A 57,671-nucleotide genomic window follows, 5' to 3' on the forward strand; every position below is an offset into this window, starting at 1 on the left:
TATAAGTGACAGCAAATGCCGCCTTTTAAAGTGCGTTCATGCGAACGCACCGGTTATCCGGTATTAGCTCCTGTTTCCATGAGTTATCCCAGTCTTATAGGTAGGTTGCCCACGTGTTACTCACCCGTCCGCCGCTCATTCCACAAAGTATCACCCCGAAGGGATCTACTTAGTTTCCTGCGCTCGACTTGCATGTATTAGGCACGCCGCCAGCGTTCGTCCTGAGCCAAGATCAAACTCTCAATAAAATTGATGAGTAATACTTTACTCTGGTTTCAAGCACTAGCTTGTCTTACTTTATTTCTTAACTTACTGTGTGTGTTATTCAGTTTTCAATGGTCAAATGAATGGTGGGCCTAAGTGGACTCGAACCACCGACCTCACGCTTATCAGGCGTGCGCTCTAACCAGCTGAGCTATAGGCCCATAATGGAGCGGGTGAAGGGAATCGAACCCTCATCATCAGCTTGGAAGGCTGAGGTTTTACCACTAAACTACACCCGCATCAATCTATTATGGCGCGCCCGAGAGGAGTCGAACCCCTAACCTCTTGATCCGTAGTCAAACGCTCTATCCAATTGAGCTACGGGCGCTAAATTTGCGACGTTTTCTATTATATTATATCCTGCAACAAAAGTCAAGAACAATTTATGGTGCGGTCGAGAGGACTTGAACCTCCACGGGTTATTCACCCACTAGGCCCTCAACCTAGCGCGTCTGCCATTCCGCCACGACCGCTTAGTAAGGTCAAAATAAAAAAGTGAGCCATGAAGGATTCGAACCTTCGACCCTCTGATTAAAAGTCAGATGCTCTACCAACTGAGCTAATGGCTCATTGTTTTTTAAGAAATTTTAGCAAGAAATAGAAAACCTTCAAAACGATTAGTTTTAAAGGAATCGACATTCTACCCTTATTACTCAAAAAATAAAATGGCTGGGCTAGCTGGATTCGAACCAACGCATGACGGAACCAAAAACCGTTGCCTTACCGCTTGGCTATAGCCCAATAAAAATGGCGGTCCGGACGGGACTCGAACCCGCGACCTCCTGCGTGACAGGCAGGCATTCTAACCAACTGAACTACCGGACCAATATGAAATTAGATGGTGACCCGTACGGGATTCGAACCCGTGTTACCGCCGTGAAAGGGCGGTGTCTTAACCGCTTGACCAACGGGCCATTAATCATTTAAAATCCAATGGCGGAGAAGGAGGGATTTGAACCCTCGCGCCGCTTACACGACCTACACCCTTAGCAGGGGCGCCTCTTCAGCCACTTGAGTACTTCTCCGTAATGGCTCCACAGGTAAGATTCGAACTTACGACCGATCGGTTAACAGCCGATTGCTCTACCACTGAGCTACTGTGGAATAATGTTTGTTTGCCGCATCAGCGACGTTTAATAATATACTATATATGAAGTGAGTTGTCAACAACTTTGATCGAATTTTTTTCTGCATTTCAAGCTACTTGTTTACGAAGTCGTGTTGACGACCTAAATAAAATTACCATATATCTCACCCATTCGTCAATAGCTTTTTAATAAAAAGTTAAACTTTCCTTATACATACTTTCTTTTCGTCAACTTAGATCGCTTGGACAGCTTAAGCTCCCATGATATATCACGATATGCTAAAGCATTTGTTCACTTAATTTACCTTCACATTTACCACAACGATAACGCGCTGGATTCATCCGTCTTTTTCTTTCATAGTTTAACCCACACGATAAACACGTATACAAATAACGTTTGGCTGATTGACGTTTCTTACGATGAAGTTCTGAAGGGAGCAACTGACAATGTCTTGGCGCACCCGTTTCTTTCATTAATTGTTTGAAATCACGATCTTTATGCTGATAACCTTTATTTTCAAGGTGTAAATGATAGTGACACAGTTCATGCTTTATAATACCAATCAATTCTTCCTTACCACATTCGGTCAAATACTTTGGATTAATCTCAATGTAATGTGATCTTAATAAGTATCGTCCACCCGTTGTCCTTAACCTATTATTAAATACCGCCCGATGCCTAAAGGGGCGATAAAAGTATTTCAATGAAATGTCCGCAACTAATCTTTGCAAATCATTGTCTGTCATTCAATCTCACTCTTTCTATATATAATAGAACAGTACATCGATACTATTAGAAATAGTATCGACGACTACTCCGCTTCTAAAATTTCAGCATGACACTTTGTTCTTTTAAAAAAACTTGAAATTCAATTATCAAACTTGTTGATTCGGTTTGATCATCGTTAAGGCAATTCTTCCTTTTTGTGTATCCACGCTATCAACCCAGACTGTGACAACATCACCCACTGAACAAATATCCATCGGATGTTTAACAAAGCGATTAGCCATTTTCGAAATGTGGACCAACCCATCTTGTTTAACACCAATATCAACAAAGACACCAAAGTCAATCACATTTCTAACAGTACCTTCTAGTTCTAGACCAGGCGTTAAATCTTCCATTGATAAGACATTCTTTTTTAGCAACGGTTGTGGGAAAGCATCACGAGGATCGCGTTCTGGACTTTTTAGCGCCTTAATAATATCTTCGAGAGTTAACCTACCAATATCTAGCTTATTAGCAGTTTCGTTGATATCCAAAGAGTCTAACGCTTCAATGAGCGCATCTTCTCCTAAACGTTTTGTCGTGTAGCCCATCTGTTTAAGTAATGCCTTCGTCTCTTTATAACTCTCTGGGTGAATCGGCGTGCGATCTAGTGGTTCTTTCCCTTCAGGTATACGTAGAAAACCAATACTTTGTTCATATGTTTTTTGACCAAGACGCGGAATTTTCTTTAATTGCGTACGAGAAGTGAATTTTCCAACGTCGTTTCTATAAGTAACAATATTTTTAGCTACCGTTTTGCTGAGCCCTGAGACATATTGAAGCAGTGATTCTGAGGCTGTATTAACATTAACTCCTACTTTATTTACTGCTGTTTCAACAACAAATGTTAAAGCTTCATTTAATCGTTTTTGGCTTACATCATGCTGATATTGTCCAACACCAATTGACTTAGGATCAATTTTGACAAGCTCTGCTAAGGGATCGCTCACGCGTCTAGCAATGGATACCGCACTTCTTTCCTCTACTTGCAAATCAGGAAACTCTTCCCTTGCGAGTTTTGAGGCTGAATATACACTTGCCCCAGCTTCATTGACAATTAAGTACGGCACATCAAGGCCAGCATCACTGATGACACCCGCAATAAACTGCTCCGTTTCACGCGAAGCAGTACCGTTACCAATAGCAATTAAATCTACTTGGAAGCGATCAATGTATTCCCGTATGGCCTTTGTTGCACCTTTCACATCATTTTTAGGCGCTGTTGGATAAATGACACCTACTTTTAACATTTTACCCGTTTCATCAATGACCGCTAGTTTACATCCCGTTCTAAACGCAGGGTCCACGCCTAAGATTGTTCGACCTTTAAGTGGTGGTTGTAATAGAAGATTGTTTAAGTTCTTACCAAAAATATCAATGGCCTTTTCTTCTGCTTGTTCTGTTAACATCGTACGAATCTCACGTTCAATCGATGGAGCAATCAATCGTTTATAACTATCTTTAATCGCTTCATTCAAGAACTCTTTGACAGGTTCTGATGTTTGTCGTTTAATTAGCTGTCTTTTTATATCAGACTCGATTCGATCAACGGGTGCAATTACTCCAACTCGAATAACACCTTCTTTTTCTGCACGATTAAATGCCAGTACACGGTGACTAACGAGTGTTTTTAGTTTCTCTTCAAAATCATAGTACATCTCATAAACCTTTTTCTCATCAATAGACTCGTCTTTAAGTTTTGTTTCGATTTTACCGTCATTTAATGTCAACTTTCGAATGTGTTCTCGGTAAGTCGCCTCATCACTTATCCACTCTGCAATGATGTCATTGGCCCCAGCTAAACAGTCATCAATTGTTAATAAATCATCTTCTTTATTAATGAATTCTTCTGCACAAGCCGATAAATCTTTTACTTCTTGATTGAAAATAGCCAGAGCTAACGGTTCCAAGCCTTTTTCTTTAGCAACCGTTGCTTTTGTCCGGCGTTTTTGTTTGTATGGACGATACAAATCTTCTAAGCGTTGCAACTGTGTAGCTGCTTTAATATCAGATAACAGCTCATCTGTTAACTTATCTTGCTCATCGATCAATCGAATAACTTCATCTTTTCTTTCTTCTAATTGATTTATGTATTGATAGCGATCCTCAATTGCTTTAATTTGCACCTCATCAAGTCCGCCTGTTTGTTCCTTCCGATAGCGTGCAATAAAAGGTACTGTATTACCTTCTGTTAATAAACCGATAACTTCTTTAACTATCGCCGTCTTAATATCAACATCTTTGGCGACAACGCCTAGTAAATGTTCGTCTAATTGTGTTGTCATTTTTCATTCCTCCACTTCTATCTATCTATTTTACCAAACTTTTTTCAAAACACAAAAAGAGAGTAAAGGTCTCCCCCTACTCTCTTTACATATAAAGATATTTATCTGCCCCGATTTGGCAAATACTTTAATACGACAAGCGTCGTATCGTCGTCTCTTTTTTCAACCATCATCTGGTAAAACTGATCTGTGATATCATGAACATCATCTAATTGAAACAAGACATGCGATAATTCCCTCGCATGTACACCATCAGAAAAGATGGCGAACATCGTGCCTTCTTCCAATTCTTCTCGCATTTCTTTCATTTTGCGTGGATAAACACCTAAATAACCTGAAATTGGAATGTTACGTTTCTTTAACGTTTGGTGGTCAATCGTCATCAAACCAATGTTGCCAATCGATGTATAAGTGTATGTTTTAGCGTGATAATCTAATCTTAGAATCCCTAATACAACACCCCGCTTACCAATTAGCGCTTGATTAAGACGTTGCATTAAATCGTTACCTGAAGCTTCGGGGTATTCTTTAATCGTATCAACGACTGCTTGTGATGACTCTTTAGCCACTTCACCCGAACCCAATCCATCAGCAACAACCGCAAGAAAATAATCGTCCGTCTCAGTGTAATAATAGCTATCACCACAATAATAATTGCCTACTTTGGATTTTTGGTACACAGAGATGTGCACATGTTCAAACACTGGCATTAGTCATTAACTCCAATACCATCAGCTTGTAGCGCTTCACGTAACTTTAATAGCGCGCGCCGCTGAATTCTTGAGACATGCATCTGTGAAATATCAAGTAAGTCACCCGTTTCCTTTTGACTTTTATTTTCAAAGTAAGTATATTGCAAAATCTTTTGCTCGCGTTCGGTTAAAATTGGTAACACCTTTTCTAACAACATCCGCAAGTCTGTCCGGTCGAACGCTTCATCCTGCTGACCTATAAGATCTAAAATAGAAACTGTAGACCCATCTGAATCCGCTTCGATTTTCTTGTCGACAGATAACGCTTTATAACTTTGGCCCATTTCCATCGTTTCAAGTACTTCTTCTTCTGTTACCTCTAGATACTCAGCAATATCTTTTACTGATGGAGACCGTTGATTAATGGTCGTTAATTCTTCTGTCGCTCTCTTGATTTTCGGTCCTAACTCTTTAATACGGCGCGGAACATGAACACTCCATGTTTTATCACGAATAAATCGTTTGATTTCCCCGATAATGGTAGGGATCGCAAATGATTCAAAGGTTTTACCTAAAGTCGGATCATAGCGGCGAATCGCTGCCAGTAACCCTAGCATCCCTACTTGTACAAGATCTTCATGAATCGAATTATTCTTCGCATATTTACGTGCGATTGAACGAATAAGATCCTGATAAGTTAACACGATTTTTTCTTGAATTTCTTCATCTCTTGGATTCTTCTGTAGGTGTGCAATCCATTGGTAAACCTCATCGCCACGTTTATTGAGTGGTTGAGATTTGGTCGTCATCAAGGCCCACCTCATTTGTAGGAAGATTTTTCGTCATTAATACTATGACACCGTAGCCACTCTTAATTTCTACTTTGTCCATTAGCGCATCAATGAGAAATAGTCCAAATCCACCTTCACGTAAATTTTCAATCGACTCTGATTGTTGGTACGGTCCGGTCTGTTTCTTTACATCACTTAAATTAAAGCTGCCGCCATGATCGGCAACCATTACTTCTAATCGATCAGCATAAACACCAAAACCAATCGTAACTTCTCCACCCTCATTTTCTTCATAAGCATGTGTTGTTGCATTTGTCATCGCTTCAGAAATTGCTACTTTTAAGTCCTCTATATCTTCATAAGTAAAACCCATCCGGTTAGCAATACCCGAGACACTCAGACGAATCACACCAACATATTCAGGTTTGGCCGGTAATTTCATCTCAATAAAATCAAAATGTTCCATTCTATTCTCCACCCCGTACTGTTGTGTCAATTGCAATAATTGAGTCCAAGCTTGTTATTTTAAATAAACGATGTACTCGTTCTTGAAGATTAACTAGCGTTAATGTCGACCCATGTTCTTTGGTTGATTTCAAGGCACTGATAAAGACCCCTAAACCTGTTGAATCCATATAGGCTACATCTTGTAAATTCACGATTATTTTTTCTGATTCTTTTGCCGTGGCTGGTAATAATTTCTCTTTAAGTAACGGCGCCGTAAATGCATCAATCTCACCCGTTACTATTAGTTCTGTTTGATTGTCTTTCTCAATGACATCAATTGATAAATTAATATTCATATTTTACCTTCCTTCCGCCATGTCCATTGCTTAATGTATTACCCTCATGTGTCATCGAGTAAACATAATTAGTTTTCTTTTTTTAGAATAATCAATGTAAAATCATCTCGCAAATGAAAATCTTGCAGTCGTTCAAAATGTTTATATACTTTCTCTACTGCTTCTTGAGCCGGGAGATGTAAATAGTGCTTAATAACTTCTAACACTTCATCACGTTCGATGAAACGATCACCTAAGTGGCACTCAGTTACACCATCAGTTAAGAGTATAATGGCATCCCCTTCAGCTATTGTCATTATTTCTTCATTGTAACGCGCGTCTGAAGTCGCGCCTAATACAAGCCCTCTTGCAGTAATTTCACTAAATGATTCGGTCTCGTGAAAGTAGAAAAATCCCGGTTCATGACCTGCCGAACTAAAACCAAACGTTTGACTCACCGGGTTATATAAACCATAAAACATCGTAATAAACATACTTGTATCAACATTTCGTTCCACTACACGATTCAAACTCTCTAAAATTTGTGCTGGTTGCCGCAATTGTTCTGGAAAACTGTCCATTGAATATTTTATCATCGACATCGCAAGCGCGGCCGGTACACCCTTACCAATCACATCAGCTAAAGCTATACCTAACGTACCATCCGCCCCTTCGATAAAGTGATAATAATCACCATTCATCTGATTAGCCGGCACACTAACCGCACCAATATCTAATCCCTTAATTGTTGGTTTTTTTGTTTGAAGAAGTGTTTTTTGCATATTAGCCGCAACAGATATTTCTGACTCTAATGCCGACTGCTTTTCTCTAAGTGATTGATATTCTTGTAAGGCAAGACCATAGGATATCATTGCTTCCAAGAGAAAATTTAGTGAATCGCTCACTTCCTTTTGTAAATTGGGGTATAACTCTTTTAGAGCCTCAATATGCACATGGATTATTTCTTCAGGTGAAACATTGTGTTGAACAGACAACTTACTGAGTTGCTCCGCTTGATAGAGTGCTGTTTCATCATGCGTCAATAAGTACTGTTTCAACAATTTTCGATAATCCTCTAAATCTAGTTTCTCTTTTTTCACCTGACCACCCCCTCTGAACTTATCTTACCCATTTTACTGCAATGATTTCTGTCCCCTCACCCCACTCGGTGTTAATCTCAAATGTATCCATCAAGCGCTTGACACCAGGCAGTCCTGCACCTAAACCTCCCGAAGTTGAATAGCCATCTTGCATGACCTGACTCAAGTCACGAATACCCGGTCCTTCATCAACTGCGACAACCTTTAAACCCTTTTTATCTAAGCGATCAATTGTTTCAAAATACACTTTTCCAGTCCCGGCATACAAATAAATGTTACGCGCTAATTCAGAAATGGCTGTTGCAATTCGCGCTTGGTCAACCGTTCCAAAGCCAAGTTCTTTTGCTTTTTCACGCCCTAATTGTCTGGCACCAACGATGTCCCACTCTTGTCGTATATTTACACAGGGCTTTATTTCCATCATTACCCCTCCAGTTCCTGGCGAAGTTTTATCAACCCTTGTTCTAAATCTAAGGCGGTTTGAACATCTTGCATATGAATGCCGAGTTCAATTAACGTCATCGCTACCGCAGGTTGAATACCGGTTAGAACCACTCTCGCTCCCATCAAATCAGACATTGTGACAACATCACCAAGAACTTTAGCAATAAAAGAATCGATAATATCAACACTTGTTAAGTCAATGACCACGCCTGTCGCACCACTTTTATGAATTTTATTTAGTAAATCCTCTTGAAATTGGATCGCAGATTGATCATCTAGATCAATTTGAATTGAAATGAGTAAGTAATTGTGCAACTTTAAAATTGGAATTCGCATGTGTTCACCCCTCCGATAATTGGTTCATAATATCTTTAACAATCGTTTCTTTCTTATCTTCGCGATAGATGGTTCGTCCCGTAAGCTCTAACGCTGTTTCAAATCCTTTTCTTAATGATGATTTTGTTGGAAACTTACCTAAATCAATACCTAAATTAACGATCGTTTGAGCAATTTCTGGTCTAATCCCAACCAAAATACATGTTGCACCAATTAACCGAACCGCCTCAGCTGCTTGAATAATATGGTGTGCTACCATCGTATCTACAACAGGTACACCAGTAATATCAATTAACACAACCTCAGCATTATGCTTAATCACACCATCCAATAAGTTCTCCATAATGAGCTTCGCGCGCTCCGTATCAATTGTTCCAATGAGCGGCATAATAGTAATATTGCGCATCACTGGAATTAACGGTGCTGATAGCTCTTGTAATGCCACACGTTGAAGAGAGACTGTATGCTCCCAACTCCCGGAGTACTCATTAACTAATTTATTAATAATAGGGTCAACCCAACTATCCACTCGATCAAGTATAATAGAGAAGAGGTCAGTATCAATTTTATCATGCTGACTCAACACAAAATCAATCGCGACACGTCGAAAAGTTTGTAACCCATCTGTTAAATAACTGAGCGGCCAACCTAAATTCACCAATCGTTCTGAGAATGATTCCAATTCCGTTGTTATACCACCATTCCCCAAACTATCAAAAATAACATTGACAAATTCCCGGTTGGTACTTTGAAACAATTCATCTGAAATAGATGACGTATAATCATTTTGTTTTTTATCCGATACAATCTTAAGCCAATTTTTAATGATCACATCACTATTATCTATTACGATTTTATCTACACGTTTTGGCAAATGGATAACCACCTTTTTTTATAATTATGTACAATATGAAATATTCTAACAGATACTTCTACTTTACCATTAATACACTTAAAATCCAAAGGATACAAAGTGTATGCCTATTTATCATTTTACTAAACTTTCTGTCATTTAGATAGTCATTACCTATATTATTATCTTAACAAGTACGCTTCCTTAAACATCTTAATGGCGCACCAAGCCAACATCGGTAATACTATTATAAACAAAGATTGACACTATACATAAATATCAAAAAAAGCACCTGTCAATTCAGTTAAGAGACAAGTACTTTTTTATTTAAATATTGGCTAAACCTACACTAATCTCTAATGCCCGATTGATTTTATCCATCATCGGCTGATCGAGATGTGTAATTTTATCTGTCAAACGCTGTTTGTCTATGGTGCGAATTTGTTCTAAGAGAATAACAGAGTCCCTTTCAAAGCCATACTTTTCAGCGTTGATTTCCACATGGGTCGGCAGCTTTGCTTTTTGAATTTGAGCGGTAATTGCTGCAACGATAACCGTTGGACTAAATCGATTACCTATATTATTTTGTATAATTAACACCGGTCTGGTTCCACCTTGTTCTGAGCCAACAACCGGTGAAAGGTCTGCAAAATAAACATCACCGCGCTTTACTATCAGAGTCAATCGCTTACACCCCACTCACTAGGCGCTCTGCCTCCTGTTCAACTAAAAAAGCTTCAGAAGCAATGGACAAATTAATCTTTGCCATTTCTAAGTAGCCTTGTCGCATATCCTCGCGGATTTGCCGTTCTCTTCGTTCTTCGAGGTAGCACTTTGTTGCTTTAAAAATCAAATCTTCAAAGTTACACTGTTCTTCTGTCATTACACCTTTGACTTCTTCCATTAAATAGTCGGGTAATTTGACAACAACTTCCTGCATGTCCATTGACAAAACCAACACCTCCAACACGATTCCTGTTCAATTATGATCCCTTTCATCATATCATCTAATGATTTAAAATTAAAGGTGTAATTGACAGATTTTAAAAGCTAATTACACTAAGAGTGTTTTGAAAACCTTATTTCATGAAGTTTTTAGTGTATAACTTGTCACTCGTCTTCATTTAAATAGTGTCTCGGTAATCGCGGAGTTAATAAACAACTCACTTCATAGTTAATTGTATTTAAATGTTCCGCTACCTCTTCCAGAGTAATCACCTCTCGATGATCCTTACCAACAAAAGTAACTTTTTCACCAACAGGATATGCTTTGTCTAATTTCACCATGCATTGATCCATGCAAACTCGGCCAACAATCGGCTGACGCTTTCCACCAATGAGGACCTCAAAATCTTGCATCCGGCGTTGAATACCGTCACCATAACCTATTGGAATCGTCCCAATCCACTCCGTTTCCTTCGTCTCATACGTCAGACCGTAACTGAGTTTTTCACCTTTATTTAATCGTTTCACATGAACCAGTTGCGTTGTAATCGAAAGGGCCGGTACTAATGTAAAAGGTGGATGCTCCTTTAAGTGCGGAGAAGGGTAAAGGCCATAAAGGCCGATACCAAACCTCACCGCATCATACATATCTGTTGGAAACTGCATGCTCGCAGCACTATTTCCTGTATGATACATAATCGTGTCTTTATATATATGTTTAATCGGCTCAATCAGTTCTCTAAACCGACGGTCTTGTTTTACGTAATATGCCGTATCTGCCGTATCTGCTTTTGCGAAGTGTGTAAAAGCACCCGTCACCTTAAAACATGAAAGGTTTAGCGCTTCTAAAAATAACCGAACATCGTCTACATCACGCAAGCCTAATCGCCCCATACCTGTATCTAGTTTAATATGAAGACTAACTGAATGCTCAAGATGACGTTTAGCTTCTTCTAACCACTCACATTGAAAAGCTGTCAGTTGAATATCTAAGCGTTCAGCAATCCCTACATACGAAGGATCCGTGTAACCCATCACAAGAATGGGCGCCTTAATTCCAGCTTCTCTTAACGAGACAGCCTCTTCTAATATAGCAACACATAAGCCAGCTGCACCAGAAGCGAGCGCTTTTTTAGCAACTGCTACAGCGCCATGACCATAGCCATCCGCCTTCACAACTGCAAGTATCTTTGTTTGTTTAGGGAGTTGTTTTTTTAGAGTGAGGATGTTTTGTTTAACTGCGTCTAAATCTATAATTGCTTGTGCGTTCCGGTACTGCATTTTCCAACTTCCTTTCTATCTCAATACACCTGTTTATATATCGTTTTAGTGCACCAACGTTTATTATTTATCTGCTATCCACTCAACAGACGTTGCAATCGTTTCTTTTTCTTCAATCGTCAAATGGTCTGAGGCAACATAAAAGTCTGTCGATGGATTTGACCATACCCAACCACTCGCATCCAAGGTAAAAGTATCATCATTTTTAATCACCGTTAGCACTCCCTCATTGGATGTCGTTTGCCCTCTTTTGGTTTGAATAAATGTAAAAGGTTTGTCACCACTGTAAGTCATCATCACAACATTTTTCCCATTTACTTCTTTTTCTTCGGTTTGAGTCAAGCGCTGATTAAATGTTTCAGTAGGATAATACCATCCAACGGTGCCTTCATGTGGTGATTCTTGCTCATCTTCAAGGTCCACTTCATCGCGTGTATCATCTAATTCTACATCAAAAATCTCTTCTTTAAAATCCGGTGTCACGTTAATGGATTGAAACTCAATCATAATTTGCTTCGTTTCATCTACGTTCGTCACCAAGATTGTACGTGGCAAATAGGTTTTTTTATCAAAAATTATTTCTTGCTGGCTTAAATCAGGATCTTCTCGCAATGGCGCATTAACACTAAACTGATACCCTCCATCGATTTCTTCAAAAGCCGCCTCTGGATGTGTTCTTAACGTATCAACAATAGCTGTCAATAAATATAACTGTGGTCGGTCGTTCGGCCAATCCATACGGAACAGTTCAGGCGCTTCGTTGTCCGTCAATAGATACACACCTTCTTTATTCCTCACAAGTGTTTGATCGAGCCCACGCAAACCATCAATTAACTGCACTTGGTAAAGGTCATCTTTTCGCCGAATCGTTAAAGCTATTTCTTCCTCACCATCACCAGTCAATATACGCATCAAAGCCTGAGCTTCATAAGTCGTAGCCTCATCACCTACACGAATAACCTCATGGTACACATCTTCTTCATCTAGCGATTGACAACCTAACAAGAGAAATAACAGCACACATATGCTAATTAAATAAATATGTCGTCGTTCTATGATGTCCACATCCTTTATCACTGAATAATTCAGGCAGGATCATTCGATAAAGGTTCGAAAAGCTTCTCCTAACATCCCGGCAACATCTGTTGGTGTCACATCATAAGGTGTATAGGCTTGTTTAATCGCAAAATCACATGCGGCACCGTGCAAGAAGACACCATTAGCAAGGCTTGATAATAAGGGCTTATCTTGCATCATTCTAACACTGCATATCCCGCTAAGTAGATCACCGCTACCACCTTTACTTAACCCAGAATTACCTGTTGTATTAACAATTTGCTCACCCCTGGGTGAGGTGATAATCGTGTTAGCCCCCTTTAAAATAAGGAATACACCATGTTTTTTTGCAAATGATTTTGTCACACTAAAGGGATTCACTTTAATTGCTGCTACACTGTGACCAGATAACATGGCAAATTCCTTAGGGTGAGGCGTTAAAACCGTTGGACTATTTCTGCCTTCTAAACGCCTTAAATCACGACCAAGGAGAGTTAAACCATCTGCATCAATAAGTAATGGCACGTCTTGTTCTAGTAACTGATGCAACATACGCTCTTTTTGATCGTCAATCCCCAAACCCATACCAAAGGCGATCACTTGATATTTAGATAAGAAGTCCTTATTCATTATATAATCCACTGATGTTCGCATAACTTCATATGGTAATTGTAAATAAGGCCACGTCGCCTCATCCGTCATCACACTCACAAGACCTGCGCCAGATTTAACTGCACCGAGTGCACTTAACTGAACTGCTCCAGGCATCGCGACATTGCCACCGACAAGCAAGACATGGCCATATGTTCCTTTATGGCCAAATTGTTGTCGCGGCATTAACGACGTTTGCACTTGAGGTGCTAGCCAAACCGTTCGTGAAATCGAATGAAATGCTGCATAAGGTAAACCAATTGATACAATCGTCTTCTCTCCATAATAAGGCGCTGTTGTTTCAATATAAGCAGTCACCTTTGGTGCTTCAATGATTAGTGTCTTCGTCGCCTTAACTGCCACCGTCATTGAGTCAACGTCCTCACTCACACCACTAGGCACATCAATGCTATAGATTGGCGCTAAGATCTGATTCATCAGATCGACATAGCTTTGGATCGGTTCGTGCATTGGCCCAACGTAGCCTGTACCAAAAAGCGCGTCGATTACGAGGGTGGCACTTTTTAGCTCGTGCTCTGCCTCAGACATTGAAGTTACAATAGGCACACCGAATTTTTTAAGAATAGTGAAATGTTTGTTGGCATCACCTGTGATTTTTTCATTCGGGACAGTTTGAATCAGCTTAACACGATAGCCCCGGTTGTAGAGTTCTCGTGCTACAACGAAACCATCGCCACCATTATTACCCGGCCCTGCCACAACCACAATCTGATCGCGCTTTACTATATCAGGTTCAATTTGCGCAACAATGGATCGACCAGCATTTTCCATCAACATATCGCCTGGCATATTGTAATCTTTCATTGCTGTGAGGTCAATTTGCGTCATTTCCTTACTCGTCAAACACTTCATACGCTTCCTCCTGCCTTTACTGTAATCTATGTCCAATCATCACTCAATATGAGTCAAGAACCACGTTTGCCACAGCAGACGTGTCACTATGAGAAATCGAGACATGTGCGTGATAAAGGTGATCGCCTGGAAAATACAACACTGGCTTTCCAGAGTCATCATTTAAAACAGCAATATCAGTAAAACACAATTTGCCAAGACCGGTACCCAGTGCCTTTCCAAGCGCTTCCTTTGCTGCAAAGCGTCCAGCAACATATTCTACCTTACGTTTTTCTGATACTAATGTGTGATAATATACGCGTTCTTTACTTGCTAATACTTTCGTTATAAAGCGCGGATTACGCTTGATAAGTTTTTTTATCCGATGTAGATCTATTATGTCAATCCCGATTCCCTGTATCATATAGTTCTCCTTTATTTGCGTCATTAACGGCGCATTCTCCTCGCGATCTGAGCTTTTATTCTTAATATTAGTATATCAGATTTGCAAGTCAAGCGGTTATTTAGGTATACTTCAGATAGAAAGCGTAACAAAACTTATTTAAGATAAAAAGGAGCCTCATTATGTTTTTTAGAACTGAATCATTTCGTGATTTTATTCGGTACTACCCAGTTGTCTCAAGTATCGTCTTCATTCAAGTAGTCATCTGGTTATTAGTGTATTTTCAAACCTCGATTGGGTTTACCTTGCTAAATGAAGGTATTGGCATGAACGCGCTTATTAATCAAGGGGAGTATTGGCGTCTGGTAACCCCTATCTTTTTGCATGATTGGCAGGGGATTACACACATATTATTTAATTCATTCGCCCTCGTGTTGTTTGGTCCTGCATTAGAACAGATGCTAGGAAAGCTGAAATTTATTACCCTTTACTTAGGTGCAGGCATTTTTGCCAATGTTTTTGGCTATCTTATTGCCATGGACTCAACAACGCTGTCACTTGGAGCAAGTGGCGCGATTTACGGATTACTCGGTTTGATTGTTTACATGATTTTCTTCACACCAGGACTTATCGACCCAGCTAGTAGACAACTCGTGTTGAGTTACGTCATGATCGGTTTAATTATGACGTTTATTCAAGTCAACGTGAGTATACCAGGTCATGTGTTCGGTTTAATCGGCGGATTTAGCTTCGGACCGCTCCTTGTAAATAATGTGAACCCCTACAAAAGACCAAGACCTAGGCCGCGTCGACAACATCATAGCGGTGTGAATTTCGATCCGAACCGATGGCAAAAAAGACGGCGGTTTAAACTAAACGGTAATATTTCTGCTTTACTTTGGTGGGCACTCATTATACTTGCGGCGTTAGGCCTCATTGGCCCCATCATACTTCCGTTCTTTCGTTAGCTAACACGAAGGAGGGAGGCATAATGCTATATTTTTTTAGGTTACTTGTTATTATCGAGTCTTTTTTTCATTGTGACCTTTTTAATATTAGGTAGACTCGTTATACGACTAGTTAAAAAGAAAGAACGGCGATTTTAGTGGCTCTTCGTTATCATTTTTAGTCTCTTTATTACTTACATCTTTTATTATCACGTTTTCTTATTGTATCTGGATTTACATTAAGCGCTAAACAACACGACACAGACAGCCACCGGCACAGTCACACAAGTGTATCACGCTAGCGGATCGATTGATTTTAAGTTAGATAACACCGTTTACAAAAGAAATCCGTGGACTTTTAATCCAAAAGATAACACCTTTTATCAAGTCGAGTATTTACCTAACAGTCGCTTCGTTATTCAATTTGAACAACTCCACTAAAGAAGTGCCATGTTTTATATTATGTATGCAAAGGGGTTTTAGCCATTAATGGCTAAAACCCCTTATTTACCTTATTGTATTTGAAATAAAAAATCACATGCGCAAGTTCTTAAAGAACTGGCACATGTGATTTTCATTTTATGACTTACTGCTATTTGAGTTGTTTGAACCGCGTTTGTTATTAAACTTACGGTTACGCCCCTTACTATTGTTACGGTTAAAGTTACGGCCTTTGTCACTACTGCTTTTTCCACGATAGTTCCCTTTGCCCTTACCTTTTCCACCGCCTCCACCGCGCTTAACGCTTAACGGTTGGACTGATGATAATGTTACCGGTGTTTGACGACGTGATTTTGACATAATTTTAAGTGCTGCCGCAACAAGTGTAACTGAATCATATTCATCTAGTAATTCACTTGCTGTTTCACGATAATCATCTAAACCTTTTTTCTCAATTGAGCGAATTAATTTATTCACAGCCAGTTGTTGTTGACCGCGCTTAGCTTCATCGTAGCTTGGTAATTGCATACGATTCATTTTTGAATTTGTTACCTTTTCAATAATGTGTAAGTGTGGCATTTCTCTTGGCGTAATAAATGACACCGCCACGCCTGTTTTACCAGCACGACCCGTACGACCAATACGGTGAACATAACTCTCAGGATCTTGCGGGATATCAAAGTTATACACATGTGTCACGTTTGAAATATCAAGTCCACGTGCGGCAACATCAGTTGCAACAAGAATCTCGACACGGCCATTCTTAAATTGATTTAACACACTCATACGTTTACCTTGCGTTAAATCACCGTGAATACCTTCAGCTTTAAAACCACGCGCTTGAAGACCTTCGGTGACTTCATCTACACGTTTTTTCGTACGACCAAAAATAATCGCAAGAGACGGTGTTTGAATATCAAGTAAATTTGTTAAAGCATCAAATTTTTGTTTTTCATGTGCTTCAATAAAGATCTGCTCAATATTTTCCACTGTCATTTCTTTCGCTTGTACTTTTACTTCTTCAGGTTGACGCATCAATGTTTGCGCAATCTGACGAATCTCTTTCGGCATAGTTGCTGAGAAGAGGAGAGTTTGACGTTCTTCAGGGATTTGTTTTAAGATATCACGAATATCTTCAATAAAGCCCATGTTTAACATCTCATCTGCCTCATCTAATACAGCAGTATGAACGAAACGTGTATCAATCGTTTTACGACGGATATGGTCAAGTAAACGTCCTGGTGTTGCAACAACAACGTGCGGACCATCTTTTAAACCGCGAATTTGTCGGTCCATCGGTTGCCCACCAAAGATTGGCAATGTGCGGATACCTTTAAATTTTCCTAAACGGTGAATTTCTTCTGATACTTGAATTGCAAGTTCACGTGTTGGCGCAACGATAAGCCCTTGAATTTTACGTTGCTTAGGATCAATTTTGTCAAGCATCGGAATACCGAATGCCGCCGTTTTACCTGTACCTGTTTGTGCTTGTCCAATAACATCTTTCCCTTGAAGTCCGAGCGGGATTGTCTGTTCCTGGATTGGTGTTGCTTCCTCAAAGCCCATCTTGTCGAGAGCTTTCATAATTACATCTGAAATACCTAATGATTGAAATGTTGCCAAAGTCATTCTCCTTTTTGTTTATATCTCATCGGAATCGTTACGACACGTTAACACTATTTACACGTTCAAATGAAAACGGCGTAGCTGATGTTAAATAATATCTTCATATATTAGCTTACCCTAATAACTCACATTTACCACAAATCTATAGGTAAACTAACTGGTGTTGTTGAAGACCAGCGTTATATTAACGTGAAAAAAAGCCGACCCTTAAAAATCAGAAGCGGCTTGGTTACGAGCATTCAATGGATAAAACCATCTTATCATATCTTGAATAGAATATCTAGCATAAAACACCGAATAAAGCTTGACTTACCAGGATTTATTTGAAATGCACGTAAAGAATCATCACAATGTAATAGCTTACATAGCACTGTTTACGCAAATCCTTGCATTTTGTTTGTTTTTTTTATACTATTAAAGTCAGAATATTATTTTAGTTATAAAAATACGATGAAAGTTTGGTGAACATCATGACCATCCAATTAACAACAGACAGTGGCGCAGATTTACCCCTACACTTGCAAGATGAGTGGAACGTCAAAGTTGTCTCACTTTTTGTCCGCTTTGGTGAAGAACAATTTAAATCAACATCGCTTTCAACAAAAGAATTTTTAGATCGAGTAGAACAAGGGAACGTTTTCCCTCAGTCTGCTGCACCTTCACCGCAAGACTATTACGAGACATTTAAGGAAGTAGATGCGAGCCAACCAATTGTTCACATTAGTATTTCAAGTGGCGTCAGCGCGTCTTTTAACCACGCAGTAATGGCAAAAGAACAACTGCTTGAAGAAGAACCAGACCGAGAGATTTATTTAATTGATACTAAATCCGCTTCAAGCGGCATGATTCTCATGCTGGATGATGCCGTCAAGCTCATTGAAGAAAAACATGATGTTAAAGAGGTTGTTGCTCATTTAGAAAAGCGCGTCCCATACTTACGCACCGTCTTTTTACTCGAAACAATTGACAATTTGATTCGTGGCGGTCGCTTAAGCAAAACAAAAGGCGCAATTGCCAAAACATTAAAGGTCAATCTCATTCTACATGCGAGTGAGGAAGGTAAAATTGATGTACTAGAAAAAGTACGTGGCGCCAAAAAAGCACACCGTCGTTTTCATGAGTTAATCGGCGAGTACATTAAAGACCCTGCTGAAAAGACATTCACGATGACTCATGGTTATGCTAAAGAAAAATGTGATGAAGTATTAGACATTGTTAAAAAGCATTATCCATTCCAAAAATTCTATCAAGCTGAAACCGGTCCAGTTATTGCGGCACACGCTGGAAAAGGTGCCTTGGTTATGTCATTCTTTAGTGATATGACGCACACAAATAAAAAGTAAGTAGCTTAAACCGGTCTATCTGCCCTTACGTAAAAGACAGATAGACCGGTTTTAAAATATCATTCAATCTCTAAACCAGTTAATTCACAAGTCTCACTCTTTTGTCTTAACAAATAATCATACACACTTCCAACCACAACATCTTGATCATCGCCTAAACAAATCATATGTTTAGAATCTGCGTAATAAATCACATCGATATCTACTGGGATTTCCTTATCTAACGCATGAGTCGTTTGATAAGGAACCAAACCATCTTCTATCCCCTGTAACACAAGCGTAGGTGAAGTAATCTCTTTTAAATACGGTTCTGTGAATTTCATGCATTTCACAAACTCAAGATAAGCTTTCATTGGTATTTTTCCGCGCTTATGGTGGTACAACTTATACGTGAAATTCTCTTCAAGCTCGCCCAACAGTTGGTCTTTAAGAAGTAAGCTAACTTCCTTTGTTAATTTAATCAAATTCAAGTACTTTCTTGAAGGTGATAACATAACTAGTTTGTCTGCTCCGAATTTACCCGCGAGATAGCCGGCAATCATACCGCCCATAGAAAACCCAACCAAGTATAAGGTGTCCACTTTTTCTTTCAGTTGATGATAAGCTGATTCTGCCGTCATAATCCAATCCTCATAGCGATAAGGTGTTAAATCTAAATCTAAGCCGTGCCCTGGTAATGTCGGTACATCAATCAACCAATCGGTTTCTTTTCTTAGTGTAGCTACCAGCGGCTCCAGTTCATGAGGCCCACCTGTAAAGCCGTGTATTAATAATACACCTATCATTTCCATTCCTCTTCTCTTTAAAAAAACCGCCCATTAACATGTGGCCGGCTTTGTCTTTTATAGTCGCATGAGTAACTGCTTGATTCGTTGTTCTTGATAACCTAGAACTTTTTTCCCCTTTATCAATAAGGCTGGTGTCGCATAGATGTGTTCTTTTTGTAAATCGTGAAGGTGTTGCTTATTCTCAGATATATTTTTCAATTTATATTCAACATCTTCCTTATCAAGTAAGGCAACCATACGCTCACATTCCTCACAAGCATCACTAATGTAAACAACGACTTGATTTTCCATCCTTTTCCCCTCCGTACCGTGTTGTAAGTTCTTGATGGCGATAAACACATCCATCCTCTACTTAATTTAAAGGGCTAAGCCTTCAATAAATGTTAGTCAAGTTAATTAAGCTATTAGTTATATAGCCATATTGTCTAGTTTTTAAACATAAAAAGAACGAATCTTAGGAATTAAGATTCGTTTTCTTTTTGGTATTCATCGGCATATGAACCTAATTTTTTCAACAATGTAATTGCTTGTTGTTTTTCTTCTTCCGTTAGACCATCAGTGATGCGCTCAATTTGCTTCCAGTGATCTGGAAAAATCGCATTTAACAACGCTATTCCCTCTTCGGTAATGGAGGCATACGTCACACGACGATCTTTTTCTGATTGCGTCCGCTTCATTAATCCTTTTTTCTCTAACTTATCTACAACATACGTAATACTTCCACTCGCAAGAAGTATTTTGTCACCAATTTTTTGAAGCGGCTGATCACCTGAATGATACAACAACTCTAATACACCAAAGTCTGTCGTGTTAAGTCCTTTACTTCTAATGTCGTTGGCTACTTGATCGCTAACCGAGCGATACGCCTTTGATAACACGACAAATAACTTGAGTGAAGGGTCTTGTTTTTTCTTTTGATATTCTCGTTTATCTTGTTCCATCTACTTCGCTCCTACTTCTATTAGAAATCAGCTTACGAGCTGTTAGACCGACAATCACGAAAGAGGCACTGATCATTATCGTTTAATAGGTATGATACACTGTCGCATAACCAATAAACCACATCACAAATAACGAAAATACGAGCGTCTTTCTAGACGTTTGCCCATTTATTTTTATATCGTTCGATTTATCCAGTCACGATTTAATATAACCGTGATAATAAGAAATGTAAAGGATTCTAAAACTGTAAATTCACCTGGATAGAGTAAATAAGAAAATCCAATCATCATACCAACCAAAAATATAAGTATAAAGGGTGATACACCTCTATAATAGCGTGACCACTTTCCTTGTCTAGATAGATAAACTTTTTTAACAAAGGACAATCACACACGCCGACACCGATTACCTGCCAAATTAACAATAAATCAAACTGATTTAGTGCAAGTTGTTCTCCTTGCTTCACTGTTACATTTTCTTCTGCTAAAACTGCTACAACATACCTCCACTTCCTCATCTGGTGTTCATTTGATCGTGGACTATCCTATCCTTATATACGTCTTTCATAATAATAAAGTGGCACATCATCACAATCGTTTGGTCGCTCAGCGATAAAAGAAAAATCATGACGCAAAAAGAACCGTTGAGCAGCTAAATTATTTTTAAATGTATCACCATTTAATGCCTCTTTCTTTTTCTTATGAGCAAGCGCTGTTGCAAAAGTAATAAATTGCTCGCTAACCCCCTGGTGTCGATAGCACTTACAGATGGCCAGACGTTTGATGGTGAGCGCCTGGGAGGTTGTGAAGGGAATCAATCGATATTCTTCATGACCTTTCTCACTTAATGTACACATGCCAACAACCTGGTTATCTTCTTCATATACATATAACTCTTGTTTAGCAATATCTCGCTTGAAATCTTTACTCGTGGGATAGTCTTTCGACCACTGTTCACTTCCCCGCGCATGCATCTCCATAATAACCTCATCAACGATAGACATAATTTGAGCGACATCCGCTTCCTTTGCTAGCCTAATCATTGCTCAACACCCCTTTGTCTTAAAACTTTTGAAAATGAGGCATGATCTAAAGATCATACCTCACTCAATTATTCTTTAATAACTTCTTGATACTCCATCTGACCGAGCATATAGGCAAGACTCAATCCAAAACCAAAGGCAATGACACTAAGTGACCAATCACCAAGGGTAGTAGGTAACCCCGGGAATATGACATAAATAGAGCCAATGACAAGTCCAATTACAACGGCGTAAGTCGCGTAAGTGTAGTGCGTCAAAAAGAATTTAATCACTTTACTCATAGTTATTAAACCAAAGCCAATCCCTATAGCGACAACGAATAATATATCTAATTTCATCTCATTTACAGCATTAATAATCGTTCCGTAAGCACCCATAATAACTAAAATAAGCGACCCACTAATTCCAGGTAAAATCATTGCAGTACTAGCAATAAATCCCGCAAGCAATAAATAGCCGTAGACACTTGGTGTTATATTTTCAATAATAAAACTTTCATCCCCTTTTAAAAATCCCATCATAGCCGCAAGTCCAACACCTAAAACTAACAGAAGATAGTGCAAAGTTTTAAACTGATGCTTACTATCTGCCTTTTTGAACAGATAAGGTAACACACCTAAAATAAGCCCTAAAAAAGCAAACTGTGTCGGGCGTGGGTAATGTTCAAATAACCACTCAATCGCCTGAGCTAATAAAAGGATGGCTGTCACCATACCTAATCCTAATGGTATGAGGAACCCTAAATGCTTTTTCCACTCTTTACTGAACAAACCATTAATTGATAGTATCAATTGATCATAAATCCCTAAGACCAAGGCAATTGTCCCACCACTCACGCCAGGAACAACATCACTAGCTCCCATCATCATGCCGCGATAAATATTTTTCCACTCCATATGTACATAGCTCCTCAAGTTTTAATAGTTATCATTCTAAACCGTTCCTAATTATAACAAAAATAGCGCTTCAGTGATAGTCAAAACAGACACACGTTGCCTATACTAAATATAACAGCTTTTGCTCCACTATTTAAAATAGCAACTAAAGTATGCATCACGCTCAAATTCACTTAACGAGTAATCCTTTCAATCTTTATATTCTCCTGCTAGCGTTCCGAATTAAATGTGAACTCGCACCCATATCTTACGTAATTTCCACCTCATTGTAACCCTTCATATTTATATTCGTCTTTCATTCATAACCACAACGTAGCTCTTGTTAAACATTTTATTGAAAAGTGAATCTCCTCACTCTAGGTTTAATCAAACCAAAAAGCCACGCTTGACTAAGCATGACCTTTTACAGGACGTCACCTCACCACCTAGAGAAAATGAGTGCTCGTCTTATATATAATAATACAGTGTTAAAAAAATCAATTCAATCACTTCCAATAAACGTTATGTCAGGTAACCACTGCCGATAATGTTGTTTTAATTCTTCTTCAACTGTTTTATGATTCGTAAGCATCTCATGTGTGACGTCACTTAACGGATACACACGATAATCTCGTTTAGGCGTTAAATTAAAATCAACATAAGTAAGCAACATCTCCGGATCTTTCAATTGAATACGATTCCCTGTTTTTTCTACTGTTATATTAACAATACCACCTAATTGACGATACAATTGGTCTTGACCGGATAAAAAGTTGCCAAGAGAATAAATGACAAAGCCTCGACTTCCATCTTCACGCTCTATCCATTCCGCTGGCTGTAAGACATGTGGATGATGACCGAAAATAACATCGACCCCTTCATCAATCATTGCTTGCGCAAGTCTTTTCTGTTCATTATTTGGCATACGTTCGTACTCAAGGCCAAAATGCACATGCATAACAATAACATCAGCTACTTTCTTTGCTGCTTTTATATCCATGATCATTTGTTCTTCATCAATTATCGATACAAGATGGTCTTTTCCGTTAGGAATAGGTATACCGTTGGTTCCATACGTGTAACCTAAAAAAGCAAATCGGATATCATTTTTTTCAATTAAGCGTAACTCTTGTTGGTCTGTTTCATCTTTATAACTTCCTATATAAGGGATATCTAAGGCATCCCAATGCTTAAGAGCCGATTGAATAACTGCTTCCCCTCGGTCAAGTGTATGATTATTTGCTAAATTAACGATATCCACCCCCATATATTTAAGTAAGTCCCCGACTTCTTTTGGGCTATTAAATCTAGGATAAGTTGACAGACCATGCGCCACGCCACCAATCATCGTTTCTTGATTTGCTGTCAGTATATCGTATCGTGACATGTATGGCATTAATGGTTCCACCATAGGGGTAAAATCAAATCCACCATTTACTCGTGCATCATCATATACCCTTCCGTGAATCAGCACATCGCCAAAACCACCTAGCCGCACACGCCTCGTGATGAGAGCATCAGGAACCTTTTTCTCAACTGCCTTTATCTCTCGTTTGATATTCACATCATGTCCTTCTCCAGTAAAAACTTCACTACAGCCCACGACAAAAAGTAAGATGATATATAACCAACTGATCTTTTTAAAAAACTTCATCATATTTTTACCTCTTTCTGTGTATAATGATGCATTTCCTACTCTCTCTCTTCCCTTTTTCTTTTATCTTCATTCGTAAAAAGTTATAATAAAGGAGAGACTATAAAAATAGACCTTTAAAAAGGCACTAATTTGACTACTTAATATGAATACCAGTTAGACTCGCTTACACACTGACACAGGGGGAAACGACATGATTAGAAATAAATTAATGCGCGCCATTACGTATGCAGCAAACAAACACAAGGACCAAGTGAGGAAAGTAGATGAGACCCCGTTTATCGCGCACCCTTATCGGGTTGCGATGTTACTAAAAGAACATAACTGTGAGACAGATATTGTCATTGCTGCCCTGCTTCATGATACAGTAGAAGATACAGACTGTACTTTTGAAGAGCTAGAACACCTCTTCGGTAAAGATGTTAAAGAATATGTTGATTATGTTACAGAATTAGATAAAAAAACATCATGGAAAAAGCGGAAAGAGCACAGCATTCAAGCATTTAAAACTGTTCCATATGATGTTAAGTTGCTTATTGCGGCTGATAAAATCGATAACTTGCAATCCATGATCGACCAAGAGATGGTTCACGGTGATGCCATGTGGCACAGTTTTGTTGGAACACGTGAAGAACAAGTATGGTATTACCAAGAAATTTTTGCATCTATTATCGAAAACTTAGAAGATGAAGACTGGCATCCATTATTCTATTTATTCCAAGCATTATTAGAGAAATTTCAAGAGGCAGATCCTTCGCAATATTAATAGTGCTGTCACGGCATATTTTAGCATGACATGCGCTGTAAAATGATACTATAGACTGCTGTTTTAGAGAGGGTTCCACCGGGATCGTCTCTTTTTGCTTATTCATTATTAGCGCTTTATGCTGATTGTTATTAGAATACAGCACTTAAGAGAAACGAGCGCTTCGATCGATCTTAGTGTCTACTTTTTCCCATCCATTTAGATCCCACCTCAAATGAAAGCTTATGTCCCGTTCCTTATAGCAAGCTCCTTATTAGTTAAATACAGAAAGAGAATTTAAGCAGAACGTGATAAACGTTTATCTATTCCCCCTCCCTCTTTTTTACCATATAGGGGCGTATTCTTTAATATGTGCGTCTATATTTGACCATCGCTGAGTTATACACCTGAGACATCGACTCAGACGCCTTAATCGTAAATCATGCGATGTTATGCTCTTTGATAAAAGGTACCTTTATACGTTAACATAATTAACGTGAGTGTCCGAGACAAGATATTGATTATTTTTTTAAAAAACTAACTATATCTTGTAGACACGAAAATCATAGGGAGGTTACTAGCAAGATGAAAAAGATTATGACAGGTTTGGTTTTATTAAGTATAGTACTATTCATTTCCGCATGTGGAAACGGGGAGGAAAACGAAGGGTCATCACTCGATCAATTAAAAGAACAAGGGTATGTCACTGTTGGGTTTGCTAACGAAGACCCTTATGCATATGAAGAAGACGGTGAATTAAAGGGCGCCGCTTATGATATCGCTGCAGCTGTCTTTAATGAATTAGGTATTGAAGAAGTAAGAGGCTCGCTGCAAGACTGGGGTCAGTTAATTCCAGGTGTCCAAGCAGGGCAATTTGATGCTGTTACTGCAGGAATGGCCATCACACCAAGTCGCGCTGAAAATGTATTGTTTGGTGAACCAGAAATGACCTATGGGGAAGGGCTAGTAGTTGAAGCTGGCAATCCACATGGCATTGAAAGCTTTGAAGATATTGCCGCCAATGAAGATATCACGGTCATTGTGATGGAGGGGGCAACAGGAATTGCTTTCTTACGACAGTCTGGTGTAAGTGATGATCAAATCACCTACGCTGCAAGTATTCCAGATACATTTGCTGCTGTTCAGTCTGGTCGCGCTGATGCCACAACAGGTACTGAAATGACAATGCGCATGGCTTTTGAATCCGCCAATACAGAAGCATTAGACTTTGTAGAAACATTTGAACAACCCGATGTTGAAGGGGTACCAAGTTATGGCGCTGCTGCATTCAGCTTAGAAAATGACGATTTACGTGATGCTTATAATGAAGCACTTCAAGTATTAAAAGATAATGGAACCGTACAAGAGTTACTTCAAAAGAATGGTTTCCATCCTGAATCGAACTTTCCAGGTGCTGACATTACAACAGAAAGTATTGTGAGCGGTGAAAACTACTAAGGATCACGCTTAATTTTATGATCCAGTTCCTTAAAAGGAGCTGGATTTTCCTTTGAGACAAACTAGAAAAGGATGTGTGTAATATATGGAAGATATCCTCTCGATATCACAAGAACTTTCACGTGGCTTATTCGTCACAGTGAGTATCTTAATAGCTTCAAGTTTATTAGCTTATTTTATGGGTTTTATTTCAGGTCTCTTGCGTTTATCAAAGTATACGCTTGTTAGAAAATTAACCGGATTTTACATCGAAGTATTTCGTGGAACATCACTCATCGTTCAATTGTTTTGGCTGTATTATGCTATCCCAATGTTGTTTGGAATTCCATTAGGATCGAACTGGATAATTGGGGTTATTGCCATCGGACTGAACTACGGTGCTTACTTATCCGAAGTCGTACGTGGATCTGTTGAGGCTGTCGATAACGGTCAGACAGAAGCGGCAATCGCACTTAATATGTCAAGTTATCAAAAAATGCGCTATATTATCTTACCGCAAGCGATAAGGATGATGTTACCGGAGTTTGGTAACTATACGATTCAAATGTTAAAAGGGACCGCACTCGTGTCGTTAATTAGTTTAAATGATATTTTATACTACGGAAATATTTTGCGTAGTTCAAATCTGTCACAAGCACCCCTGATTTATTTAGTCATTTTAATTTTCTATTTCGTCCTGGCCTTACCGCTTATTTTCCTTACCCGTAAAGCAGAGGACATCTCAAAGAAAGGAGTGGCTAATTAATGAGTTATTGGAGTTTTGAACGTTTCTTTGAAGCTTGGCCCTATATATTAAAAGGTCTTCATATTACCGTTGGGGTTACCATAAGTGCTTTTTTATTCGCCCTCGTTTTCGGATTAGTTTGGACATTCTTACGCCGCATTCCAGAGCGTCATATAAATTGGATTGTCACCTGGGTGATGGAATTTATTCGTTCAACACCCCCACTAGTACAATTGTTTTTCATTTACTATGCTTGGCCTGAGATTCCCGTTGTTGGCGTGACACTCAGTCCATTTGTGAGTGCCGTTGTTGGTTTTGGTATTCACTTTAGTACGTATATCGGTGAGATTTACCGCTCGGGTATTGAAAGTGTAGAAAATGGACAGTGGGAAGCCTCAACTGCTTTAAACTTCTCACTACTGGATAAATGGCGGTTAATTATTTTACCACAAGCTTTCCCACCGACCATTCCGATGCTTGGGAACTACTTTATTATTATGTTTAAAGAAGTACCAATCGCATCAACCATTGGACTCACCGGGATCTTGCATATGGCCAATAGCTTCGGTTCCGAGCATTTTAACTTAATTGAAGCACTGACGATTGTCGGGATTATTTTCCTTGTGTTAAGTTACCCATCTGCGCGATTAATTAAAAAATTAGAAGTGAAACTCAATACCCGTTTTGATAAAAATCAAGTCATTGATCCAATCGAATAATGACAACTTAAAGGAGTGACGCACGTTATGACAAAACCTATTGTTGAATATAAAGATGTACACAAATCATTTGGCGATGTGGAAGTATTAAAAGGGATTGATTTAGATATCTTCCCAGCCGAAAAAATCGCCGTTATAGGCCCAAGTGGGTCAGGTAAAACAACGATTATCCGGATGTTGATGACACTAGAAGAACCAACCGATGGTGACATTATCGTCGATGGTAAAAACCTATGGAAGATGGAAAAGAACGGAAAGATGGTTGAAGCAGACGAAAAGCACTTACGCGAGATTCGGGGAGACATCGGCATGGTGTTCCAACACTTTAACCTGTTCCCTCACATGACCATTTTAGAAAACTGCATGACCGCCCCTATTCATGTAAAAGGCGAGAACAAAAAAGAAGTCAAACAACGTTCCATTGATATGTTGGAACGCGTTGGCCTGGGTGATAAAATTAATAACTACCCATCACAACTGTCGGGTGGACAAAAACAACGCGTGGCGATGGCACGTGCGCTCGTTATGCGCCCGAAAATTATGCTGTTTGATGAGGTCACCTCAGCCTTAGACCCTGAGCTTGTCGGTGAAGTACTTGAAGTTATTCGTGACATTGCCAAAAATGATGACATGGCCATGGTCCTTGTGACACACGAAATGGACTTTGCGCTTGATGTTGCTGATAAAGTCTTATTCTTAGATGACGGTGTCATTGCTGAACAAGGTTCGGCAAGTGATGTCATTGAACATTCAGAAAACCCACGGGTGCAAGAGTTCTTAAGTCGTTTCCGTGGCTAGTAATAGCTAGAAGAACGAAAAAGATACTATATGAATTGAACTATTCCCGCTTAAATTTCTAACGAATGTTTGACGAAGGGTCTTCCAAAATGATACCACGAAGATGACCCATGCTCGTTCAACTGAGCATGGGTTTTTCTATGCCCCAAACACTATAAACCTATTTTCTCAACATCTGTTACATCCTATTTGTGAGCTAGTGTTCACGATTCTCTCTGTACACATGTGTCCGACGTCAGCAAAGCAGATCTAGTAATGTTCTCTTTTACCGTTTATAAGTTTGACTGGTTCTTTAATTTACGAGAAATTATTGATTGGAGCACTCCTAGTACGTCAGCAATTTCCTTATGCGTGTATAAACCCAATCGATACATGGCTTTTTAATAGCTAATGGGTTGTGCATTTCATTTTACAACAGACTGAATTAATAGATTATGATAATAGAGCTATGGATGCCATGAAACATTAGGAAGCATAAATAACACACAAACAATTCAGATTATTTTAAATTTTTAAAAATAAATTGCAGGAATTACAAAAACTTACGTCGAACTATAGTTAGCATAACCTTTATACAAAAACGAATGGAGGTGCTAATGTTGTAAAGTTATTAATTTGGATATGAATACCTTTTTTACAGATTCTGAAATTAGCAGTGTAGCTTAAAAAAACATAATTAATTAGGAAGTGATTTTTTGGAGAGAAAATTTGTTGTTTTTGTATCAATGATTTGTTTGGTTTTTTAATCCCACACACAGTATCCGCATACGAAGGAAATATTATAAAAATTGAAGGAAATCTTTCTAATGTTGAATCACTTGGAGAAGAGATTGTTTCTCCTAGTTGGACATCAACTGTTCATACTTCCGTTATCTCAGGACCAGTAAAAACGAAGCGATTTGTTAGATATCTGACATCATCTTGGGCGAAAGCAAGCTCTTATACTTGGAGTAAAAATCAAACTACTACTTCAACAATTTCCGGTGATCTTAGTGCAAGTGCAAAAGTTATATCAGGTAAACTCGGGGTTTCTAATAGTGTAAGTACTTCCTTTGCAGTAGCAATTACTATTCCAGCAAATTCTTCAAAATTTAGTAAATTAGGGTTTTATAGTGATTTCAATAGAAGGTATGTGAAAGTTTGGCATACTATGGGGTGGTCAGATCCTTTCAACGTAACATACGGATACCACTATGCACCAACTAAAGATACCTATTTACAAGTTGTTTATCAATGAACATAAAAAGAAAAATACGGGAATTGAGTGATGATTATGAAAAAGAGAAATATAATTAGGTTCAGCACATTAATTCTTCTTGTTCTTTTATTATTAGTATTTTTTTTAAGCATAGATACGAAAGATGATGATTTTGATTTGTTGTTCGCTGATAATTATATAAGTTGCATTATTCCGGGAGATAGCATCTCTTTCAATATTTTCGGTGCTCGTGAAGTCCATGGTCGAGGTAATTTAATACCTGAATTAATCTCTGATATTGAATTCAACAATAAAAATATTAGGATAAAAGCGTTTAGTGTAGAAGAAGCACAGGTAACGAAGGACCATCATATATTCAATTTTATCGTCGAGACTGAAATAGTAGGAGATAATGTAGAAAAAGCCAACGAAATCTTAATTTTCTTTAATAATCAAAAAACAAAAAAATATAGCATTGGCGAAATTACATTAGTAAATAATAAAAACTACCATGAAAACGATATTGAAACTATTCATTCATTTACCATAGGATATCCTATACCCAGTTTAGATGTCGGCATCAAGAACAAAAGCAACGATACTATTAATGTCAACAAAGTTTATGATTTAAATAAAAACTTGAATTATAGCTTTGATGAAAGTACAGAATTAAAACAACAGGAAAATTATGATATTATAATATCTACGTTTGAAGAAGAAAAGGCATACGATTTTTATACTATAACTCCCATACTCCAGTATTCCAAAAACGGACAGGATTACTTTCATAATATGCACGACGTCATTTACGGTGTTTTAATTCCCGATGAGGAAAAAATCCAAAAAATAATTAATTAGATGAACAAATTTCATTAAGTACAAAATCAGGATTCAGTGTTTAAAAAGAAAGTATTAAGTTTGTACAATATGTAGTGTTAGTGAGTTGAAAAACATAACTCACTAACGCTATTTTTGTATTTAAACAAGGGTGATTTGATAAATGTATAACCGATGTTTTGTAGTTATATTTTATTCCTTTAAGCCTTAATTTACTGAACCTCAAGAAGTTCAGACTTTCTAATGATTAATATTATGCATCTTTTTTTCTATCAAGCTCGTCACAGACAGTGAACAGTAAATGGAGGGAATAAATATGATTGAAGTAAAACAACTGTCCCATCAGTTTGAACTTGGGAAAAAAGATAAGAAAACCGTCATTCCTGTCTTACAAGACGTGAGTTTTTCAGTAACTAAAGGTGAAATTGTAACGTTAGTTGGTCGGAGTGGTTCTGGTAAATCCACATTGCTACATTTAATTGGTGGTTTTTTACCGAGACAAAGCGGGGCCATCACGATTAACGGAACGGATGTGAGCAACTTTACAGAAGCACAGTTCGCCGAGTTTCGCCTTGGCACAATTGGCTTTATCTTTCAGAACTTTCAACTGATCCAATCCATGACCGCTTATCAAAATGTTGAATTACCGCTGATTTTACAAGGCGTGAGTGAAACCGCCCGTAAAATTCAAGCATTAGAAACATTAGAAAAAGTCGGTCTCAAGGGGTTTGAACATCATTATCCGAGTGAACTTTCCGGTGGTCAACAGCAACGGGTCAGCGTCGCACGTGCCCTTGTCTTAAATCCACTCATTATTCTAGCAGATGAACCGACAGGGAGCTTAGATTCTGAAACAGAAGAAGACCTGCTTCACCTCATTAAAGAGCTAAATGACTCTCTTGATATCACCTTCCTCATTATCACGCATGATGACGAAGTCGCCAAAATTGGTCACCGCTCACTGATGATGCATGACGGCGCCCTTATCGATCAGGAGGTGAAGTAATGTTATTTAAAGATCAGCTTTACTTCGTGAGAGAAAATATGAAAAAGAATAAAATGCGGATTTTTATGACCGTGCTCGCGACAGCTATGGGGACAGCCTTCTTAATTGTCTTGGCTTCTGTTGCTTTCGGTTTACATGACACCTTGATTAAAGATGTGCTCGAACAAGAAACAGTCAATCAAGTCCAAATTTACGGGAAAGATGATCCAAATAGTCAAGGAATTACGGATGAAGACATCGATTATTTCCAGTCGCTTGAGCACGTTCGTGCCGTTAGAAAACAAAGTTATCTTCGCCAGTCTCCACGTGTCTCACTTAACGGTTATGAAACGAGCCCTCATACCGTCGCAGTTGATATGGGCGCATTAGAAACAGGTGGTACACCACTTGAAGATGGACGATACGCCACATCAAGTGATGAAGTTGTTGTTGGGTATCACTTTTATGAACAACTATTAAAAGAAGATACCGATCCTGAAGATATGTATGATGAAAACGGTGAACGCATTGACGACACTCTTTACCAAGGCGCGGTCATTGGTGAAACAATTGACCTTACCGTATCACGATTAATCAACGAGACAGATACAGAAGAAAAAACATACCAAGTAACCATTGTTGGAGTGACAGCTGAACCAGCGAATGAATGGCAACAAGACCAAACACTTTATACGACCTTTGACTTTTATCAGTCGGTCAGTGAATATACTGGCACCCCTGGTGGGGAATTGTATTTCCAAGAAGAACCGATGGATTTGACGTTTTACTATGATGAAGTGACGATTCAATCGAATAATTTAGAAAATATTCAAACACTTACAAAGACTATCAACGATGAGGGTTATTATGGTTACTCAGTGGCCTCAGAACTAAAACAGATCAACATGCTGTTTACCATCGCTAAGGCTGGTTTAATTTTCATTGGCGCGATTGCCGTTATTATTGCTTCGATTGGCATCTTTAATACAATGACAATGGCAGTAACTGAACGCGCACCAGACATCGGGATTATGAAAGCGATTGGTGCTAGTCCAAAGACGATTAAACAAATCTTCTTGCTTGAAAGCAGTATCATTGGAATTATGGGCGCGACCATTGGTACCTTGGTGAGTTACCTCATCAGTTTCTTAGTGAATATCGGGTTACCCATGATTTTAGAAGCCGTCTTTGAAGAGCAACTCCCCGATGGCTTTCAGTTCTCAAGTATTCCTTGGACACTTGTCATAATTGCTTATACAATTTGTCTTTTAGTCACGTTAATATCTGGCTCACGACCAGCTAAAAAAGCAACAAAAATTGATGTCTTAAGCGCATTAAGACGCGAGTTATAAAAAAAGAGACGCTACACAAATCATTTGAAGAATGGAGGAAGAACATGATAAAAAAATTAGTTCTATTAGTATGTTGTCTGATTGCTTTAACTGCCTGTAGCGACTCAAGTGAAAAAGATACTTCTGTCTTCCAGTACAAAGATGCCTATATTGGTGATAATAGCGCCGTGATCAATATTGCCCAACGTGTTACAACGCTGAATGAAGTTGATCGCTTTAAACTTCAGACGGAAGAAGAACCTTATGGTATTGAGTTATACTATAAAGAAAACAGTGACGCATTGACACCTCAAGCAATCAATAAAGAGGTGCACCAACAGTCTGTTTACCTCTATTACTTAATTAAAAATGTGGATTATGTATCTTTTAACTTTAACAATCAAGTGATCCATACCAATCGTAATATGTATGATCAAGATTTAAAAGCACTCAATAAGATTGAAAACATCAACGAACAAAAAGTGAATAACTATTTATATGACACATACGCTCCTTAATGAAACACGCGCCTGACTCCTTCTATAGTCAGGCGCGTGTTTTAACTATGGGTATTTTGACTGTAAAATCTTTGACTTAGTTTTATTGAGCCAATATTAACAACGATGGCAAGCAATAAAAGAATCCAGATAAACCAAGAGGATACAAAGATTCCATCAGAAACAATCTGAAAAAAAGACATCGGGAAGGTTAAGAACAAAATTATCGCAAAGACGGCCCCGAAGACAAGCCGTCCTTTCTCCATCCCTAGCTTAAAAATAAATGGCATGAGCACAGCATATGCGATTAAAGCTGTTAAAACCATGACTATTACGTTCACTAGAAAAACCGGGTATGACACTAACGATAAATTCTGATAACCAAAGGCGTGATAAACAAACTGTGCAATTAAAATGATGACACTAATCAGACCAAAAAAACCATAGCCAAGGACGTATTTACTTAAGACAATCGTTTTTCCATGTATCGGCATCATCCGCAACAACTGGTCCCATTTGGCACGTTCATCATAACCAAATGAAGAAATCGGAATAATAAGCGCATAAATCATGGTAAAACCAATCATATTAGATGCTGGAGTAAGTGCAAACCCGACAATGACAATAAGGAGCACCCGCATCTGTTTTTCTAACGTAAAAATATCTTTTAGCAGTAACCCTTTCACGGTCGCTTCACTCCTTTCGTCATCAAAATCATCACATCTTCTAATGTCACTTTTTCTAAATCACCAAATATCGTGTCCGACGATGAAAGTGCATCTTTATCCACCAACAACTCAACCGCATAACGACTAGTGCGCTGGCCTTTAATCGCAGCTCGATTAATGGTTAAGGCATTGACTTCTTCTGGTGCCACCTTTAATATTCGATATCGTTCCAGTAACCCGTCTTTTTCTTCCATGAACTTAAGACGCCCTTTGTCTAAGAAAGCAATATAGTCACAACTTTTTTCTAAGTCACTGACGATATGTGACGATAAAAGGACCGTGTGACGCTCATCACGAGTAAACTCATTAATAATATCCAAAATTTCTTCACGCACCATCGGGTCTAATCCACTCGTTGCTTCATCTAAAATGAGTAATTCTGCTTGATGCGACAAGGCAACGGCCAGCTGTAATTTCATTTTCATTCCACGTGAAAAGTCTTTAAGCACTTGGTTATATGGTAACTTAAATTGTGTCATATAATGATCAAAGACGGCATCGTCCCATGCATGATAAATATCTTTCAACATGATCCGAATCCTTTTCGCTGTAAGCGTTTCAGGATAATAGGCTTCATCTAAAACAACACCAATCTTCTGTTTTACTTCTAAAAATTCATCCGCTTCATTATTAACGCCAAGGACATGAATCGTTCCACTATCTTTTTTTATTGCCTGCATAATCATATGTAATGTCGTACTTTTACCTGCTCCGTTCTCACCAACTAGTCCCACAATTGATCCCATCGGGATCGTTAAATGAAGGTTATTTATACTAAAGTTATTAAACTGCTTAAAAACATCCGTTAATTCAATCGCATACATCACATACGTCCTCCTTCCGTTTCACTCTTTAATACATCCAGTAACGCTTTTAGTTCATCTATTGATATACCGACAGTGCCGGCCAAATCCAGCGCGTCTTGTAGATGGTTTTCGATTTGTTTTAAGTACTCTTCTTTAATAAGCGACGGATTCATGCCTTTTACATAAGACCCCCGCTTGGCCATCGTGTAAATAAATCCATCACGTTCTAACTCTTCATAGGCACGTTTTGTTGTAATGACACTAACTTTTAAGTCTTTTGCGAGTTGTCTGATTGAGGGCAAAGCCTCATCCTTATTTAATTCACACGCAATAATTTGCGATTTAATCTGATCATATATTTGTTTGAAAATAGGCGCATCTGATTGATTATGAATCACTAAGCGCATCGTTTCACCAACTTTCTGTATATATACAAAATATACAAAATAAACAGACATGTCAACTGTTTTTTAAAAATGAAAAAGCGCCCCCTCGTAAAAGGAGACGCTTATCAATCATTGATTATATTCTATTAGTTTTTAGCATACAACTTGTCGTAGTAATCTTCGAGCATACGTTTTACCGCAAATCGGTCACGTGTAGACGCGATGCTGCGCGACATCATTTGAACCCACTTATCTCGGTTATCATAAAATGTTGGGAGCACGTCTTCTTGCAGTATACGATAAAGCGCATCTAAATCATTTTTATCTAATGCTTCAACATCCTCAGATTCAAAGCCATCACCGAATTGCCAGCCATTCTCACCGTGTTCACATGCTTCTGGCCACCAACCATCTAATGTACTTAAATTTAGGACACCGTTCATCGCTGCTTTCATTCCTGACGTTCCACTTGCCTCTTTTGGACGACGTGGGTTGTTTAGCCAAACATCAGAACCTCGTGTTAACATTGCCCCAATGGTCATATCATAGTTTTCTAAGAACACAACTGCATGTGGGTATTTTGTCGCCATCTTCACGAGCGAAGAAACAATGCCTTTTCCAGTATCATCAAGCGGGTGTGCTTTTCCAGAGAAAACAATTTGCACATCACCAGATTCTAGTAATGGACCAATGATTGACTCATCCGTGAAAATAAAGTCACTTCGCTTGTATGGTGCGGCACGACGTGAAAAACCGATAATTAACTTATCTTCTTTCAATCGCACGCCATTGCGCTCTTCGATAAAGTCAATGAGCGCACGTTTATTTTCTAAGTGACGTGACCACAAGTCCCCACCACTTTCTTGAAGGTCTAACATTTTTTCATCTACCCACGTTGGGCGGTGAATACAGTTTGTAATAGGAATAATCTCTGAACGGTTATCAACATGCGCCCACATTTTATTTGCGGTCTCACCATGTAATTCAGCTACAGCATTTGACATTCGTGATAGTCGTAAAGCACCTACTGTCATATTAAACGGTGCACCACCAATTTCAACAAGTTGTTCGACCGTTAAGCCATTGGCTGCGCCCATGTATAACAGTTTCTCAATTGGGTGCGACTCATTTCCTTCTACAATAGGTGTGTGCGTTGTAAAGACAGTTTCTTCACGGGTTTGACGCCACGCTTCATAAAAATCTAGGCCTTGGCCCATCTTTTCCCGCATTAATTCAAACCCTGCGAATAAAGCATGACCTTCGTTAAAGTGATACACATCAATATCATGGCCTAATTTGCGTAACGCACGTACACCCGCAATTCCTAAGACCATTTCTTGTGCGATACGTTCTTCACCAAACCAACCATAAAGTTGACCTGTAATCCAAGATTCAGGGTTACCAGGTACATCTGTATCTAATAAGTATAATGGCACGTTGCCAAATTGCTCAACTTTCCATACTTTACACGTAATGTTTTGCTTTCGAATAGTTACATCAACTGTCACACCCGTATCTTCTAAGAAATCATACTCATAATTGTGATAACTATCATATGGCTTACCATTTTCATCGATTCGCTGATCAGTATACCCTTGTTTCCACTTGATGCCGATGCCTACCATTGGGTAACCATGATCTTTAGCACCTTTTAAATAGTCACCTGCGAGAATTCCTAAGCCACCTGCATACGTTTTCATACTTGTGTCTAATCCATACTCCATACAGAAGTATGCTACACGTGAATCTTTATTCGTCATTACAATTCCTCCTTCATATGATTAGCTTGATACAATGCTTGTTGATACACTTTGAAAGCGCAATCAATCTACACCTTCTATCCTACACTAACTTTTTACTTTTGGCTAGTATTTTTGAGAAAGCGGTTGCATTATTTACATTTTAACCACGTTAGTGTTTTTTAAAAACACGACGTTTAACACATCAAACCTTTCTCTTTACTTACTTTTGTTGTTATTCCCCAAAAGTAATGTAACCAAACAAAAAAGCAAGACCGTTAAGTCCTGCTTTTTTGTTGGTTCATCTTATTTAATCGTGAACATTAGCCCTTTTTGGATGCTTTTTCACGCTCGTTTTTATTTAAAATCTTCTTACGTAAACGAATCGATTCTGGTGTTACTTCACAGTATTCATCATCATTCAAGTATTCAATCGCTTCTTCTAATGTTAATTGACGCGTTTTACGAATGGTTGACGTCTGATCTTTATTCGCTGAACGAACGTTAGTTAGGTGTTTCTCTTTAGTAATATTTACTGTAAGATCATTATCTCGGTTATGCTCTCCAACAATCATCCCAGCATAAACTTCTGTGCCTGGATCAACAAAGATAATCCCACGATCTTCTAAGTTCATAATACCGTAAGTCGATGCTTTACCATTTTCTAAAGAAACAAGCACGCCTTGACGTCGACCACCGACTTTACCTTTAACAACCGGTTGGTAACTATCAAATGTATGATTGATAATACCATAACCACGTGTTTGAGTTAAGAACTCCGTTGAGTAACCAATTAAACCACGTGACGGTATCTTAAATTCAAGTCTTACTTGACCATTTCCTTGGTTTACCATATCGACCATTTCACCTTTACGAGAACCAAGCGATTCCATGACAGCTCCTGTATGTTCTTCTGGAACATCCACTTGAACGTGCTCAACAGGCTCACACTTCACACCATCAACGTCTTTAATAATAACTTGCGGCTTAGATAATTGTAATTCAAAACCTTCACGGCGCATGTTCTCAACGAGAATAGATAAGTGTAACTCACCACGACCTGATACAACCCAAGCGTCTGGTGAATCTGTTGGATCAACACGCAAACTAACATCTGTTTCTAACTGAAGCATAAGACGCTCTTCAATTTTACGTGACGTAATGTATTTCCCTTCACGACCAGCAAATGGACTGTTGTTTGTTACGAAGGTCATTTGTAATGTCGGCTCATCAATGTGAAGAATAGGAAGCGCCTCTAAATGGTTCGTTGGACAAACCGTTTCTCCAACGTTGATATCTTCTAAACCAGCCAAAGCAATAATGTCTCCGCTGCGTGCTTCGTTAATTTCGATACGCTTTAGTCCTAAGAAACCAAAGATTTTAGAGACACGGAAGTTTTTCGTCGAACCATCTTTTTTAATCAATGTGACTTGCTCACCAACTTTTAATGACCCACGAATCACACGACCAATACCGATACGACCTAAGTAATCATTATAATCAAGTAACGTGACTTGAAATTGTAATGGTTCTTCTGAGTTATCTACTGGCGCCGGAATATTTGTCATAATCGTTTGAAAGACTGCTTCCATAGACTCTTCTTGTGTATCCGGTGCATCACCTGAAGTTCCATTTAATGCGGATGCATAAACAACAGGAAATTCTAATTGCTCATCATCTGCACCTAGTTCGATAAACAAATCTAACACTTCATCTACGACGTGTTCTGGACGCGCATTAGGACGATCAATTTTATTTAGTACAACAACAGGTCGTAATTTTTGTTCTAAAGCTTTTTTCAACACAAAACGTGTTTGTGGCATACAGCCTTCGTAAGCATCAACGACAAGTAATACACCGTCAACCATACGTAAAATACGTTCAACTTCTCCACCAAAGTCGGCGTGACCTGGTGTATCTAAAATATTAATACGCGTATCATTGTAATTGATCGCGGTATTTTTAGCTAAAATGGTAATTCCACGTTCACGTTCGATATCATTCGAATCCATCATCCGGTCATCGGTTTGTTCATTCTCACGAAACGTGCCTGAATAACGTAACAATTGATCGACTAACGTTGTTTTTCCGTGGTCAACGTGGGCAATAATTGCTATGTTACGAATATCTTCTCTTAATTGCATCCCTAAACATCTCCTCTTTGTGTAAAAAAACCTCAACTGACAGTTTAACTGAGTAAGTATAGCATAAAAGCAACATCATCGTATAGACTTTTCACCAAAAAAACGAAAAAAAACGATGATGTTACATATTTTTTTGCGTATTCACATTTAATATTTCCATATGAGATAAATATTAACTAATTCATACATACGCATCGCAAGTGACGTTTCAGCTAAAGGGCGTTTTGCTTATCACAACACAATCGTAAACCTCGCGCCACCTAATGGCGATGTGTCTACTTTAATATAACCATGAGACCGTTCTATAATCGCACGCGAAATCGCTAAGCCTAAACCTGTCTCACCACCCTTACCCTTAATAAAGCGATCGAACAATTGTGGCATCAACACTTCATCAATGCCTTCACCATCATCATCAATCGTAATATATAATCGCCCACTTTCATGACGCGCTTCAACAAAAACATGCGTCTTCGCATGACGAATAGCATTCGTTATGATGTTCATAAGTGCACGTAACACTTTTTCTTCATCTACAACAACCGTCAAATCATCTAAGACTTGATGGTTTAAGGCAATTTGTTGATCCGTTGCTAAAGGAATTGCCCGATCAATCGCTTGTTGAATTAAATGCGAGATATAAATCGTCTCTTCATGATAAATCGTCTCATCGCTATCTAACTTCGCCAATAGAATCATCTCATTAATAATTTTTTTCAACCGGCCAATTTCTTGCGTAATGACTTCTAACCCTCGCGTTTCTTCTTCTCCGGTAAAGACGCCATCTTTAATGCCTTCCGCATATCCTTGTATTGTCATGAGAGGTGTCTTTAATTCATGGCTTGCATTTTGGAAGAATTGTTGTTGGGATTTCATGTAGCGTTCAAGCGCCCTTGCCATATCAACCATGCTTTCTTCTACTTCTTTTATTTCCCCAGTTGCTTTAATTCTCTCTAATGAATCAAATTGACGCTTTTCTACTTTCTTTAGTTGATGTTTTAATTGAGATAATGGCGTCACTAAACGCATCGTTAAATAGTGAGACAGAATCGCTATAACAATGACACCAAACATAAAGACAATCACTAATCGATTAAAAAAAACACTCTGAACTGCTTCAATATCGCCTAACGGTGTAATCAACACCAATTCTTGATTTAGCAACTCTGGGTATATAGGTAAAATAGACACAACATATTCCGTTTCACCGTCACTCCATAAAGGTTGGTCTGTTTGAGTTAAGTCATAGCGGTTAACCCACGTTTCAATGGTACGAATATTAAGTGATGATGAATAGAGCATCACTTGTTCATTTGCACGGTTATAAATAAACAAATAGACCTCTTCATCATTGATCCAATCCGAAAAGTTTCTTGGCGCTACTTCACTATAAAGAAATTGCGCTAATAGCTCACCTTTCTCTGTTAATTGATCTTTCTCATTTTGGATGAGCACATCCAACAACAGGGAATGAATCGCCACCGTAACAAATAACATCGTGGCCACTAATAATGTGGTAAATGCTACAGTTAACTGTGTCTGTAGTCTCACGTTGCCTCCTCCTGTCGTAAACGATAACCATAACCCCACACGGTCTCGAGTGGGACACCGTCCATTTTCTTCCGCAGACGCTTCACCAAGTCATCCACCGCTCGATCACTTCCAAAATAATCATCACCCCAAACAAGCGTGAGTAACTCTTCGCGTGAAAAAGCGCGGTTTTCATTTCTTACAAGGTGATAAATTAAGTCATATTCTTTAGAGGTTACGTCTACTTCATTGCCATGCCAAAAAACACGTCGCTCATTATGATTAATCACTAAACTGCCCACTTCGATTGTTGCCGCTTGAATACTTTTCGTTTCAAGCGGTTGAAGCCGCCTAAACAAGCGCTTCACGCGAGCAACAAGTTCTCGCGGACTAAAGGGTTTGGTTAAATAGTCATCACTACCAAGTTCAAGTCCAAGTATCTTATCAACTTCTTCATCCTTGGCCGAGATGATGATAATTGGCACTTCGCTTGTTTGTCTAATACGTTTACATAGCTCATATCCGTCCATTCCCGGTAACATAATGTCTAAAATCCACATGTCTGGTTGCTGTTTTTCTGCATATGCCCATGCACTTTCAGCATCCCCAACTACAGAGACCTCATAGCCCTCTTTTACTAAATAAGCTTTGACGATTTCTCGGATATTCGGGTCATCTTCTACAATAAAGATATGTTGTCGCATAGCAATTCCTCCTATCAATCATTAATTCCCCTGAAATTCTTAATATTTAACTAAATATTTTTACACTTGCTTTTATTATATCATGTTAATCGATGTATCATTTTTCTCTAGAGATTCATCTACTTCCCCTACATTTTCTCACATTTTGTTCAGTCTGTCTTTCCATACTTTTTTCATAACTTTACCGCATTCATACCTCATCTATTACCTATACTAATAAGTGTAAAGCAATTATAGTTTTTCTAATAAACGAAAGGGGATAATCAACATGGATGAATTTAAACAGTTACCTGAACAACAGAGCAACGAAAATATCATGAAAGAGACAGATCAAGAAGTAAATCACGATGAAATAAATAAAGCAGTACCACCTGTAGGAGAAGAACTTCAAAATAAAAGAGCAGCTGAGGTGAAAAAGCAAAGTGTCCTCAGTCTCTGGCTCAGTGGACTGATGGGTGGATTAACGGTAGCAGTGATTGGGTTTTTATTATTATTTAATGGGGTTATTCCGTTCCAAAACGAAACCATCCCATCAAATGATGACGCATCACCAACTGCATCATTAATCCAGACTGGCTCATCTGATGATATTTCGACAGCCTTGTTGTCGAATGTGGGCGAAGCTGTTGTTGGGGTCGCAAATATTCAAAATCAAAGTTTATGGTCTGAATCAAATGACGCAGGAACTGGTTCTGGTGTCGTCTATAAAATAGAAGGAGACCGTGCGTATATTGTGACAAATCATCACGTCATTAATAACGCAAGCAGTGTCGAAGTGATCTTATCAGACGGCGAACGCGTACAAGCGCAACTTCATGGCTCTGATGAGTTAACAGACTTAGCTGTTTTATCAATCGACAAAGAGCATGTATCAACCGTTGCAACATTCGGTTCATCAGCAGATTTAGTTGTTGGTGAAACAGCAATAGCTATCGGTAATCCGCTCGGTGAAGAGTTTGCAGGAACTGTAACAAAGGGGATTATCAGTGGGTTAAATCGTTCACTAACTGTTGATAGCAATCAAGACGGACGTGCTGATTGGACCGTCGATGTTATTCAAACAGATGCCGCTATTAACCCTGGAAACAGTGGTGGTGCATTAATCAATAGCCGTGGTGAAGTCATTGGTATTAACTCGATGAAAATAGCGTTGGCATCCGTTGAAGGCATTGGTTTTGCTATACCTATAGATGAAGCACAACCTATCATTGAACAACTTGAATCCTCAGGCGAGGTCAATCGCCCATTCATGGGTGTTAGCGCCGTCGACTTCTCAACGGTTCCAACAGAGCACGTTACACAGACATTGAAGCTTGATCCAGAACAAGTATCCAGTGGGATTGTTGTCGCAGAGGTTCACCCTAATTCTTCAGCAGCAAATGCCGGTCTACAAATGTATGATGTTATTACAGACATTGATGGCACACCTATTACTAACATGATGGACCTACGTCAATATCTGTATCGAGATGCAAGCATTGGCGAAACCGTTACGGTCACGTATTATCGGGATGGGGTGCAATCAACCGTTGAACTCACCTTACAAGGTGAATAAATGACGCACAAGTGATACACCACTTGTTTGACATAGATTTAAAACGTCGACACGCATGCTACTTATAGCTCATTTCGATACTCTTCGTGTGACGTTTTAACATTACAACATATTAAGCCACGCCATATGGCGTGGCTTAATATGTTATTACATCGATGAGTTCACTTCCTATTCTCAAGGGGCTTATTAAACGCTTCTAAGACCATATCGACATGTAAAATACCATCTTCTAAATATTCTTCACTCACTGGAATAAAACCGAATGAACGATAAAAATCAAACAAATAAACTTGCGCATGTATTTTTATATCCGTTCGTTTAAATGTTATTTTTGCCGTTTCTATTGCTTTTGTGAGTAATTGTCTTCCAAGTTTTTGTTTTCTGAAATTAGGTTGAACCAAAATCCGACCGATAGACGGTTCATTATACATCACTCCAGGTGGAATCAATCGGCAGTAGCTCGTCAACTCACCTTCTTCTTCTGTAAAAAGATGAAAGCATTGATCATCAATACCATCAACTTCTTTATAAGGACAATTTTGCTCAACGACAAACACATCCACACGTGCTTTTAATATTTGATACAATTCATCTAACGTTAAATCATGAAATGCCTTAACTTTAAACATTACTTACCTCCTCACCATATCGACATGCCAAATCTCGCAATCCAAATAAGGTTCTGATACAACCATAAAGCCAAAACTTGCATAAAAATCTGTTAAATACTGTTCGGCCTGAATTTGAATTGGCTTTGTATTATGAACGGACGCTTCTTCAACAGCAGACTTAAGCAACACACGACCTAAACCTTTTTTTCTATGTGTCGCTTTTACAATGACTCGACCGATGGTTGTCTCAGGATAAACAAGTCCCTCAGGTATAATCCGGCAATAACTCACAATTTCCCCATCTTCTTTCAAATAAACATGTTGGCTTAGTTGATCCAAATTATCAAACTCATGGTAAGCACTTGTTTGTTCAACAATGAAAACATCCGAGCGCAGCCTTGCAATCTCATACCACTCACTTGTTGTGAATTCTTGAAATTTTTTTACATAGCACACCATCGTACATCCCCCTTTTGTCATGACAGGCATCGCTTTTCTTTTCAATTTCAGCTAAAATAATCATAACAAAAATTTTACTGGAGGGGTAGTCATGAGAACCATTGGATTCATCGGAATCGGTGTGATGGGCAAAAGTATGGCCAATCATCTAATCGATGCTGGTTATGACGTACATATTTACAACCGCACAAAAAAGAAAGCAGAAGAACTTTTAGAAAAAGGTGCACATTGGCATGAAAGTGTTGCCTCTGTTAGTCAAGTAAGTGACTGTATTATGACCATGGTTGGCTATCCATCAGACGTTGAAGCTATTTACTTTGGCAAAGATGGGATCATTGAAAATGCCAAAGCAAACAGTCTACTTATTGATTTCACTACATCAAAACCATCTTTAAGTAAAAAAATAGCTGTTGAAGCAAAGAAAGTCAGTTTAAACGCCCTTGATGCTCCTGTATCTGGTGGTGATATTGGCGCGAAAAATAAAACCCTCACAATTATGGTCGGAGGAGAAAAAGACGTATTTAAAAAAGCAGAACCATTATTAACGTTACTCGGTAAAAATATTGTTTTACAAGGCCCTAGTGGGGCTGGGCAACATACAAAAATGTGTAATCAAATTACCATCGCCTCAAATATGATTGGTGTCACTGAAGCTATCCTCTACGCACAAAAGTCAGGGCTTAATCCTACACGCGTACTTGAAAGTATTTCTAAAGGAGCAGCAGGTAGCTGGTCACTTGAGAATCTTGCACCTCGCATGATTTTGGAAGATACTGCTCCTGGTTTTTATATTAAACACTTCATCAAAGATATGCAGATTGCTAAAGAAACAGCCGATGAAATGGGGCTTAAAGTCCCAGGTTTAACTTTAGCATTATCCATGTACCAACAGTTATCAGACCAAGGCCTGGATGAGTTAGGTACCCAGGCCCTCTACTTACTTTACAACGCATAAAGAAATTTGCAGGTTTTACACGTGCTAAAAACTACCTCGCGCATTTTTTCTAAGTCAACATCCGCGGCAGGTAGTTTTTAGCATACTGCCTGACTTGAAAAATGGCGCTTTACAATACTAAGTTACTATTTTTGTTGTTTCTTTGACAAATCATCATAACGACTCACAACAAAAGCAAGGTCGTGATTATTGAACTGACTCATCACATCAATCAATAAGGCTGTATCAATGTCTAACCCAGCTTCCTTTTCTACTGTTTCTTGTTTAAGCTCTTCTAGTTGTTTTGGTACCAGTTGTTCAGGATAAGCTTCTTTATATAGAGTAACTGGATCTAATTCATGGTTAGTACACCACTGGCAAAACAACAGAATCATCGTCTGTTCTTGTTCTTCGTAGTACTTAATAACCGCTTCTTCTTGAGCTTTTTTATCGTAATTTTCGATGATACTCACCTTCTTTTCTTGATTTTAGTTAACGATCCCCAACGACTCACATCCACTATAATCAGCAAGCTTTAACCCTCCCATTAAAAGAGGTCATTTACTAGAGCGCCGTTGAATGGATCACGTGGGCATGTTAAACACGCATATATTATAACGCAAAAAAGAACATATGTTCAACCAACAGATTATACTTACATGTCACCATGCAGCTACTAATTAAGTTTTAAGACTAAAAAACATCTTTTCCTTCTAAACATAGACCGGCGCATCTTTCCGATAGTTTACCACTTTAATAACTTAAAGGTTGAAAAAGTATTTCTGATTCACTATAATGATACATGCAAGAGACTAAGTTGATTTACCCCTACATCCGTATCTTGCAAATACGAAAAATAGGTGGTTGTAAAAAATGGAAAATTATCAAGTATTACTGTATTATCATTATGTTGATATTAAAGACCCCGATCAATTCGCCAAAGAACATAAACGTGTGTGTGCGGACTTCAATTTACTCGGACGTATTTTAATCTCTCATGAAGGCATTAATGGCACATGTTCAGGGACCAAAGAGGATACCGAGCGTTACATTCAGTATATGAACGAACACCCCATGTTTAAGGCGATGCCATTTAAGATTGACCCTGCGGAGGGGCATACTTTTAAAAAATTAAAAGTTAAATCACGCCCTGAGCTTGTTACATTAAGGCTCGGTGCTGAGGATATTAATCCGAACGAAATAACGGGTAATTATTTAGAACCTCAAGCATTCTATGAAGCGATGCAAGATGACAACACTGTTGTGATTGATGCCCGTAATGATTATGAATATGACCTCGGTCACTTTCGTGGCGCGGTACGTCCTGATATCCGCACCTTCCGCGAATTACCTCAATGGATTGATGAACATAAAGAGAAATTTAAAGGTAAACGGATTTTGACTTATTGTACAGGCGGCATACGTTGCGAGAAATTCTCGGGTTGGTTACTTCAAAAAGGCTTTGAGAATGTTAACCAATTACACGGTGGGATTGCTACTTACGCAAAACATCCCGAAATAAAGGGGCAATTATGGGACGGTAAGATGTATGTTTTTGATGAAAGAATAAGCGTGCCCATTAATCAAGTCGAGCATGTTGTAGTTGGACGTGACTACTTTGACGGTGAACCGTGCGAACGCTATATAAACTGTGCAAATCCAGAATGTAATAAACAAATTATTTGTTCTGTAGATAATGAACATAAACATTTAGGTGGTTGTACACATGCATGTCGTGTCCATGAACGCAATCGATATGTAGTAGAGCATGGAATAACCGAAACCGAAGTTCGTGCGCGTTTAACAGCTCTTGAAAATGAAACAACCAACAAAGCTATCTAATTCGCTACACTTTTACACAAAACAAAAAGAGCGGTATCCCTTATCAGATAAGAGATTACCGCCCTTTTTTATCTTTCATTTGCAAAATAAACCTGTCAAATGTTCTCAATGTCGCCAGTCGGATTCAAACAAACTCATAAAATATGTGTCATAATATTTACCATTCACAAAACAATGGTCTTTAAATGTTCCTTCAATTTTAAAACCGAGCTTTTCATACAACCCTCTAGCTTTTTCATTAATTCCTCTCGTGGTAAGAAAAACTTTATTTAGACGCAAATGATCAAACGCATAAGACAGCATTTGAAGCATTGCCGCTTCTCCATGACCCTGCCCTTGATGATGACGATCTAACATAAGGCCAATTTCCGCACGACCATGACTTTGATTAATTGATGTTAAATGAATCCAACCGAGCTTTTCGTGTTGCCGTGATTCAATCACATATATGTTCGCTTTTGTTTGTTCCATTTGTTCAACCATTTCTTCAATATCGGTTAAACTTTTCGGTGTATGACCAATCATCATTAGCGTGCTTGGGTCGTTATACCATTGCTTTACATCTGGCAAATCCTCATATTCTAGTGGACGCAAGATTACTTGTACAGCCATTTTCTTCACCTCAGTTATTTTTTTATCGATCACTTAATCACATACTATCATTATAGTATTAGCCCTTTTCTATTGATCGTAAACCTCCACACGCCGTTTGTAAAAAGAGCTGATGAGCTTGCGTAGTTTTATTGATTAACATTGGAGAAATAAGGGTATATACGAGGTACAGGTCTTATCATTCAAAAAGCTCCCACTTCTAACACTTAATTTAAAGCGGGACGTGCGAAGAAGTCTAATATAACTATGGAGGGAAAAAGCATGAGTATTTATCAATTTAACGCACAAACGATTGATCATAAAGAAAAATCGCTGGAAGATTATAAAGGGAAGGTTGTTTTGATTGTCAATACCGCGACTAAATGCGGATTGAAAAATCAATTTAACAGTTTAGAAACGCTTTATCAGAATTATAAAGACGAAGGGTTCGTCGTGTTAGGTTTCCCGAGCAATCAATTTTTAAATCAAGAGCCTGGAACAGATGAAGAAGTGAGTCAAGCATGTCAGTTGAACTTTGGTGTCACTTTCCCACTCTTTAGTAAAGTAAATGTTAACGGGAAAAATGCCCATCCTTTATTTAGGTATTTAACAATAGAACAGTCAAGCCTTTTAGGTGGTACAATCAAATGGAACTTCACTAAATTTCTGATTGATCGTGAAGGTCATCTCGTGAGTCGGTTTGCGCCAAAAACGAAACCAGAGACTTTTGAAAAAGATATTGTGAAGTTATTATAATGAACTTCCCCCACCAAACATTCTAACAAATGTTCGGATAAGGTGTTTTCTGGATCTTAAATGATAAAACAACCGTAATAAGCCTTAAACGCGTCTCCAGCATACCTTTCTTGCTTGGAGACTTTCATTCATTTGGAACAGGTGCACGTTAAAAAGAGCAGGTGTTATTGTCGTTGCTCTGTTGTAGCCGAATAGATGCGTTGGCCTGTATTTTTAAATTGGGGTAGCCCTTCGCATATACCTAATGAAATTGGGACAATATGCACTTTTTTTACTTTTTTTCTTATTTCTGTTGACGGATAGATTCGATAAGACTATACTTTGATTATTGATTAAATAAACGAAAAGGAGGTCACAATCATGAAAACACTTATTACTCATCCCGTAAGCATGACACAAGTAAACTGTTTCGACGTGGCCTCCGTTGATAGGATGTTTATCTAAATTATTCGGCCGATCTATACCTATCGCTTTACAGCGTTTAAGTAGGATTATCCTATGTATTTATTTAGCACATCTTTATACCGAAAAGGTCACGAACATATTCGTGACCTTTTTTGCATCCACTCATCGCTTTTAGATGGTTGTTTAGCACAGACGTCTCGGATGTCTGTGCTTTTTTTCATTTAGTCAATGATTAACGTAAAGGAGGAAAAAAGATGTTAGTAATACGACCAGTTAAAAGTGACGACCAAGGAGAAGGCTTTGGTTAGTCATTTGATTTTCTGTTAGAAAAGGAGTGAGAAAAATGTTTCAAGTTTTTAAAAAGTTAGCTTGGTTTTTTAAAGACCAATGGTTACGTTACCTCGTAGCCATACTGGCGCTCATGTTCGCCAGTTTCCTTGACCTTATTCCACCAAGGCTCATCGGGAATGCCATTGATGCGATTCAGTTCAACGAACTGACAAGGACCGCATTATCTCAGACGCTACTTATCTATGGTGGTTTAATTGTCTTAACGTATGCGATTATGTTTTTGTGGGACTATACATTATTTAGTGGCGCTTTATTACTTGAACGGCAGATTCGTTCAAAACTCATGCGACACTTTCTCATGATGAGCCCGCGGTTCTATAGTAAAAACCGAACAGGTGACTTAATGGCTCGAGCCACCAACGATTTAAAAGCCATTATGATGACATCAGGCTTTGGTATTTTAACACTCGTCGATTCAACAGTATACATGTCCTTTATTATTTTAATGATGGGCTTTACCGTTAATTGGACATTAACGTTTATGGCACTTATTCCTATGCCGATTATGGCTCTCATCGTTTATAAGTATGGCGGAATAATTCATCTGCGCTTTACCGACGCGCAAGAAGCTTTTAGCGATTTAAATAACTATACGCTGGAATCTATCCGTGGGGTAAGTGTAACTAGAGCCTTTGTCCAAGAAGCATACGACTTACAACGCTTTAAAGAAAAAACCCATGATGTATTTAATAAAAACAAAGCGGTCGCACAGATGGAAGCCCTCTTTGAACCGACAATGAAAATCCTTGTCGGTATTTCCTACACGATTGGTTTAGGTTATGGTGCCATCATGGTGATAGATAATCGCATCTCAATCGGTGACCTTGTTTCATTTAATGTGTACTTGGGGATGATTATCTGGCCGATGTTTGCGATTGGTGAATTAATCAATGTGATGCAGCGCGGAAATGCCTCTCTCGACCGGGTGAATCATGTTTTAAAACAAGTGTCGGACGTACAAGAACCCTTAGCACCCGTGGAAGTGAAGATGCCTCTTACGATACAATTTAACGATGTGACATTTCGCTATCCCGGTCTAAAAGAGCCGCAACTCATAAATATTAACTTAACTATTCAACAAGGCGAAACCATTGGGATTGTGGGTAAAACAGGTGCTGGAAAAACAACGTTATTTAAACAGCTACTCAGACAATACCCTGCACCTGAAGGAAACTTGCTTATTAATGGTGTATCAATTGAGCAACTATCACTCGATAGGACGCGTCAATGGATTGGCTATGTGCCGCAACAACATATTCTTTTTTCTAAAACTGTACGTGAGAATCTCTTATTCGGTGCTGGAAAAACATCTGACGACGTCATTCATCAGATGTTGATATCTACGTCATTAAAGTCGGATATCGATGCGCTTTCTAACGGCCTTGATACTCTAGTTGGCGAGAGTGGTGTGACGTTATCTGGCGGTCAAAAACAACGACTATCCTTAGCACGCGCACTGTTAATGGATCCAGAGATTTTGATTTTAGATGACGCTTTATCAGCGGTTGACGGTAAAACCGAAGCGACCATCATTGAGCATTTAAAAGAACAACGCCAACAGAAAACCACCCTGATTGCTGCTCACCGTCTATCAGCCGTCATGCATGCTGACCAGATTATTGTTCTGACGGATGGAAGAATTACTGAACAAGGAACACACGAGACCTTGATGCAAGAAAATGGTTGGTACAAAGAACAATTTATGATTCAGCAAATGACCGAGGAGGTGGCAACTGAATGAAAGCCTCTGTAGAAAAGCGCTTATTACGCTATCTCTTTATTAATAAACAAACAATCACGTTTGCCTTCATTGCACTTATAATTGCGGTTGCCTTAGAATTAACCGGACCATTTATCGCCAAACAAGTGATTGACCGCCATATTGTTGGTGTTCAAACCGAATGGGTCGAAGTCACTGACAACAATGATCATCACACCATTGAGCTAAATGGTCGTTTCTTAAAACGATACGATCGGTTAGATGATAATGATACCGTAAAAGAAACAGTTACTTTCGTACAAGTTCAGCGCGACTATTATCTGGCAGAAGGAACTATTCCTAAGGGAGAAACACTGCGTATATCAGATGATGGTTCATTGATTGTCTTAAATGATGTCACCTTTCGGGCAGAAAAACTTTCAGCTGCAGCGGCGGCAAGCTTTTTCGCACCAGAAGTGCGACCTATCCTGTCCTGGTTGGCCCTTTATCTTGGACTCATCTTCATTGCGTCTATCTTTCAATATGCGAAAACGTATTTACTGCAAGTTCATGCCAATCATATTATTGAAACGATGCGCAATGATGTCTTTGCCACGGTTGAGCGTTTACCGATGCGTTATTTTGTGAACATGCCCGCAGGTAAGATTCTGGCACGCGTGACGAATGATACCGAGGCCATTAAAGAATTGTACGTCCGTGTACTTGAAACATTTGTGAACGGGTTTATTTATATGACTGGTATTATTATTGCCCTTTATTTATTAAATCCAACGTTAGCTACCATTAGTCTTTTATTACTACCACTGTTATTACTTTTCATGCGGTTTTATAAAACTTATGCCGGTAAATACAATACCGTCATTCGATCCGTGAATAGCGATATTAATGCTTCGATAAATGAATCTATCCAAACGATGCCGATTATTCAAGCATTTAGACGAACGAATGACCGAGCCGATGAGTTTGAACAGTTAAACGACAAGCATTACCGCTACCAAAAGAAAATGGTCGCCTTATCTGCCCTTACATCATACAACTTAGTTAACGTTTTACGCGGGGTAGCATTTCTTAGCTTTATCTGGTTCTTCGGTAACCAGTCTCTTAGTGGTACAACGGTCATTTCAACCGGTTTACTTTATGCTTTTGTTGATTATTTAACACGGTTATTTGAACCTATGACACAAATGGTAAATCAATTGCCTCAACTTGAGCAAGCGCGTGTGTCAGCTGCTCGTGTCTTTGATTTGTTAGATGAAGAGACCGAAGAAATTGAAGAGGACGATTTGCCAAGAATAAAAGGTGATGTACGTTTTGACCATGTGACCTTTAGTTATGAAAAAGGCGAGACGGTTTTAAACGATTTATCTTTCCATGTTTCGCCTGGCGAAACCGCAGCCTTCGTTGGCCATACTGGTTCTGGTAAGAGTTCCATCATGAATTTACTCTTTCGTTTCTACGACCCTGATAAAGGAAGCGTACTGTTAGATGCTATCGATACAAAGACGCTGACACGCCAGCAAACACGCGCGCATATGGCCATTGTTTTACAAGATCCGTTTATATTTACTGGGACGGTTATTTCTAACGTGACATTAAATGATCCACGTATTAGTAGAGACAAAGCCATTGAAGCACTTAAGGCTGTAGGCGCTGATCGTTTTATTGAAAAGCTACCAAGAAAATACGACGAGCCAGTAGGAGAAAACGGGAATGAATTTTCAACTGGACAGCGTCAACTCTTATCATTTGCTAGGGCATTAGCTTTTGATCCAGCCATCCTTATCCTTGATGAGGCAACGGCTAATATTGATTCTGAAACAGAAGGCATGATTCAAGAAGCGATGAATGTCCTAAGCACAGGACGTACGATGCTTGTCATCGCCCACAGGTTATCCACGATTCAACATGCCCATCAGATTATCGTATTAAACAAAGGTAATATTATTGAAAAAGGGACTCATGCCTCACTGTTAAGTAAAAAAGGCAGCTACTATCAGATGTATAAAATGCAACAATCTGGTATGCAAACATCATTTGATTAAAAAACCCTCGTCATCTAAGGTGGTGTTCTCACCTTAAGATGACGAGGGTTTTATGCCGTCATTAAATTAAAATTCTTTCACCAAGTTAGCCATTTCAATTGCAGATGCCGCGGCATCTGCACCCTTATTACCCGCTTTTGTCCCCGCACGTTCAATCGCTTGTTCAATTGTTTCTGTCGTTAACACACCAAAAATCGTTGGCACGTCAGTGGTCATTGTTACATGAGACACACCTTTTGCTACTTCATTACACACATAGTCAAAATGCGGTGTAGACCCACGAATAACTGTTCCAAGTGTAATTACTGCATCATATTTTTTAGATGCTGCCATTTTTTTGGCGATAAGTGGGATTTCAAATGCTCCTGGTACCCAAGCCACTGTGATATCTTCATCTTTTACCCCATGGCGCTTTAAGGTATCTTCTGCACCACTTAAAAGCTTACTTGTAATGAATTCATTAAATCGCCCAACAACTATACCTATTCTTAAATCCGTTCCTACCAATGTACTTTCTACTGTATTAACCATTATTTTTTCCTCCTGTAAGTTAACTTATTTATCCAATAATAGATGACCTAATTTTTCTGTTTTAGTTTCTAGATACTTTTGATTATTTTCATTTGGTTTAATCTGAATCGGTTCTCGATCAGCAATATCGATCCCATATCGCGATAACCCTTCAATTTTACGCGGGTTATTTGTCATTAATGTAATTTTATCCATCCCTATATCTTTTAAGATTTGAGCAGCAATCGAATAATCACGCAAATCAGCCCCAAACCCTAACTGATGGTTAGCCTCCACTGTATCAAAGCCTTTTTCTTGAAGTTCATATGCTTTTAATTTATTAATTAAACCAATACCTCGCCCTTCTTGACGCATGTATATCACAGCACCTACACCACGGGCTTCAATTTCTTCTATTGCACGCTCTAGTTGAGGACCGCAATCACAGCGCTTTGACCCAAATACATCACCCGTTAAACATTCTGAATGCACACGGACGAGTGGTGCATCTTCTGTTGATACATCTCCTTTAATTAACGCCACATGTTCTTTCCCAGTTACTTTTTCAACATAACCAACCATGCTGAAATCTCCAAGAGCTATTGGTAACTTAATAGTGGCTTCCCGACTTACTAAATGGTCATGATTTTTTCGGTATTCTACCAATTGTTCAATCGTTATCATGACAAGTGCTTCCGCCTCAGCAAAAGCTTTTAATTCTTCCGTTCGCATCATTTCGCCATCTTCTCGCATGATTTCGCAAATAACACCTACAGGTTTTGCACCAGCAAGCTTAGCTAAGTCAATCGCTGCTTCTGTATGACCAGGACGTTTAACAACACCTGCCGGGTCCGCAATCAGAGGAAACACATGGCCTGGGCGCTTATAATCACCAGGTGCGATTTCATCTTCTAATAAAGAAAGGATCGTTTTTGAACGCTCAAACGCACTAATGCCCGTATGCGTATCAATATGATCAATACTAATAGAAAAATTTGTGCCATGGTCATCAGTATTACGCGCAACCATCTCCGTTAAAAGCAAGCGTTCCGCTAGTGCCTTTTCAATGGGCGTACAAATTAAGCCCTTACCCTTTGTTGCCATATAATTTATAACTTCTGGCGTTGCTTTCTCACCCAAAGCAATAAAGTCACCCTCATTTTCTCTGTGTTCATCATCAATAACAATGATAACTTCACCGCGTTTTAATGCATCAATCGCTTGTTCAATCGTATGCATAATTATCCCCCCTTTAGTAAAACCCTAAATCTTTTAATTTATCTTCGGTTATTTCTGACGCATTTTTTTTAGTGGCTTGATGCGTTAACAAACGTTCCATATACTTCATAAGGACATCATATTCTATATTTACAGTGTCACCGGCTTCTTTGCCACCAAGAATCGTTGCTTCTTGTGTTTCTGGAATCAGTGACAACGTAAAACTATTATTCTCGACGTGAAAGACTGTAAGCGAGGTACCATCCACAGTAACTGAGCCCTTTTCAGCCAGGTATTTCGATTTATCACTAGGCACCGTAATTTTCACATATTTGGCGATGGTATCTCGCCAGGTTTTTTCAATTGTAGCAACGTGGTCTACATGACCGGAAACAAAATGGCCACCAAAACGGCCGTCCGCGTGCATCGCTCGTTCTAAATTCACTTTACTACCTGTTGATAAAGTCTTTAAATTTGTTGCTTCATATGTTTCCGGCATCACATCAACTGAAAATTGTTCTGATGTGAACTGCGTGACAGTTAAACATACCCCATTCACACTAATCGAATCACCAATATGAACATCAGTCAGTATTTTTTTTGCTGCGACTGTTAAAATAAGACTCCGCCCATTACGCGTGAGTGACTGTAAAGTGCCTTTTTCTTCTACAATACCGGTAAACATCATTAATCCCCCATCTTTTTTGTTGCTTTAATAAAAATATCTTCGCCTATTTTTTCGACATGATCAAAAGACAGCATCAAAGCATCTTTCATCCATTCAGGTGATGCCCCACCAATCACACCATAACTATCTTTTCCTGTTAATAGCTTTGGCGCAATATAAATATGACATTCATCGATGAAACCACTAGATACAAAGCTTTTATGCACGGCCTCACCACCCTCAACATAAACTGATTGAATGTTTAACGCGGCTAAACGGGTAAGTACTTCATCAATCTCTAGCGTATCATTTGTCATTTGAATCACGCCAACATTCGGATGTTTTTCTAAAAAGGCTTCTACCGGTGCTGACTGCCCACAAACAATATATGTTTTTTGATCATCATGAAAAACGGTTAAATGATCGGGTAAATCCAAATTTGTCGCTAGTATAATCCGAATCGGACTTTTCCCGTAGACGGGTTGTCTAACCGTGAGGCTTGGATTATCTTTTACTACGGTCCCTTTACCAACTAATATTGCATCATGTCTTGCCCGCATCATGTGCACATGTTCCCTTGCTTTTTTTCCTGTCACCCAACGACTATCACCTGTTTTTGTAGCTGTTTTACCATCAAGCGTCATAGCTGCTTTTAGTGTCACAAACGGTCTGTTTTCTTTCATAAAATGAAAAAATTTTTGATTGATTTCTTGAGCTTCCTTTTTCATTAAACCAACTGTGACGTCAAGTCCAGCATCTTTTAACTGATTTATTCCTCGTCCACTTACTAATGGGTTAGGATCTTCTGTCGCAACAACAACACGGATGACGCCAGATTCTATGAGTAAACGGCTACATGGAGGTGTCTTCCCTGTATGAGAACACGGCTCTAATGTAACGTAAGCCGTTGCCCCTCTCGCTTTTTCACCTGCTTGGTTAACAGCTAATACTTCTGCATGGCCTTCTCCAGGTATTAAGTGACTGCCCATACCAACAATGACTCCCTCACGTACGAGGACACATCCAACAGACGGGTTAGGTGCTGTTTGTCCGATTGTTCCTGTCGCTAGTTGAATGGCTAAATTCATATAATCTTGATCTTTCATGATATACCTCCCTTCATTTCATTGATAATTTATTGCATTAACCCCTTAATCAAATAGATGTCTTTTTGGAAAATACAAAAAACCCAAATCTAAATAGACTTGGGGTGTGTTATGAAAGCAATCAATGACAAATAAACAGACGTGTCCTGTTTAAAGTACAGAGCTTCCCCTGTACAGACGTCTTTGATTTTCATTTAATCTTTTTCCCATCCAGACTTTAACTGTCGGCTTTGGATTTTCACCAAATCCACCTTCACAATCATTGATTGATCCGGGTCACGGACTTAAGGTTTAACGTTCACCTCTTACCGTCGGTCGGGAATTACACCCTGCCCCAAAAGATTACTATTTAATTGCTCACATTCTAACATACTTTTACCTTGTGTGCACGTATTTTGTTTGTACACGACAAAAAAGGGCCAATGTTGTAGGCCCTATGCTTCTTCTCCAATAATTCTTACTTCACGTTCAAGCGTTATTCCAAATTTAGTTTTAACTGTTTGTTGAACCATTTCAATGACCGCAATATAGTCACTTGCTGTCGCATGGTTTTTATTAACAATAAATCCAGCATGCTTTGTTGACACTTCAGCCCCGCCAATACCTTTACCCTGTAAACCACTTTCTTGAATTAATTGACCTGCAAAATGGCCTGGCGGACGCTTAAACACGCTCCCACACGATGGGTATTCTAGCGGTTGTTTGGATGTTCGTCTTTCGGTTAAGTCATCCATCTTAGCTTTGATGTCCATCAGTGTTACTTTTTTCAAAGTAAACCGAGCTGACAAAACGATCCAATTTTTTTCTGCTACATTACTCGTTCGGTAACCCAGCTCAAGTTTTGAAGCTTCTACATCATACACTTCACCGGATGTATCCATCACTGTTACAGAGTGAAGGCAGTCTTTAACCTCACCACCATATGCACCTGCGTTCATAAAAACTGCTCCACCGACAGTTCCAGGAATACCGCAAGCAAACTCAAGCCCTGACAGTGATAATTCGAGTGCATAATAAGACACATCAATAATTGTCGCTCCGCTACTCGCAATAATGTCCTCACCATCAGAAGTAATCGTATTTAGGTGCGATAGACTCATAACAATCCCACGGATTCCACCATCTCGAATAATGAGATTCGATCCATTACCAAGTAACGTTAAAGGTAAATTATGCGCTTTACTCGCTCTAACTACCTTTTTTACTTCCTCAATCGTTTTTGGAAAGGCAAATACATCTGCCGGACCACCTAATTTAGTATATAAATACTGGCCCATCGGTTCATCAAAATATACCTCTACACCTGATAAATCATTCATTAATTTA

Annotated in this window: 57 protein-coding genes, 10 tRNA genes, 1 rRNA gene and 1 riboswitch (1 of these 69 running past the window's edge); of the genes, 18 read left to right on the forward strand and 50 right to left on the reverse strand. The window is 38.8% G+C overall.

The window, feature by feature from the left end; genetic code table 11:
* The 27 genes from BM163_RS05410 to acpS all read right to left on the reverse strand — a co-directional run.
* Positions 1-248: ribosomal RNA gene (locus BM163_RS05410) — 16S ribosomal RNA — on the reverse strand; the annotation flags it as partial.
* Positions 249-348: 100 nt separating this feature from the next.
* Positions 349-425 (reverse strand) — tRNA-Ile (locus tag BM163_RS05415).
* A 4-nt stretch (positions 426-429) separates the two neighbouring features.
* Positions 430-503 (reverse strand) — tRNA-Gly (locus BM163_RS05420).
* 12 nt (positions 504-515) lie between these two features.
* A tRNA-Arg gene (locus BM163_RS05425) sits at positions 516-592 on the reverse strand.
* A gap of 58 nt (positions 593-650) precedes the next feature.
* A tRNA-Leu gene (locus tag BM163_RS05430) sits at positions 651-737 on the reverse strand.
* Between the two features lie 23 nt (positions 738-760).
* Positions 761-833: transfer RNA gene (locus BM163_RS05435), tRNA-Lys, on the reverse strand.
* 97 nt (positions 834-930) lie between these two features.
* Positions 931-1,005, reverse strand: a tRNA-Gln gene (locus BM163_RS05440).
* Between the two features lie 7 nt (positions 1,006-1,012).
* Positions 1,013-1,089: transfer RNA gene (locus BM163_RS05445), tRNA-Asp, on the reverse strand.
* 14 nt (positions 1,090-1,103) lie between these two features.
* Positions 1,104-1,178 (reverse strand) — tRNA-Glu (locus tag BM163_RS05450).
* 20 nt (positions 1,179-1,198) lie between these two features.
* Positions 1,199-1,289: transfer RNA gene (locus BM163_RS05455), tRNA-Ser, on the reverse strand.
* A 4-nt stretch (positions 1,290-1,293) separates the two neighbouring features.
* Positions 1,294-1,368: transfer RNA gene (locus BM163_RS05460), tRNA-Asn, on the reverse strand.
* A gap of 262 nt (positions 1,369-1,630) precedes the next feature.
* The gene (locus tag BM163_RS05465; RefSeq protein WP_089800990.1) at positions 1,631-2,098 is read right to left on the reverse strand and encodes a SprT family protein; all 468 of its coding nucleotides are present in this window, start codon (positions 2,096-2,098) and stop codon (positions 1,631-1,633) included.
* Between the two features lie 129 nt (positions 2,099-2,227).
* A complete protein-coding gene (locus tag BM163_RS05470) occupies positions 2,228-4,405 on the reverse strand; it encodes a Tex family protein (protein WP_089800992.1) in 2,178 nt (725 codons plus the stop codon).
* A 101-nt stretch (positions 4,406-4,506) separates the two neighbouring features.
* Complete coding sequence (locus tag BM163_RS05475) at positions 4,507-5,115, reverse strand: SpoIIE family protein phosphatase (RefSeq protein ID WP_089800994.1); 609 nt, start codon at positions 5,113-5,115, stop codon at positions 4,507-4,509.
* Positions 5,115-5,906, reverse strand: a complete 792-nt coding sequence (sigB, locus tag BM163_RS05480) for an RNA polymerase sigma factor SigB (RefSeq protein WP_089800996.1) — start codon at positions 5,904-5,906, stop codon at positions 5,115-5,117. The genes BM163_RS05475 and sigB overlap by 1 nt, the downstream gene beginning before the upstream one ends.
* Positions 5,878-6,354: an anti-sigma B factor RsbW gene (gene rsbW / locus BM163_RS05485; protein WP_089800998.1), complete on the reverse strand. Its 477-nt coding sequence runs from the start codon at positions 6,352-6,354 to the stop codon at positions 5,878-5,880. Before rsbW ends, sigB begins: the two co-directional genes overlap by 29 nt.
* A gap of 1 nt (position 6,355) precedes the next feature.
* A complete protein-coding gene (locus tag BM163_RS05490) occupies positions 6,356-6,691 on the reverse strand; it encodes an STAS domain-containing protein (RefSeq protein ID WP_089801000.1) in 336 nt (111 codons plus the stop codon).
* 68 nt (positions 6,692-6,759) lie between these two features.
* Entirely contained in the window at positions 6,760-7,770 is a 1,011-nt protein-coding gene (locus BM163_RS05495) for a PP2C family protein-serine/threonine phosphatase (RefSeq protein WP_089801002.1), read from the reverse strand.
* Positions 7,771-7,789: 19 nt separating this feature from the next.
* Positions 7,790-8,191, reverse strand: coding sequence for an anti-sigma regulatory factor (locus BM163_RS05500; RefSeq protein ID WP_089801004.1), 402 nt, complete (start codon positions 8,189-8,191; stop codon positions 7,790-7,792).
* Between the two features lie 2 nt (positions 8,192-8,193).
* On the reverse strand, positions 8,194-8,550 hold the full coding sequence (locus BM163_RS05505) for an STAS domain-containing protein (RefSeq protein ID WP_089801005.1): 357 nt from the start codon (positions 8,548-8,550) through the stop codon (positions 8,194-8,196).
* Positions 8,551-8,554: 4 nt separating this feature from the next.
* Positions 8,555-9,424, reverse strand: coding sequence for an RsbT co-antagonist protein RsbRA (rsbRA, locus tag BM163_RS05510; RefSeq protein WP_089801007.1), 870 nt, complete (start codon positions 9,422-9,424; stop codon positions 8,555-8,557).
* Positions 9,425-9,730: 306 nt separating this feature from the next.
* Positions 9,731-10,081, reverse strand: a complete 351-nt coding sequence (locus BM163_RS05515; protein ID WP_089801127.1) for a type II toxin-antitoxin system PemK/MazF family toxin — start codon at positions 10,079-10,081, stop codon at positions 9,731-9,733.
* 10 nt (positions 10,082-10,091) lie between these two features.
* A complete protein-coding gene (locus BM163_RS05520; RefSeq protein ID WP_089801129.1) occupies positions 10,092-10,349 on the reverse strand; it encodes an antitoxin in 258 nt (85 codons plus the stop codon).
* 164 nt (positions 10,350-10,513) lie between these two features.
* Positions 10,514-11,629 carry an alanine racemase gene (gene alr, locus BM163_RS05525; RefSeq protein WP_089801009.1) on the reverse strand — a complete coding sequence of 372 codons (1,116 nt, stop codon included), beginning with the start codon at positions 11,627-11,629 and terminating at the stop codon, positions 10,514-10,516.
* Positions 11,630-11,692: 63 nt separating this feature from the next.
* Positions 11,693-12,649, reverse strand: a complete 957-nt coding sequence (locus tag BM163_RS05530; RefSeq protein ID WP_146876959.1) for a LolA family protein — start codon at positions 12,647-12,649, stop codon at positions 11,693-11,695.
* A gap of 75 nt (positions 12,650-12,724) precedes the next feature.
* Complete coding sequence (locus BM163_RS05535; RefSeq protein WP_089801013.1) at positions 12,725-14,209, reverse strand: NAD(P)H-hydrate dehydratase; 1,485 nt, start codon at positions 14,207-14,209, stop codon at positions 12,725-12,727.
* Between the two features lie 43 nt (positions 14,210-14,252).
* Positions 14,253-14,636, reverse strand: coding sequence for a holo-ACP synthase (gene acpS / locus BM163_RS05540; protein WP_307725325.1), 384 nt, complete (start codon positions 14,634-14,636; stop codon positions 14,253-14,255).
* Positions 14,637-14,773: 137 nt separating this feature from the next.
* Between acpS and BM163_RS05545 the strand changes: the two genes are divergently transcribed.
* Positions 14,774-15,559: a rhomboid family intramembrane serine protease gene (locus BM163_RS05545; protein WP_089801015.1), complete on the forward strand. Its 786-nt coding sequence runs from the start codon at positions 14,774-14,776 to the stop codon at positions 15,557-15,559.
* Between the two features lie 558 nt (positions 15,560-16,117).
* Here the strand turns inward: BM163_RS05545 and cshA are convergent.
* Positions 16,118-17,602: a degradosome RNA helicase CshA gene (cshA, locus tag BM163_RS05550; RefSeq protein ID WP_371859488.1), complete on the reverse strand. Its 1,485-nt coding sequence runs from the start codon at positions 17,600-17,602 to the stop codon at positions 16,118-16,120.
* 473 nt (positions 17,603-18,075) lie between these two features.
* Between cshA and BM163_RS05555 the strand changes: the two genes are divergently transcribed.
* Positions 18,076-18,948, forward strand: a complete 873-nt coding sequence (locus BM163_RS05555; protein WP_089801019.1) for a DegV family protein — start codon at positions 18,076-18,078, stop codon at positions 18,946-18,948.
* A gap of 59 nt (positions 18,949-19,007) precedes the next feature.
* Here the strand turns inward: BM163_RS05555 and BM163_RS05560 are convergent, their stop codons facing one another.
* The 6 genes from BM163_RS05560 to BM163_RS05590 all read right to left on the reverse strand — a co-directional run bounded on the left by BM163_RS05560 (position 19,008) and on the right by BM163_RS05590 (position 24,252).
* Positions 19,008-19,733, reverse strand: a complete 726-nt coding sequence (locus BM163_RS05560) for an alpha/beta hydrolase (protein ID WP_089801021.1) — start codon at positions 19,731-19,733, stop codon at positions 19,008-19,010.
* 57 nt (positions 19,734-19,790) lie between these two features.
* Positions 19,791-20,027: a glutaredoxin family protein gene (locus tag BM163_RS05565; protein WP_170243665.1), complete on the reverse strand. Its 237-nt coding sequence runs from the start codon at positions 20,025-20,027 to the stop codon at positions 19,791-19,793.
* Between the two features lie 170 nt (positions 20,028-20,197).
* Entirely contained in the window at positions 20,198-20,677 is a 480-nt protein-coding gene (locus tag BM163_RS05570; RefSeq protein ID WP_089801025.1) for a MarR family winged helix-turn-helix transcriptional regulator, read from the reverse strand.
* Positions 20,678-21,228: 551 nt separating this feature from the next.
* The gene (locus BM163_RS05580) at positions 21,229-21,720 is read right to left on the reverse strand and encodes a GNAT family N-acetyltransferase (protein WP_089801030.1); all 492 of its coding nucleotides are present in this window, start codon (positions 21,718-21,720) and stop codon (positions 21,229-21,231) included.
* 68 nt (positions 21,721-21,788) lie between these two features.
* Positions 21,789-22,616, reverse strand: a complete 828-nt coding sequence (locus BM163_RS05585; RefSeq protein WP_089801032.1) for a DUF368 domain-containing protein — start codon at positions 22,614-22,616, stop codon at positions 21,789-21,791.
* A 481-nt stretch (positions 22,617-23,097) separates the two neighbouring features.
* Positions 23,098-24,252 (reverse strand): CapA family protein, encoded by a 1,155-nt coding sequence (locus BM163_RS05590; RefSeq protein ID WP_089801034.1) that lies wholly within the window; start codon positions 24,250-24,252, stop codon positions 23,098-23,100.
* Between the two features lie 190 nt (positions 24,253-24,442).
* On the opposite strand from BM163_RS05590, the gene BM163_RS05595 reads away from it, so the two are divergent.
* The 10 genes from BM163_RS05595 to BM163_RS05640 all read left to right on the forward strand — a co-directional run bounded on the left by BM163_RS05595 (position 24,443) and on the right by BM163_RS05640 (position 33,562).
* A complete protein-coding gene (locus tag BM163_RS05595) occupies positions 24,443-25,015 on the forward strand; it encodes an HD domain-containing protein (RefSeq protein WP_089801037.1) in 573 nt (190 codons plus the stop codon).
* A 564-nt stretch (positions 25,016-25,579) separates the two neighbouring features.
* The gene (gene ehuB, locus BM163_RS05600) at positions 25,580-26,452 is read left to right on the forward strand and encodes an ectoine/hydroxyectoine ABC transporter substrate-binding protein EhuB (protein WP_089801039.1); all 873 of its coding nucleotides are present in this window, start codon (positions 25,580-25,582) and stop codon (positions 26,450-26,452) included.
* Between the two features lie 85 nt (positions 26,453-26,537).
* On the forward strand, positions 26,538-27,197 hold the full coding sequence (gene ehuC, locus BM163_RS05605; protein ID WP_089801041.1) for an ectoine/hydroxyectoine ABC transporter permease subunit EhuC: 660 nt from the start codon (positions 26,538-26,540) through the stop codon (positions 27,195-27,197).
* Positions 27,197-27,895, forward strand: a complete 699-nt coding sequence (gene ehuD / locus BM163_RS05610) for an ectoine/hydroxyectoine ABC transporter permease subunit EhuD (RefSeq protein ID WP_089801043.1) — start codon at positions 27,197-27,199, stop codon at positions 27,893-27,895. The genes ehuC and ehuD overlap by 1 nt, the downstream gene beginning before the upstream one ends.
* A gap of 27 nt (positions 27,896-27,922) precedes the next feature.
* Positions 27,923-28,693 carry an ectoine/hydroxyectoine ABC transporter ATP-binding protein EhuA gene (gene ehuA, locus BM163_RS05615; protein WP_089801045.1) on the forward strand — a complete coding sequence of 257 codons (771 nt, stop codon included), beginning with the start codon at positions 27,923-27,925 and terminating at the stop codon, positions 28,691-28,693.
* Positions 28,694-29,423: 730 nt separating this feature from the next.
* Positions 29,424-29,930: a hypothetical protein gene (locus tag BM163_RS05620; RefSeq protein WP_089801048.1), complete on the forward strand. Its 507-nt coding sequence runs from the start codon at positions 29,424-29,426 to the stop codon at positions 29,928-29,930.
* Between the two features lie 30 nt (positions 29,931-29,960).
* Positions 29,961-30,749 carry a hypothetical protein gene (locus BM163_RS05625; RefSeq protein ID WP_089801050.1) on the forward strand — a complete coding sequence of 263 codons (789 nt, stop codon included), beginning with the start codon at positions 29,961-29,963 and terminating at the stop codon, positions 30,747-30,749.
* Positions 30,750-31,044: 295 nt separating this feature from the next.
* Positions 31,045-31,734 carry an ABC transporter ATP-binding protein gene (locus tag BM163_RS05630; protein WP_089801052.1) on the forward strand — a complete coding sequence of 230 codons (690 nt, stop codon included), beginning with the start codon at positions 31,045-31,047 and terminating at the stop codon, positions 31,732-31,734.
* Complete coding sequence (locus tag BM163_RS05635) at positions 31,734-33,065, forward strand: ABC transporter permease (protein WP_089801054.1); 1,332 nt, start codon at positions 31,734-31,736, stop codon at positions 33,063-33,065. The genes BM163_RS05630 and BM163_RS05635 overlap by 1 nt, the downstream gene beginning before the upstream one ends.
* Before the next feature lie 44 nt (positions 33,066-33,109).
* Entirely contained in the window at positions 33,110-33,562 is a 453-nt protein-coding gene (locus BM163_RS05640; RefSeq protein ID WP_089801056.1) for a DUF4825 domain-containing protein, read from the forward strand.
* 41 nt (positions 33,563-33,603) lie between these two features.
* Here the strand turns inward: BM163_RS05640 and BM163_RS05645 are convergent, their stop codons facing one another.
* The 7 genes from BM163_RS05645 to BM163_RS05675 all read right to left on the reverse strand — a co-directional run bounded on the left by BM163_RS05645 (position 33,604) and on the right by BM163_RS05675 (position 41,578).
* Positions 33,604-34,227: an ABC-2 transporter permease gene (locus BM163_RS05645; RefSeq protein ID WP_089801057.1), complete on the reverse strand. Its 624-nt coding sequence runs from the start codon at positions 34,225-34,227 to the stop codon at positions 33,604-33,606.
* Entirely contained in the window at positions 34,224-35,093 is an 870-nt protein-coding gene (locus BM163_RS05650) for an ABC transporter ATP-binding protein (RefSeq protein WP_089801059.1), read from the reverse strand. The genes BM163_RS05645 and BM163_RS05650 overlap by 4 nt, the downstream gene beginning before the upstream one ends.
* The gene (locus tag BM163_RS05655; RefSeq protein ID WP_089801133.1) at positions 35,093-35,482 is read right to left on the reverse strand and encodes a GntR family transcriptional regulator; all 390 of its coding nucleotides are present in this window, start codon (positions 35,480-35,482) and stop codon (positions 35,093-35,095) included. Before BM163_RS05655 ends, BM163_RS05650 begins: the two co-directional genes overlap by 1 nt.
* Before the next feature lie 125 nt (positions 35,483-35,607).
* Positions 35,608-37,221, reverse strand: coding sequence for an alpha-glucan family phosphorylase (gene glgP, locus BM163_RS05660; RefSeq protein WP_089801061.1), 1,614 nt, complete (start codon positions 37,219-37,221; stop codon positions 35,608-35,610).
* A gap of 302 nt (positions 37,222-37,523) precedes the next feature.
* A complete protein-coding gene (typA, locus tag BM163_RS05665; RefSeq protein WP_089801063.1) occupies positions 37,524-39,344 on the reverse strand; it encodes a translational GTPase TypA in 1,821 nt (606 codons plus the stop codon).
* Between the two features lie 231 nt (positions 39,345-39,575).
* Positions 39,576-40,895, reverse strand: coding sequence for a sensor histidine kinase (locus BM163_RS05670; RefSeq protein WP_089801065.1), 1,320 nt, complete (start codon positions 40,893-40,895; stop codon positions 39,576-39,578).
* The gene (locus tag BM163_RS05675; RefSeq protein ID WP_089801068.1) at positions 40,892-41,578 is read right to left on the reverse strand and encodes a response regulator transcription factor; all 687 of its coding nucleotides are present in this window, start codon (positions 41,576-41,578) and stop codon (positions 40,892-40,894) included. Before BM163_RS05675 ends, BM163_RS05670 begins: the two co-directional genes overlap by 4 nt.
* Positions 41,579-41,846: 268 nt before the next feature.
* Between BM163_RS05675 and BM163_RS05680 the strand changes: the two genes are divergently transcribed.
* Entirely contained in the window at positions 41,847-43,133 is a 1,287-nt protein-coding gene (locus BM163_RS05680; RefSeq protein ID WP_229675515.1) for a S1C family serine protease, read from the forward strand.
* A gap of 161 nt (positions 43,134-43,294) precedes the next feature.
* Here BM163_RS05680 and BM163_RS05685 read toward each other — a convergent pair whose 3' ends face one another.
* Together BM163_RS05685 and BM163_RS05690 are read right to left on the reverse strand one after the other, a co-directional pair.
* A complete protein-coding gene (locus BM163_RS05685; RefSeq protein WP_089801070.1) occupies positions 43,295-43,762 on the reverse strand; it encodes a GNAT family N-acetyltransferase in 468 nt (155 codons plus the stop codon).
* Between the two features lie 3 nt (positions 43,763-43,765).
* The gene (locus tag BM163_RS05690) at positions 43,766-44,203 is read right to left on the reverse strand and encodes a GNAT family N-acetyltransferase (protein WP_089801072.1); all 438 of its coding nucleotides are present in this window, start codon (positions 44,201-44,203) and stop codon (positions 43,766-43,768) included.
* A 91-nt stretch (positions 44,204-44,294) separates the two neighbouring features.
* Between BM163_RS05690 and BM163_RS05695 the strand changes: the two genes are divergently transcribed.
* The gene (locus BM163_RS05695; protein WP_089801074.1) at positions 44,295-45,158 is read left to right on the forward strand and encodes an NAD(P)-dependent oxidoreductase; all 864 of its coding nucleotides are present in this window, start codon (positions 44,295-44,297) and stop codon (positions 45,156-45,158) included.
* Positions 45,159-45,283: 125 nt separating this feature from the next.
* Here the strand turns inward: BM163_RS05695 and yxiS are convergent, their stop codons facing one another.
* Positions 45,284-45,610, reverse strand: coding sequence for a protein YxiS (yxiS, locus tag BM163_RS05700; protein ID WP_229675514.1), 327 nt, complete (start codon positions 45,608-45,610; stop codon positions 45,284-45,286).
* A 400-nt stretch (positions 45,611-46,010) separates the two neighbouring features.
* Here yxiS and trhO point away from each other — a divergent pair, with 400 nt between their 5' ends.
* Positions 46,011-46,979: an oxygen-dependent tRNA uridine(34) hydroxylase TrhO gene (gene trhO, locus BM163_RS05705; protein ID WP_089801077.1), complete on the forward strand. Its 969-nt coding sequence runs from the start codon at positions 46,011-46,013 to the stop codon at positions 46,977-46,979.
* A 105-nt stretch (positions 46,980-47,084) separates the two neighbouring features.
* Here trhO and BM163_RS05710 read toward each other — a convergent pair whose 3' ends face one another.
* On the reverse strand, positions 47,085-47,624 hold the full coding sequence (locus tag BM163_RS05710) for a GNAT family N-acetyltransferase (RefSeq protein WP_177200252.1): 540 nt from the start codon (positions 47,622-47,624) through the stop codon (positions 47,085-47,087).
* 228 nt (positions 47,625-47,852) lie between these two features.
* Here BM163_RS05710 and BM163_RS05715 point away from each other — a divergent pair, with 228 nt between their 5' ends.
* From BM163_RS05715 to BM163_RS05725, 3 genes are all read left to right on the forward strand, one after another.
* Positions 47,853-48,326, forward strand: coding sequence for a glutathione peroxidase (locus tag BM163_RS05715; protein ID WP_089801081.1), 474 nt, complete (start codon positions 47,853-47,855; stop codon positions 48,324-48,326).
* A gap of 748 nt (positions 48,327-49,074) precedes the next feature.
* The gene (locus BM163_RS05720; protein WP_089801083.1) at positions 49,075-50,823 is read left to right on the forward strand and encodes an ABC transporter ATP-binding protein; all 1,749 of its coding nucleotides are present in this window, start codon (positions 49,075-49,077) and stop codon (positions 50,821-50,823) included.
* Entirely contained in the window at positions 50,820-52,844 is a 2,025-nt protein-coding gene (locus tag BM163_RS05725; RefSeq protein ID WP_089801085.1) for an ABC transporter ATP-binding protein, read from the forward strand. The genes BM163_RS05720 and BM163_RS05725 overlap by 4 nt, the downstream gene beginning before the upstream one ends.
* Positions 52,845-52,910: 66 nt before the next feature.
* Here the strand turns inward: BM163_RS05725 and ribH are convergent, their stop codons facing one another.
* The 5 genes from ribH to murB form a co-directional block, all read right to left on the reverse strand.
* Positions 52,911-53,375, reverse strand: coding sequence for a 6,7-dimethyl-8-ribityllumazine synthase (gene ribH / locus BM163_RS05730; RefSeq protein ID WP_089801087.1), 465 nt, complete (start codon positions 53,373-53,375; stop codon positions 52,911-52,913).
* A gap of 24 nt (positions 53,376-53,399) precedes the next feature.
* On the reverse strand, positions 53,400-54,596 hold the full coding sequence (locus BM163_RS05735; RefSeq protein ID WP_089801089.1) for a bifunctional 3,4-dihydroxy-2-butanone-4-phosphate synthase/GTP cyclohydrolase II: 1,197 nt from the start codon (positions 54,594-54,596) through the stop codon (positions 53,400-53,402).
* Between the two features lie 10 nt (positions 54,597-54,606).
* Complete coding sequence (gene ribE / locus BM163_RS05740) at positions 54,607-55,257, reverse strand: riboflavin synthase (RefSeq protein ID WP_089801091.1); 651 nt, start codon at positions 55,255-55,257, stop codon at positions 54,607-54,609.
* A 2-nt stretch (positions 55,258-55,259) separates the two neighbouring features.
* Entirely contained in the window at positions 55,260-56,345 is a 1,086-nt protein-coding gene (gene ribD / locus BM163_RS05745) for a bifunctional diaminohydroxyphosphoribosylaminopyrimidine deaminase/5-amino-6-(5-phosphoribosylamino)uracil reductase RibD (RefSeq protein WP_089801093.1), read from the reverse strand.
* A gap of 194 nt (positions 56,346-56,539) precedes the next feature.
* Positions 56,540-56,691: riboswitch (FMN riboswitch) on the reverse strand.
* Positions 56,692-56,779: 88 nt separating this feature from the next.
* Positions 56,780-57,671, reverse strand: partial view of a UDP-N-acetylmuramate dehydrogenase gene (gene murB, locus BM163_RS05750; protein WP_089801095.1) — the 3' portion only. The gene runs 26 nt beyond the window's last position; 892 of the gene's 918 nt are visible here — the last part of the coding sequence; its start codon lies beyond the right edge, outside the window; the stop codon is at positions 56,780-56,782.

The organism is Halolactibacillus alkaliphilus, from assembly GCF_900115465.1.
Taxonomy (GTDB): Bacteria; Bacillota; Bacilli; order Bacillales; family Amphibacillaceae; genus Halolactibacillus; species Halolactibacillus alkaliphilus.

Coding starts and splice junctions, on each gene's coding strand:
- BM163_RS05465 (WP_089800990.1), bottom strand. CDS start 2,098: ATGACAGACAATGATTTGCAAAGATTAGTTGCGGACATTTCATTGAAA.
- BM163_RS05470 (WP_089800992.1), bottom strand. CDS start 4,405: ATGACAACACAATTAGACGAACATTTACTAGGCGTTGTCGCCAAAGAT.
- BM163_RS05475 (WP_089800994.1), bottom strand. CDS start 5,115: ATGCCAGTGTTTGAACATGTGCACATCTCTGTGTACCAAAAATCCAAA.
- sigB (WP_089800996.1), bottom strand. CDS start 5,906: ATGACGACCAAATCTCAACCACTCAATAAACGTGGCGATGAGGTTTAC.
- rsbW (WP_089800998.1), bottom strand. CDS start 6,354: ATGGAACATTTTGATTTTATTGAGATGAAATTACCGGCCAAACCTGAA.
- BM163_RS05490 (WP_089801000.1), bottom strand. CDS start 6,691: ATGAATATTAATTTATCAATTGATGTCATTGAGAAAGACAATCAAACA.
- BM163_RS05500 (WP_089801004.1), bottom strand. CDS start 8,191: ATGGAAATAAAGCCCTGTGTAAATATACGACAAGAGTGGGACATCGTT.
- BM163_RS05505 (WP_089801005.1), bottom strand. CDS start 8,550: ATGCGAATTCCAATTTTAAAGTTGCACAATTACTTACTCATTTCAATT.
- BM163_RS05520 (WP_089801129.1), bottom strand. CDS start 10,349: ATGGACATGCAGGAAGTTGTTGTCAAATTACCCGACTATTTAATGGAA.
- alr (WP_089801009.1), bottom strand. CDS start 11,629: ATGCAGTACCGGAACGCACAAGCAATTATAGATTTAGACGCAGTTAAA.
- BM163_RS05535 (WP_089801013.1), bottom strand. CDS start 14,209: ATGAAGTGTTTGACGAGTAAGGAAATGACGCAAATTGACCTCACAGCA.
- acpS (WP_307725325.1), bottom strand. CDS start 14,636: ATGACGCAAATAAAGGAGAACTATATGATACAGGGAATCGGGATTGAC.
- BM163_RS05545 (WP_089801015.1), top strand. CDS start 14,774: ATGTTTTTTAGAACTGAATCATTTCGTGATTTTATTCGGTACTACCCA.
- BM163_RS05555 (WP_089801019.1), top strand. CDS start 18,076: ATGACCATCCAATTAACAACAGACAGTGGCGCAGATTTACCCCTACAC.
- BM163_RS05560 (WP_089801021.1), bottom strand. CDS start 19,733: ATGATAGGTGTATTATTAATACACGGCTTTACAGGTGGGCCTCATGAA.
- BM163_RS05565 (WP_170243665.1), bottom strand. CDS start 20,027: ATGGAAAATCAAGTCGTTGTTTACATTAGTGATGCTTGTGAGGAATGT.
- BM163_RS05570 (WP_089801025.1), bottom strand. CDS start 20,677: ATGGAACAAGATAAACGAGAATATCAAAAGAAAAAACAAGACCCTTCA.
- BM163_RS05580 (WP_089801030.1), bottom strand. CDS start 21,720: ATGATTAGGCTAGCAAAGGAAGCGGATGTCGCTCAAATTATGTCTATC.
- BM163_RS05585 (WP_089801032.1), bottom strand. CDS start 22,616: ATGGAGTGGAAAAATATTTATCGCGGCATGATGATGGGAGCTAGTGAT.
- BM163_RS05590 (WP_089801034.1), bottom strand. CDS start 24,252: ATGATGAAGTTTTTTAAAAAGATCAGTTGGTTATATATCATCTTACTT.
- BM163_RS05595 (WP_089801037.1), top strand. CDS start 24,443: ATGATTAGAAATAAATTAATGCGCGCCATTACGTATGCAGCAAACAAA.
- ehuB (WP_089801039.1), top strand. CDS start 25,580: ATGAAAAAGATTATGACAGGTTTGGTTTTATTAAGTATAGTACTATTC.
- ehuC (WP_089801041.1), top strand. CDS start 26,538: ATGGAAGATATCCTCTCGATATCACAAGAACTTTCACGTGGCTTATTC.
- ehuD (WP_089801043.1), top strand. CDS start 27,197: ATGAGTTATTGGAGTTTTGAACGTTTCTTTGAAGCTTGGCCCTATATA.
- ehuA (WP_089801045.1), top strand. CDS start 27,923: ATGACAAAACCTATTGTTGAATATAAAGATGTACACAAATCATTTGGC.
- BM163_RS05625 (WP_089801050.1), top strand. CDS start 29,961: ATGATTATGAAAAAGAGAAATATAATTAGGTTCAGCACATTAATTCTT.
- BM163_RS05630 (WP_089801052.1), top strand. CDS start 31,045: ATGATTGAAGTAAAACAACTGTCCCATCAGTTTGAACTTGGGAAAAAA.
- BM163_RS05635 (WP_089801054.1), top strand. CDS start 31,734: ATGTTATTTAAAGATCAGCTTTACTTCGTGAGAGAAAATATGAAAAAG.
- BM163_RS05640 (WP_089801056.1), top strand. CDS start 33,110: ATGATAAAAAAATTAGTTCTATTAGTATGTTGTCTGATTGCTTTAACT.
- BM163_RS05650 (WP_089801059.1), bottom strand. CDS start 35,093: ATGTATGCGATTGAATTAACGGATGTTTTTAAGCAGTTTAATAACTTT.
- BM163_RS05655 (WP_089801133.1), bottom strand. CDS start 35,482: ATGCGCTTAGTGATTCATAATCAATCAGATGCGCCTATTTTCAAACAA.
- glgP (WP_089801061.1), bottom strand. CDS start 37,221: ATGACGAATAAAGATTCACGTGTAGCATACTTCTGTATGGAGTATGGA.
- typA (WP_089801063.1), bottom strand. CDS start 39,344: ATGCAATTAAGAGAAGATATTCGTAACATAGCAATTATTGCCCACGTT.
- BM163_RS05675 (WP_089801068.1), bottom strand. CDS start 41,578: ATGCGACAACATATCTTTATTGTAGAAGATGACCCGAATATCCGAGAA.
- BM163_RS05680 (WP_229675515.1), top strand. CDS start 41,847: ATGGATGAATTTAAACAGTTACCTGAACAACAGAGCAACGAAAATATC.
- BM163_RS05685 (WP_089801070.1), bottom strand. CDS start 43,762: ATGTTTAAAGTTAAGGCATTTCATGATTTAACGTTAGATGAATTGTAT.
- BM163_RS05690 (WP_089801072.1), bottom strand. CDS start 44,203: ATGGTGTGCTATGTAAAAAAATTTCAAGAATTCACAACAAGTGAGTGG.
- BM163_RS05695 (WP_089801074.1), top strand. CDS start 44,295: ATGAGAACCATTGGATTCATCGGAATCGGTGTGATGGGCAAAAGTATG.
- trhO (WP_089801077.1), top strand. CDS start 46,011: ATGGAAAATTATCAAGTATTACTGTATTATCATTATGTTGATATTAAA.
- BM163_RS05715 (WP_089801081.1), top strand. CDS start 47,853: ATGAGTATTTATCAATTTAACGCACAAACGATTGATCATAAAGAAAAA.
- BM163_RS05720 (WP_089801083.1), top strand. CDS start 49,075: ATGTTTCAAGTTTTTAAAAAGTTAGCTTGGTTTTTTAAAGACCAATGG.
- BM163_RS05725 (WP_089801085.1), top strand. CDS start 50,820: ATGAAAGCCTCTGTAGAAAAGCGCTTATTACGCTATCTCTTTATTAAT.
- ribH (WP_089801087.1), bottom strand. CDS start 53,375: ATGGTTAATACAGTAGAAAGTACATTGGTAGGAACGGATTTAAGAATA.
- ribE (WP_089801091.1), bottom strand. CDS start 55,257: ATGTTTACCGGTATTGTAGAAGAAAAAGGCACTTTACAGTCACTCACG.
- ribD (WP_089801093.1), bottom strand. CDS start 56,345: ATGAAAGATCAAGATTATATGAATTTAGCCATTCAACTAGCGACAGGA.